The organism is Mycolicibacter heraklionensis, assembly GCF_001021505.1.
Lineage (GTDB): Bacteria > Actinomycetota > Actinomycetes > Mycobacteriales > Mycobacteriaceae > Mycobacterium > Mycobacterium heraklionense.
Window position 1 is genome coordinate 282,258 of sequence record NZ_LDPO01000002.1, and the last position, 57,671, is coordinate 339,928.

50 protein-coding genes (2 of these 50 cut by a window edge) are annotated in these 57,671 nt (G+C 68.4%); 14 read left to right on the plus strand and 36 right to left on the minus strand.

Features of this window, described 5'->3' with window-relative positions; translation table 11 throughout:
* From ABW16_RS04675 to mutA, 8 genes are all read right to left on the minus strand, one after another.
* Positions 1-28, minus strand: partial view of a type I polyketide synthase gene (locus ABW16_RS04675; protein ID WP_047317960.1) — the beginning only. The gene continues 4,754 nt to the left of window position 1, outside the view; the window shows 28 of its 4,782 coding nt (coding positions 1-28); its start codon is at positions 26-28; the stop codon falls past the left edge of the window.
* A 19-nt stretch (positions 29-47) separates the two neighbouring features.
* Entirely contained in the window at positions 48-5,375 is a 5,328-nt protein-coding gene (locus ABW16_RS04680) for a type I polyketide synthase (protein ID WP_082133955.1), read from the minus strand.
* 40 nt (positions 5,376-5,415) lie between these two features.
* Entirely contained in the window at positions 5,416-7,173 is a 1,758-nt protein-coding gene (locus tag ABW16_RS04685; RefSeq protein WP_047317961.1) for an AMP-binding protein, read from the minus strand.
* 566 nt (positions 7,174-7,739) lie between these two features.
* Positions 7,740-8,456 (minus strand): thioesterase II family protein, encoded by a 717-nt coding sequence (locus ABW16_RS04690; protein WP_047317962.1) that lies wholly within the window; start codon positions 8,454-8,456, stop codon positions 7,740-7,742.
* A 38-nt stretch (positions 8,457-8,494) separates the two neighbouring features.
* Positions 8,495-9,760, minus strand: coding sequence for an esterase/beta-lactamase LipL (gene lipL, locus ABW16_RS04695; RefSeq protein ID WP_047317963.1), 1,266 nt, complete (start codon positions 9,758-9,760; stop codon positions 8,495-8,497).
* Positions 9,761-9,820: 60 nt separating this feature from the next.
* Complete coding sequence (meaB, locus tag ABW16_RS04700) at positions 9,821-10,810, minus strand: methylmalonyl Co-A mutase-associated GTPase MeaB (RefSeq protein ID WP_047317964.1); 990 nt, start codon at positions 10,808-10,810, stop codon at positions 9,821-9,823.
* The gene (gene scpA, locus ABW16_RS04705) at positions 10,811-13,099 is read right to left on the minus strand and encodes a methylmalonyl-CoA mutase (protein ID WP_047317965.1); all 2,289 of its coding nucleotides are present in this window, start codon (positions 13,097-13,099) and stop codon (positions 10,811-10,813) included. It lies immediately after the preceding gene.
* Between the two features lie 5 nt (positions 13,100-13,104).
* The gene (mutA, locus tag ABW16_RS04710) at positions 13,105-15,012 is read right to left on the minus strand and encodes a methylmalonyl-CoA mutase small subunit (RefSeq protein WP_047317966.1); all 1,908 of its coding nucleotides are present in this window, start codon (positions 15,010-15,012) and stop codon (positions 13,105-13,107) included.
* 168 nt (positions 15,013-15,180) lie between these two features.
* On the opposite strand from mutA, the gene ABW16_RS04715 reads away from it, so the two are divergent.
* The 5 genes from ABW16_RS04715 to ABW16_RS04735 all read left to right on the plus strand — a co-directional run bounded on the left by ABW16_RS04715 (position 15,181) and on the right by ABW16_RS04735 (position 19,644).
* Positions 15,181-15,942, plus strand: coding sequence for a TVP38/TMEM64 family protein (locus tag ABW16_RS04715; protein WP_047318129.1), 762 nt, complete (start codon positions 15,181-15,183; stop codon positions 15,940-15,942).
* Between the two features lie 81 nt (positions 15,943-16,023).
* Positions 16,024-16,323, plus strand: a complete 300-nt coding sequence (locus tag ABW16_RS04720; RefSeq protein ID WP_047317967.1) for a FeoA family protein — start codon at positions 16,024-16,026, stop codon at positions 16,321-16,323.
* A complete protein-coding gene (feoB, locus tag ABW16_RS04725; RefSeq protein WP_047317968.1) occupies positions 16,320-18,233 on the plus strand; it encodes a ferrous iron transporter B in 1,914 nt (637 codons plus the stop codon). The genes ABW16_RS04720 and feoB overlap by 4 nt, the downstream gene beginning before the upstream one ends.
* Positions 18,230-18,796 carry a NifU family protein gene (locus ABW16_RS04730; RefSeq protein WP_047317969.1) on the plus strand — a complete coding sequence of 189 codons (567 nt, stop codon included), beginning with the start codon at positions 18,230-18,232 and terminating at the stop codon, positions 18,794-18,796. The genes feoB and ABW16_RS04730 overlap by 4 nt, the downstream gene beginning before the upstream one ends.
* 167 nt (positions 18,797-18,963) lie before the next feature.
* Positions 18,964-19,644, plus strand: a complete 681-nt coding sequence (locus ABW16_RS04735) for an MIP/aquaporin family protein (RefSeq protein ID WP_047317970.1) — start codon at positions 18,964-18,966, stop codon at positions 19,642-19,644.
* A gap of 22 nt (positions 19,645-19,666) precedes the next feature.
* Here ABW16_RS04735 and ABW16_RS04740 read toward each other — a convergent pair whose 3' ends face one another.
* From ABW16_RS04740 to ABW16_RS04750, 3 genes are read right to left on the minus strand one after another with little or no spacing between them, the layout of a single operon-like run.
* A complete protein-coding gene (locus tag ABW16_RS04740) occupies positions 19,667-20,050 on the minus strand; it encodes a DoxX family protein (RefSeq protein WP_047317971.1) in 384 nt (127 codons plus the stop codon).
* Positions 20,047-21,195, minus strand: a complete 1,149-nt coding sequence (locus ABW16_RS04745) for an SPFH domain-containing protein (protein WP_047317972.1) — start codon at positions 21,193-21,195, stop codon at positions 20,047-20,049. The genes ABW16_RS04740 and ABW16_RS04745 overlap by 4 nt, the downstream gene beginning before the upstream one ends.
* Positions 21,196-21,209: 14 nt before the next feature.
* Complete coding sequence (locus ABW16_RS04750) at positions 21,210-21,644, minus strand: NfeD family protein (protein ID WP_047317973.1); 435 nt, start codon at positions 21,642-21,644, stop codon at positions 21,210-21,212.
* Positions 21,645-21,723: 79 nt separating this feature from the next.
* Here ABW16_RS04750 and ABW16_RS04755 point away from each other — a divergent pair, with 79 nt between their 5' ends.
* Positions 21,724-22,563 (plus strand): hypothetical protein, encoded by an 840-nt coding sequence (locus ABW16_RS04755; RefSeq protein WP_047317974.1) that lies wholly within the window; start codon positions 21,724-21,726, stop codon positions 22,561-22,563.
* Positions 22,564-22,785: 222 nt separating this feature from the next.
* On the opposite strand, the gene ABW16_RS04760 is transcribed toward ABW16_RS04755, so the two are convergent.
* The 9 genes from ABW16_RS04760 to ABW16_RS04800 all read right to left on the minus strand — a co-directional run bounded on the left by ABW16_RS04760 (position 22,786) and on the right by ABW16_RS04800 (position 31,767).
* Complete coding sequence (locus ABW16_RS04760) at positions 22,786-23,826, minus strand: ferrochelatase (RefSeq protein WP_047317975.1); 1,041 nt, start codon at positions 23,824-23,826, stop codon at positions 22,786-22,788.
* Complete coding sequence (gene inhA / locus ABW16_RS04765) at positions 23,827-24,636, minus strand: NADH-dependent enoyl-ACP reductase InhA (protein ID WP_047317976.1); 810 nt, start codon at positions 24,634-24,636, stop codon at positions 23,827-23,829.
* Between the two features lie 32 nt (positions 24,637-24,668).
* Positions 24,669-25,427: a 3-oxoacyl-ACP reductase FabG1 gene (gene fabG1, locus ABW16_RS04770; protein ID WP_047317977.1), complete on the minus strand. Its 759-nt coding sequence runs from the start codon at positions 25,425-25,427 to the stop codon at positions 24,669-24,671.
* Positions 25,428-25,483: 56 nt separating this feature from the next.
* A complete protein-coding gene (locus ABW16_RS04775; protein ID WP_047317978.1) occupies positions 25,484-26,491 on the minus strand; it encodes a VWA domain-containing protein in 1,008 nt (335 codons plus the stop codon).
* A gap of 97 nt (positions 26,492-26,588) precedes the next feature.
* Positions 26,589-27,500, minus strand: coding sequence for a DUF58 domain-containing protein (locus tag ABW16_RS04780; protein WP_047318130.1), 912 nt, complete (start codon positions 27,498-27,500; stop codon positions 26,589-26,591).
* Positions 27,501-27,562: 62 nt separating this feature from the next.
* The gene (gene moxR1 / locus ABW16_RS04785; protein ID WP_047318131.1) at positions 27,563-28,681 is read right to left on the minus strand and encodes a chaperone MoxR1; all 1,119 of its coding nucleotides are present in this window, start codon (positions 28,679-28,681) and stop codon (positions 27,563-27,565) included.
* Positions 28,682-28,813: 132 nt separating this feature from the next.
* Entirely contained in the window at positions 28,814-29,515 is a 702-nt protein-coding gene (gene ripB / locus ABW16_RS04790) for an NlpC/P60 family peptidoglycan endopeptidase RipB (RefSeq protein WP_047317979.1), read from the minus strand.
* 10 nt (positions 29,516-29,525) lie between these two features.
* A complete protein-coding gene (ripA, locus tag ABW16_RS04795) occupies positions 29,526-30,962 on the minus strand; it encodes an NlpC/P60 family peptidoglycan endopeptidase RipA (protein ID WP_082133956.1) in 1,437 nt (478 codons plus the stop codon).
* A gap of 253 nt (positions 30,963-31,215) precedes the next feature.
* On the minus strand, positions 31,216-31,767 hold the full coding sequence (locus tag ABW16_RS04800; protein WP_109519482.1) for an Rv1476 family membrane protein: 552 nt from the start codon (positions 31,765-31,767) through the stop codon (positions 31,216-31,218).
* Between the two features lie 132 nt (positions 31,768-31,899).
* Between ABW16_RS04800 and acnA the strand changes: the two genes are divergently transcribed.
* Both acnA and ABW16_RS04810 read left to right on the plus strand, forming a co-directional pair.
* Positions 31,900-34,758, plus strand: a complete 2,859-nt coding sequence (gene acnA, locus ABW16_RS04805; RefSeq protein ID WP_047317981.1) for an aconitate hydratase AcnA — start codon at positions 31,900-31,902, stop codon at positions 34,756-34,758.
* A 14-nt stretch (positions 34,759-34,772) separates the two neighbouring features.
* Entirely contained in the window at positions 34,773-35,336 is a 564-nt protein-coding gene (locus ABW16_RS04810) for a TetR/AcrR family transcriptional regulator (RefSeq protein WP_047317982.1), read from the plus strand.
* 94 nt (positions 35,337-35,430) lie between these two features.
* Here the strand turns inward: ABW16_RS04810 and ABW16_RS04815 are convergent, their stop codons facing one another.
* The 4 genes from ABW16_RS04815 to trxA all read right to left on the minus strand — a co-directional run bounded on the left by ABW16_RS04815 (position 35,431) and on the right by trxA (position 38,596).
* Positions 35,431-35,631, minus strand: a complete 201-nt coding sequence (locus ABW16_RS04815) for a helix-turn-helix domain-containing protein (protein ID WP_047317983.1) — start codon at positions 35,629-35,631, stop codon at positions 35,431-35,433.
* 78 nt (positions 35,632-35,709) lie between these two features.
* The gene (locus tag ABW16_RS04820; protein WP_047317984.1) at positions 35,710-37,347 is read right to left on the minus strand and encodes an ABC-F family ATP-binding cassette domain-containing protein; all 1,638 of its coding nucleotides are present in this window, start codon (positions 37,345-37,347) and stop codon (positions 35,710-35,712) included.
* A 26-nt stretch (positions 37,348-37,373) separates the two neighbouring features.
* Positions 37,374-38,195 (minus strand): enoyl-CoA hydratase, encoded by an 822-nt coding sequence (locus ABW16_RS04825; protein WP_047317985.1) that lies wholly within the window; start codon positions 38,193-38,195, stop codon positions 37,374-37,376.
* Positions 38,196-38,221: 26 nt separating this feature from the next.
* The gene (gene trxA / locus ABW16_RS04830) at positions 38,222-38,596 is read right to left on the minus strand and encodes a thioredoxin (RefSeq protein WP_047317986.1); all 375 of its coding nucleotides are present in this window, start codon (positions 38,594-38,596) and stop codon (positions 38,222-38,224) included.
* 166 nt (positions 38,597-38,762) lie between these two features.
* Between trxA and ABW16_RS04835 the strand changes: the two genes are divergently transcribed.
* Positions 38,763-39,416: a DUF5666 domain-containing protein gene (locus ABW16_RS04835; protein ID WP_047317987.1), complete on the plus strand. Its 654-nt coding sequence runs from the start codon at positions 38,763-38,765 to the stop codon at positions 39,414-39,416.
* Positions 39,417-39,440: 24 nt separating this feature from the next.
* On the opposite strand, the gene ABW16_RS04840 is transcribed toward ABW16_RS04835, so the two are convergent.
* The 9 genes from ABW16_RS04840 to ABW16_RS04880 form a co-directional block, all read right to left on the minus strand.
* Positions 39,441-41,174: an amidohydrolase gene (locus ABW16_RS04840; RefSeq protein ID WP_047317988.1), complete on the minus strand. Its 1,734-nt coding sequence runs from the start codon at positions 41,172-41,174 to the stop codon at positions 39,441-39,443.
* A gap of 100 nt (positions 41,175-41,274) precedes the next feature.
* Entirely contained in the window at positions 41,275-42,099 is an 825-nt protein-coding gene (locus ABW16_RS04845; protein ID WP_082133958.1) for an MBL fold metallo-hydrolase, read from the minus strand.
* A gap of 2 nt (positions 42,100-42,101) precedes the next feature.
* Positions 42,102-42,443 (minus strand): metal-sulfur cluster assembly factor, encoded by a 342-nt coding sequence (locus tag ABW16_RS04850; RefSeq protein WP_047317989.1) that lies wholly within the window; start codon positions 42,441-42,443, stop codon positions 42,102-42,104.
* Between the two features lie 4 nt (positions 42,444-42,447).
* Complete coding sequence (gene sufU / locus ABW16_RS04855) at positions 42,448-42,957, minus strand: Fe-S cluster assembly sulfur transfer protein SufU (protein WP_109519483.1); 510 nt, start codon at positions 42,955-42,957, stop codon at positions 42,448-42,450.
* Positions 42,944-44,206, minus strand: coding sequence for a cysteine desulfurase (locus tag ABW16_RS04860; protein ID WP_047317991.1), 1,263 nt, complete (start codon positions 44,204-44,206; stop codon positions 42,944-42,946). The genes sufU and ABW16_RS04860 overlap by 14 nt, the downstream gene beginning before the upstream one ends.
* A 2-nt stretch (positions 44,207-44,208) precedes the next feature.
* Positions 44,209-44,997, minus strand: coding sequence for a Fe-S cluster assembly ATPase SufC (gene sufC / locus ABW16_RS04865; protein WP_047317992.1), 789 nt, complete (start codon positions 44,995-44,997; stop codon positions 44,209-44,211).
* A gap of 34 nt (positions 44,998-45,031) precedes the next feature.
* The gene (sufD, locus tag ABW16_RS04870) at positions 45,032-46,153 is read right to left on the minus strand and encodes a Fe-S cluster assembly protein SufD (protein WP_047318134.1); all 1,122 of its coding nucleotides are present in this window, start codon (positions 46,151-46,153) and stop codon (positions 45,032-45,034) included.
* A gap of 72 nt (positions 46,154-46,225) precedes the next feature.
* Positions 46,226-47,674, minus strand: coding sequence for a Fe-S cluster assembly protein SufB (sufB, locus tag ABW16_RS04875; RefSeq protein WP_047317993.1), 1,449 nt, complete (start codon positions 47,672-47,674; stop codon positions 46,226-46,228).
* Positions 47,675-47,741: 67 nt separating this feature from the next.
* Entirely contained in the window at positions 47,742-48,521 is a 780-nt protein-coding gene (locus ABW16_RS04880; protein ID WP_412178177.1) for a helix-turn-helix transcriptional regulator, read from the minus strand.
* 139 nt (positions 48,522-48,660) lie between these two features.
* Between ABW16_RS04880 and mptB the strand changes: the two genes are divergently transcribed.
* The 4 genes from mptB (at position 48,661) to ABW16_RS04900 (ending at position 53,086) form a co-directional block, all read left to right on the plus strand.
* Positions 48,661-50,352: a polyprenol phosphomannose-dependent alpha 1,6 mannosyltransferase MptB gene (gene mptB, locus ABW16_RS04885; protein WP_047317994.1), complete on the plus strand. Its 1,692-nt coding sequence runs from the start codon at positions 48,661-48,663 to the stop codon at positions 50,350-50,352.
* Positions 50,349-51,287, plus strand: coding sequence for an ABC transporter ATP-binding protein (locus ABW16_RS04890; protein ID WP_047317995.1), 939 nt, complete (start codon positions 50,349-50,351; stop codon positions 51,285-51,287). Before mptB ends, ABW16_RS04890 begins: the two co-directional genes overlap by 4 nt.
* Positions 51,284-52,075 (plus strand): ABC transporter permease, encoded by a 792-nt coding sequence (locus ABW16_RS04895; protein ID WP_047317996.1) that lies wholly within the window; start codon positions 51,284-51,286, stop codon positions 52,073-52,075. Before ABW16_RS04890 ends, ABW16_RS04895 begins: the two co-directional genes overlap by 4 nt.
* Positions 52,076-52,150: 75 nt before the next feature.
* Entirely contained in the window at positions 52,151-53,086 is a 936-nt protein-coding gene (locus ABW16_RS04900) for a COX15/CtaA family protein (RefSeq protein WP_047318136.1), read from the plus strand.
* Here the strand turns inward: ABW16_RS04900 and ABW16_RS04905 are convergent.
* Positions 53,042-53,755 (minus strand): ATP-grasp domain-containing protein, encoded by a 714-nt coding sequence (locus ABW16_RS04905; RefSeq protein ID WP_047317997.1) that lies wholly within the window; start codon positions 53,753-53,755, stop codon positions 53,042-53,044. The two genes, ABW16_RS04900 and ABW16_RS04905, sit on opposite strands and share 45 nt — an antisense overlap.
* Before the next feature lie 31 nt (positions 53,756-53,786).
* On the opposite strand from ABW16_RS04905, the gene ABW16_RS04910 reads away from it, so the two are divergent.
* Positions 53,787-54,770 carry a quinone oxidoreductase family protein gene (locus ABW16_RS04910; RefSeq protein WP_047318137.1) on the plus strand — a complete coding sequence of 328 codons (984 nt, stop codon included), beginning with the start codon at positions 53,787-53,789 and terminating at the stop codon, positions 54,768-54,770.
* Here ABW16_RS04910 and ABW16_RS04915 read toward each other — a convergent pair.
* Both ABW16_RS04915 and ABW16_RS04920 read right to left on the minus strand, forming a co-directional pair.
* Positions 54,767-56,383, minus strand: coding sequence for a PPE family protein (locus tag ABW16_RS04915; protein ID WP_109519484.1), 1,617 nt, complete (start codon positions 56,381-56,383; stop codon positions 54,767-54,769). The genes ABW16_RS04910 and ABW16_RS04915 overlap by 4 nt on opposite strands.
* A 44-nt stretch (positions 56,384-56,427) precedes the next feature.
* Positions 56,428-57,671, minus strand: the 3' portion of a protein-coding gene (locus ABW16_RS04920) for a PPE family protein (RefSeq protein WP_047317998.1). The gene runs 307 nt beyond the window's last position; the window shows 1,244 of its 1,551 coding nt (coding positions 308-1,551); its start codon lies off the right edge, out of view; it ends in the stop codon at positions 56,428-56,430.

Sequence of the window (57,671 nt, forward strand, 5' to 3'; positions counted from 1 at the left end):
GTGCTTCTTCGTCAAATGCTGCGGTCATGCGGGGAACTCAATTCCCACTAGATCCCGTCCCATCCGGCCGGAGCCGATTCCACGCTGTCGAACAGCTCATTCAAAACACTGTCGGCCGACTCAGGCAGCTCACCGGTGGTGGCCGCCGCGTCGCCGCCGACATCGTCCTGCGGCAGCAGCTTGCCGGTCAGGTGCGCCGCCAGTGCCGCAGTCGTCGGGTGGTTCCACAGCATGGTGGCCGACAGCTCCATGCCGACCAGCGCTTCGATGTCGCGCCGAACCGCCATCGCCATCACGGAGTTCAGACCGAGTTCGGCGAACGGCCGGTCCAGCTGTAGTTCCGCCTCCGACATGCGAAGCTCACGCGCGAGAATGCTGCGCAACCCGACTTCCAGCTCGCTCAGTATCTCATCGGCGGGCAGCTGCGCCCAGTCGCGAGCCGGTCCTGCGTCGCCGGCATCGGCGGCCACCGCGCCCGAGGACGGCAACGGCACCATCACGGCCTGCGCGACGTCATAGTGCTCCACGTGGTCCCAGGCGGCGAAGGCTTCCGCCGGGGTGATGGGCCGCGAGCCCATCCGCTCGAGTTCGTGCAGTACGACATGTGCCTCGGCCCCGAAGCCCAGGCCCTTCCACGCCACCCAGTCCAGGCTGACGCTGTGGCAGCCCAGCTGGTGGCGGGCACGGGCCAAGCCGTCCAGGTAGGCGTTGGCGCTCGCGTAGGCACCCTGACCAGGAACCCCGAACACCGCCCCAGCGGCTGCGGTCATGAAGAAGAAGTCCAGGCTTCCGGGCGGGAAGAGCTCGTTGAGTACCTGGGCACCTGCGACCTTGGGCCACAGTGTGTCGCGGAGCCGCTCGGCGTCGACCTCGGTGAGCAGTTGGCCTTCGGTGATACCGGCGGCGTGGATGATGCCGCGGATCGGCGGGGCGCCGGCGGCGTCGCGCCGGGCCAACAGGTCGGCCACCGCAGGCCGGGACCCGACGTCGAGAGCGGCCACGTCAACAGTGACGCCGCGCCGCTCCAAGGCCCGAATGGCGGCGATCTTGTTCCGAACGCCGGCCTCGATCTCCTCGGAGTCCCAGTCGCGCCGGGGCGGCAGGGCGCTGCGGCCGGCCAAGACCAGGCGCCGGGCACCGCGGTCGGCCAGCCATCCGGCCATCAGCAGGCCAAGCGCTCCCATGCCGCCGGTGATGAGGTAGGCGCCGTCGGGCTGGCACACCATCGGCTCGCGCTGCGGCGGACCGGAGATCGGCGTGAACGCCGGTGTCAAGAACTGCCCGTCCCGCCACACCAGGATGGACTTGGCCGGCGTGCGCAGGACGCCGGACAGCGCCGCAGCGCATGCGGCTGCATCGGCGGTGTCATCGCTGGGCAGGTCCACCAGCCCACCGCATAGCTGCGGTTGCTCGGCCCGGATCACGCCCGCCAGACCCCACAGGCAGCTTTGCCGCACCGCAGCGGCGGAGGCGGCCTCGTGGACGCCGTGGGTGATGATCCACAGGGCCGGCGGGTGAGTGTCGCGGTCGGCCAGTGTGGCCACCAGGTCGGCCACCTCGCCGGTCAGCCGAGCCGTGCAGTCCAGGTCGGACTCGCCTGCGGGGCCGGGGTCGGCGACGTAGACGACGTTCTGGGCCTCGGTGATCCCGACACCGTGGTGACCGAGGGCGCTCAGTCTGTCGCGCAGACGGTCGGCGGCAGCACCGCCACCGACCACCGTCAGGCTTCCCGGCTGGCCCGGGGCTTGCAGTTCGGCATCCCACGGCTGCCAGTCGATCGCGTGGGCAATCGAGCTCGGGTCGTCGGCCGAGGCAGCCGAGCCCAGCGCCGTGTAGCGCAGCCCGCGGATGTCGACACACCGGGCGCCGTCGGCCGTGGTCACGGCGATGTCGACGATGAGTTCGCCGTCGCCGCCGTCGCGCCGGTGCACAGTGACGCGGGCCCGGCCGTCGGCGGGCGCGTCTCCGAAACGGACATCGTCGACCGCCGCCGGCACCATCAGCTCCGGGTTGGCGTTGTCGACCAGGCGGGCAACGTGCAGCGCGGCGTCGAGCAGCGCGGCCGTGCCGGACTGGGCGGATGCGACGTCGGCATGCAACTCCGTCGCGCCGGCCCGACCCGATGTCAGCGACCACTCGAATGGGCGGCCCTCACTGCCCCAGGTGAGCCACAGCGCGGTCACCGCGTCGTCATCGAAGGAGGTTCCGCCGGGGTTGTTGGTGAGTGTGGAATCAGCAGCGGGCCAACCGGATTCGTTGAGTGGCGTAATCCGGGCGCTGAGGTGTTTGACCCAGCGGGCGGCCGGGTCGTCGGTCACCGATTTCGACGACACCGTCACCGAGTCGGCGTCGGCGACCACCTGGATGGTCCGCGGCCGGTCGACGATGATCGGGTGTTCGAAACGGATGTCGCTGACCGCCGAATGCCCGCTGACCTCGAGCGCGGCGTCCGACAGGGTTTGCAGCAGCACCGACGCCGGGACCAGCTCCACCCCGTTGTTGCGGTGGCTGCCGGGGTAAGGCTTGGTCTCCGGCGACAGCCGGGCTTGCCAGAGGTGGAGGGCCGGTGTACTGCCGACCTTGATGTGGGTGCCCAGCAGCAGGCCCGGTCGGGGCGCGGATTCTGCTGCGGTGATGGAACTTTCGACCATAAGCCAGTGGTGGGTGTGTCGCCACGGGGTGGTCGGCAGTACCGGGTAGGGCCCCGACGGGTGCGGCAGCTCACGAGGGCTCACCGGATGCGCACCGTTGAGATGCTGGTGGAAGGCGACGGTGTCATCACCGTCGCGCACCAAAGTGGCGACGCTGCAGTGCGGCACCCCTTCCAGGATCTCGTCGATGGTGTGGGTCAGGATCGGGTGCGGGCTGATCTCGATGAATGTGCCGTACTTGTCGCCTGCGGCGGCAACCGCCTGGTTCACCCGGGCCGGCTGGCGCACATTGTCGGCCCAGTAGCCGGCGTCGAGCACCGGCGTGGGCCCGAGCGGATCGACCACGGTGGACAGGAACGGGATTTGTGGCATTTGGGGGGTGAGGTCGGCCAGTTCGGCACGCAGTTCATCAAGGATCGGGTCCATGAACGCGGTATGGGAGGCCACTTCCATGTTCACCCGCCGGGCAAACCGCTCACTCGCAGCCACCGCAGCGATCACCGCATCCACATCCGCCGGCGCACCCGCCACCACCGTCTGCCGCGGCGACAAATACCCCGCCACCTCAACACCGGGATACCCCGCCAACAACTCCTGCGTCGCCGCGGCATCCAACTCCAACAACGCCACCGCACCCTGACCGGCCTGGCGCGACATCAACGCCGACCGCACCCCGATCACCTTCAAACCCTGCTCCAAAGTCAGCGCCCCGGCCACCACCGCCGCAGACACCTCCCCCATCGAATGCCCAATCACCGCATCCGGAACCACCCCATAAGACCGCCACAACGCCGCCAACGCCAACTGCAACCCCATGATCACCGGCTGCACCTGCGCATCACCGGAAATCTCCACGCCGTCAGCAATCACCTCACGCAGCGAAAAACCCACCTGCCGAACAAAAACCGGCTCCAACTCATCAACAGCCGCAGCAAACACCGGCTCATCGGCCAACAACCGACGACCCATCCCCACCCAATGCGAACCCTGACCCGAAAACACAAAGACAGTGCCTGGACCGGGCAGCACCGCAGCGGGTTCCACCACGCCTGGTGCGGATTCACCGGCGGCCAGTGCCGTGAGCCCCGCAAGGGCCTGCTCGCGATCGCGGGCGGCGACGGTGGCGAACTTCTGATGGCGGGTGCGGTGATGGTTGAGCGCATGGGCGATGTCGGGCAGCGCGACGTCGGCGCCGTCGGTGGCCATCCACTGCGCGAGCACCCCGGCGGTGGCCGCGATACGCGCCGGCGACTTCCCCGACACCACCAACGTGCTCACCGGCACCGCCGGAGCCGCCGCAGCAACCTCAGCATCTGGGGCCTGCTCCACGATCACATGCGCATTAGTGCCCGACACCCCAAACGAGGACACCCCCGCCCGACGCGGACGCGACACCGCCGGCCAATCCATCGCCCGAGCCGCCACCACAAAGTTCCAGGCCCCGACACCGGCGTTGGGTGTCAACTGGGAGAAGTTCAGATGCCGCGGGATGAAACCCTGCTGCACCGACAACACCGTCTTGATGAACCCGGCAACACCCGACGCAGACTCCAGATGCCCCAAATTGGTCTTCACCGACCCCAACACCAACGGCGCCGAGGAACCCCGCTCACCAAACACCGCCGACAAGGCATCCAACTCAATCGGATCACCCAACGCCGTCCCGGTGCCATGCGCCTCGACATAGTCAATATCGGCCGGCTCCAACCGCGCCGACGCCAACGCCGCCCGCACCACCTTCTGCTGCGCCGGACCCGACGGCACCGTCTGACCCGACGACGGCCCATCCTGATTCACCGCCGAACCCCGCACCACCGCCAAAACCCGGTCACCATCACGCTGCGCATCCGAGAGCCGCTTGAGCACCACCACCCCAGCGCCCTCAGAACGCACATAACCATCAGCGGCGGCATCAAAGGTCTTGCACTGCCCATCCGGGGCCAGCATCCCCCACCGCGAGGTCGCAATGCTGTTCTGTGGGGTCAACATCAAATTCACCCCGGCAGCCAACGCCTGATCCGACTCCCGACGCCGCAAACTCGCACACGCCAAATGAATCGTCACCAACGACGACGAACACGCCGTATCCACCATCATCGCCGGACCATGCACACCCAAGAAATACGACAACCGCCCCGCCGCAAAATTCGGTCCGTTGCCAAACGAGAGGTACGGGTCGGCGTCGCGCGGGCTGAGCTTCTCGGCTGCGAGGACGGCGTAGTCGTTGGTTGTCAGGCCGACGAAAATGCCGGTCTGAGTGCCCCGGATCGCCTCCTTGGTGATCCCGGCATGCTCCAACGCCTCCCAGGCCACCTCCATCAACAACCGCTGCTGAGGATCCATCGCATCAGCCTCACGCGGCGAATAGCCGAAGAACTCCGCGTCAAACTCCGCCGGCTGCCACGACGTCAAAAACCCGCCCTCACGAGAACAAATCGTCCCCGGCACCGAATGATCCGACGAAAACAACGCATCGGCATCCCAACGATCCGCCGGAACCCGAACAATCCCCGAACCCTCATCACACAACAACCGCCACAACGCGGCCGGACCATCCACCCCACCAGGCAGACGACACCCCACACCCACCACCGCGATCGGCTCAGTATCCCCCGCCTCAGCAACCGCCAACCGCGCCGTCAAATCATCAATCTTGCGCAGCGCCTCAGCAACAATCGCCCGACGATCCGGCCCCCCGACCGGCGCAGCACTCTTCTCGCTCAACTCAACCTCCCCGAGAGCCGCGCGAGCAGCTCGTCATCTGTCATACAGACCGAGCAGTAGCATCCAGTCGGTCGAACCCATCACGCTGGTAGATCTCTACGCAGCTGGAACGGCGGATCTTGCCGCTGGTAGTGATCGGGATGGCACCCGGAGACACCAGGACCAGGTCGCCGCTCACCAGGCCGTGCGCCTTGGACAGCGCGGCCGTCACCTTGCGACGTACCTCGGTCAGCCTGTCCAGGATCTCCTCATCGGAACCCCCCTTGTTTTTGAACTCCGCGATCGTAACAAGCTGCTCGGACTGGCTGTTCGGGATGGAGACCGCGGCGACACGCCCACCGGTGATCTCCTGAACGGTGGCCTCGATGTCGTCCGGGTAGTGGTTACGCCCGTCGACGATCAGCAGGTCCTTGATCCGGCCGACGATGTAGAGCTCGCCACCGGAGATGACACCGAGGTCGCCGGTCATGAGCCAGGGCCCCTGCGGCGTCCCCGGCGTCGGGTCGACGAGCTTGCCGCCGAAGGTAGCCTCGGTGGCCTGCTGGTTGTGCCAGTAGCCCGCCGCGACGTTGGGGCCGTGCGTCCAGATCTCGCCGACTTTGCCTTCCGGGTTTTCGGTCTGGGTTTCGGGGTCCACGATACGCACGGTGCAGGCTCGGGGCACACCGCAGCTGACCAGCTCGACGCCACCCTCGGCACCACTCGGCTCGGCCGTACCGGCGGCCAGCTTGGTGTAGTCGAACCGCGCGGTCGGCGGCGGGGTGCCGGGTGTGTTCGACGTCAAGTATACGCTGGCCTCGGCCAGCCCGTAGCCGGGGCGCAGGGCTGCCGGGTTCACGTCGAACTTCCTGAATCGGTCGACGAAGCGTCGCAGCGTCGCGGCGTGGATCCGCTCCGCACCGAGACAGAAGGTGTGCACGTTGGCCAAGGTGAGCCCGGCCATGTCCTCGTCGGAGGTCCGCCGCACGGCCAGCTCGTAGGCGAAGTTCGGCCCACCGGTGAAACCGATGGGAGCCTTGGCGAGCTCTTGCATCCAGCGGGCAGGCTTCGCCAGGAACGCCATCGGGCTCATGTGCACCGTGGGCACGCCCAGGACCAGCGGGTAGATGACGGTGCCGAGCAGGCCCAGGTCGTGGTAGAAGGGCATCCACGACACCAGGTTGAGTCCTTCCGGCGCATTTCCGCCGGTCAGCGCGAAGGTGTCGTCGGCCATCTGCCGCATGTTCGACACGGCGTTGGTGTGGGTGACCATGACGCCGGCCGGGGTCCGGGTCGAACCGGACGTGTACTGCAGGAAGGCGACCTTGGTCTGCGCGGTCGCGTTGGGTGCCGCCAACGGCTCGGAGTCCAGATCCAGGGCGTCGACCTCGATCACCACCGGCGCCTTGCCGCCCAGTCCCTTGATCGAGCTGGCGATGTCACCGACGGCCGCGGAGGTCGTCAGGATTGCGGCCGGAGAGCTGTCCCGTAGTGCCGCCGACACGCGCTCGTCGTGCACACCGAACATCGGCACTGGCAGCGGGACGGCAATCATGCCCGCCTCCAGGGCTCCGTAGAACCCGACGATGTACTCCAGGCTCTGCGGAGCCAGGATGGCCACCCGGTCTCCCGGAGAGGCGCAGGTCGCCAACTCTGCCGCCACTACCCGCACGCGGTTGCGCAGCTGCGACCAGGTCACGGTCTCGCGGTAGCCGGCGGGGTCGACGTCGTAGTCGATGAAGGTGTAGGCAGGCTCGTCCGGCTTGTCCCGTTCCAGGTTCGCCAACAGGGTCGGGATGTGCGTTTCAGTTACCGACATTGCGTTGTCTTCTCCTTATGCTGTCAGGTCCGTGGACCTCACCTGCTGAGTACTTCGGCCCCGTCGAGAGTCGTTGCACTTGCTGTTCGAGCTGACGGTTTCGCTGCGCAAGGTCCCTGCACAGCGGAGGTATGCAATTGGATTAGCGACATTTGGGATGGATCCCCCCGCGGGATGAGATCTGGCGGGCATCCCTAGCGGAGTTGCTCAGCTGGATACGTCAGCCTCAGCGCAGATCGGTTGCTCGCCGTGCCGGGTGGAGACGGGGGCGGGGAGCTCCGAGCGCCGAGATCGCCCGGCCGACACGGCCGGTGCGGATGATTCGACCAACGACACGGGTACCCCTTCTGGATGTTTGGAACCTGCGCTAAAACTCCTTGGACCCCGACATCCCAGGCGTTTCCCTCCCGCGGAGGCTACCACGGACGCGCTGCTGACAGGCAATTTATGGCCCGCGTACAGCGCAAACGCAGCAGATCCGCCATAGTAGCGGAGAAGTCATTTGCGCGCATCACGAGTAACTTCGGCACCAAGTGCCTATTCACATTCCGGGCCGGGCTGGGCGGTCAGCCCTGGCAGTACTGCGCGATCTTCTTTTCGATATCGCCGACCAGTTCCGGCAGGTGTTCGGTGAGGTAGAAGTGGTGACCGGGTGCGGTGAACACCCGCGCGCTGAATTCGGCGGTGGTGCGCTCCGCCCAGGGCCCCACCTTTTCTTCGGTGGCGACGTCATCTTCGTCACCATGGAACGCAAAGATCGGACAGGACACCTTTGCCTCGGGCGGGCAGTCATAGTTCGCGATGGCTTTCAGGCCGCGCAGGGTCGGGAGAATCTTGGCCGCGAACTCCTCGTTCTCCAAGAATTCGGGATTGACTCCCGTCATGGTGCTGACGGCCTCCAGCAGGCCGCGGTCGGACTCGGGGATGTTGTCGTAGCCGGCTCGTCCCGGTGCGCCGGCCGCGGACACGAACAGCGCGGCGATCCGGTGGCCGTCGGCCTCGAATCGGCGCGCCACTTCGAACGCCAACAGCGCACCCATGCTGTGTCCGAAGAAGACGACCGGCCCGTCGGACGGGGCCGGCGGCGCGACTGTCTTGCAGACCTGGTCGGCGAGGTCTTCGATGCTGGTGAAGGCGCCGAGGTCGTGGGTTCCGCCCTTGCCCGGGTACTGAACTCCGATGCGCTTGACATCAGTGGTGAAGGTCTTGGAGAACGGAACGTAGTACTGCGGCGATCCGCCGGCATGCGGGAAGATGTAGAGCTTCGGCGTACGGTCAGTCACTCGGCAACCCTACCGGCGGCACCGGGACCCACGGACCACTAGCCGGTCGCGGCATCCGAAGTTGCGAACGGCTCCCCCAGCTGCGGGATCGGGGTGTAGCCGTGCCGGCGTCCCTGCGCGACGCCCCGGCGGATCAGCGCGGCCGTTCCGACGAAACCGGCGTGGTCGAGCGCCACGAACGGGGTCAGCAGCCGGTTGTGCACGAAGCCGATCGCCAGCCCGGAGGCCGGATCCGCCCAGCCCATGGAACCGCCCAGGCCGACGTGACCGAATCCGGGCAGCACCGGCCCGAACGGGATCGCGTGATAGCCCAGGTGGAACGCCAACGGAACCCCGATGGTGCGGTCCAGCTCGATGGTCCGCGGGCCGGTCAGGCCCGCCACCAGCCGGCGCGACAGGAGCTGGGTGCCGTCGATCTGCCCGCCGTTGGCCAGTGCGCCGTAGAGGCGGGCCAGCCCGCGAGCCGTGGCCACCCCGTTGAGTGCGGCGGCCTCGGTGTCCAGGAAGGGGATGCCGCCGCGGACGGTGTCCATCACCCCGGGGAAGTAGAAGGCGCCCAGGCCCCCGTACCTCAGCGTCGCGGCAGCCCGGGGCGCCAGCAGGTCCACGATCGCGTTCCGCCGGCTGCGCTGGGGCATGATGATCTCAGCGGCGACGGTGGGCGCGTCGGCGGGCGGCCGGCCCAGGTGCAGTCCGTCGATACCCAGCGGCCCGGCCAGCTCGGTGCGGAACAGCTCACGCATGCCGACACCGGTGACGGCCCGGGCCAGCCCGGACACCAGCCAGCCGTAGGTCAGCGCGTGATAGGCGGGTTTGCCGCGTTCGGGTCCCGGCGCCGCGGCGGCCATCCGGGCTTCCATCGTCACGTGGTCCAGCAGGTCTGACCTGCCGGCACCGTTGAGGTGGGTCAGCCCCGCCCGGTGGCCCAACAGCTGGCGGACGGTGATCGCGCCTTTGCCGTTCGCACCGAACTCCGGCCAGTACTGCGCCACCGGCACGTCGTAGTCGATCAGTCCCCGGTCGACCAGGCGGTGGATGACCGTGGAGGCCGCACCCTTGGTCGCCGAGAACACCATCGCGCCGGTGTCGGCCGACCACGGCACCTGTCCCGCCCGGTCCGACCACCCGGTCCACACGTCCACGACGGGCTGTCCGTCGAGGTAGATCGCCAGCGCCCCGCCACCGAAGCGGCGGCCCGGGAACATCGCGGCGAAGGCGCGCACAGCGCAGGCGAAGTTCGGGTCGGCCGCGCCGTGCACGTTCGCCGGAAGTCCTGACCGGCGAACGTTGAGATGCTGCGTCATGGTTGGGAATCTACCGCGCCGACCATCGGACGTAAGTCGGATTACCGCACGCGCGTGCCACTAATCCCAGATGGCTCCGAGGATTCGCTGGGCGGCCAGCGCGGGGGTCAGTTCTCCGCTCAGTACCTGCTGCTCCACCTCGGCGCGTACTTCACGCACCGCCGGGGACGACAGCGCGCGTTCGAGCACCGCGTCGCGCACCAGCTGGCGGGTCCAGTCCACCTGCTGCGCCCGGCGGCGGGCGTCGAACTCGCCGGCGTCGATCAGCGTCTGCCGATGCCGCTCCACGGTGGCCCAGAATTCCGACAGCCCGGTGCCCTCGATCGCACTCATCGTCAAAACCGGTGGACGCCAAAGAGTTTCACGGGGGTAGATGAGTCGGATCGCGGCCGACAACTCCCGGGCGGCCATCCGCGCCTCGGCCAGGTGCTTGCCGTCGGCCTTGTTGACCACCACGATGTCGGCCAGTTCCAGCACACCCTTTTTGATGCCCTGCAACTGGTCGCCGGTGCGGGCCAGCGTCAAGAACACGAAGGTGTCGACCATGTTGGCGACCGTGACCTCGGACTGGCCGACGCCGACGGTTTCGATGAGGATCACGTCGAAACCGGCGGCCTCCAACAGCACCACCGTCTCGCGGGTGGCCTTGGCGACGCCGCCCAGGGTGCCCGACGTCGGCGACGGCCGGATGTAGGCGCGTTCGTGCGCTCCCAACCGCTGCATCCGGGTCTTGTCCCCCAGGATCGACCCACCGGTGCGTGTCGACGACGGGTCCACGGCCAATACCGCCACCCGGTGGCCTTGCTCGATCAGGTACATGCCGAGCGCTTCGATGGTGGTCGACTTGCCCACGCCGGGAACGCCGGTGATGCCCACTCGCCGGGCCCCGCCGGCGTCCGGCAGCAAGGCCAGCAGTAGTTCCTGCGCCTGCTGCCGGTGGTCGGCGCGGGTGGACTCGACCAGGGTGATAGCCCGGGGCAGCACGGAGCGGTCGCCGGAGCGCACCGCCGCCGCCAACTCGGCAACGGTGTCAGACACGTTGTCGGCCATCTATTTCTGGTCTGCGGCCGGTTCTGCCTGGTCGGCGAGCTCGTAGCCTCGCCGGGACGCGAGGGTCTTCAGCAGATCCACCGCGGCGTCGGCGATCACGGTGCCGGGCGGGAAGATCGCGGTCGCCCCAGCGGCATAGAGCTCGTCGAAGTCGCCGGGCGGGATGACTCCCCCGACCACGATCATGATGTCGGGCCGGCCCACCTGCGCCAGCGCGTCGCGCAGCGCCGGTACCAGTGTCAGGTGCCCGGCGGCCAGCGACGACACCCCGACCACGTGCACGTCGTTGTCGGCAGCCTGGCGCGCCACCTCGTCGGGGGTGGAGAACAGGGCGCCGACGTCCACGTCGAAGCCGATGTCGGCGAACGCGGTGGCGATCACCTTCTGGCCGCGGTCGTGCCCGTCCTGGCCCATCTTGGCCACCAGGATGCGGGGCCGGCGACCGTCGGCCTCGGCGAACTTCTCGACCAGGGCGGTTGCGCTCGCGATGTTGCTGCCCTTTCCGACTTCGTCACGGTAGACGCCAGAGATCGTACGGATCTCGGCCTGATGGCGACCGTAGACCTTCTCCAGTGCATCGGAGATCTCGCCGAGGGTGGCCTTGGCCCGGGCGGCGTCGATAGCCAAAGCCAGCAGGTTGTTACCCAGTCCATCCTCCCCGGCCGGTCCAGTGGCCCCAGCCGCCCGGGTCAGCTCGGCCAACGCGGCCTGGCAGGCCGCCTCGTCGCGCTCGGCGCGCAACTGCTGGAGTTTGGCCAGCTGTTCGGCGCGCACCCGGCTGTTCTCGACCTTGAGCACCTCGATCTCTTGGTCTTCGGCGACCTGGTACTTGTTGACGCCGATCAGCGGCTGGCGCCCGGAGTCGATCCGGGCTTGAGTGCGCGCGGCGGCCTCCTCGATGCGCAGCTTCGGAATCCCGTCACTGATGGCCTGGGCCATACCGCCGTGCGCCTCCACCTCCTCAATGTGCGCTCGGGCCCGCTGCGCCAACTGATGGGTCAGCCACTCCACGTAATAGGAGCCGCCCCACGGGTCGATGGGCCGGGTGGTGCCCGACTCCTGCTGCAGCAGCAGCTGGGTGTTGCGGGCGATGCGGGCGGAGAAGTCGGTGGGCAGCGCCAGCGCTTCGTCGAGGGCGTTGGTGTGCAACGACTGGGTGTGGCCCTGGGTGGCGGCCATCGCCTCGATGCAGGTACGCGCAACGTTGTTGAAGACGTCCTGGGCGGTCAGCGACCATCCCGAGGTCTGCGAATGCGTGCGCAGGGACAGCGATTTCGAGCTCTTCGGGTTGAACCGCGCGACCAGCTCACTCCACAGCAGCCGGCCCGCGCGCAGCTTGGCGACCTCCATGAAGAAGTTCATCCCGATGCCCCAGAAGAACGACAGCCGGGGCGCGAACTTGTCGATGTCCAGACCGGCGTCCAGACCGGCCTTGATGTAGTCCACTCCGTCGGCCAGCGTGTAGGCCAACTCGAGATCCGCTGTGGCACCGGCCTCTTGGATGTGGTAGCCGGAGATCGAGATCGAATTGAACTTCGGCATCTTCGCGCTGGTATAGCCGAAGATGTCGGAGATGATCCGCATCGACGGCTTCGGCGGGTAGATGTAGGTGTTGCGCACCATGAACTCTTTGAGGATGTCGTTCTGGATGGTGCCCGCCAGTTTCTCCGGCGGCACCCCCTGCTCCTCGGCGGCCACCACGTACAGCGCCAGGATCGGCAGCACGGCACCGTTCATGGTCATCGAGACGCTGACCGCGCTCAGGTCGATCCCGTCGAACAGTTGGCGCATGTCCAGGATGGAGTCGATTGCCACCCCGGCCATTCCGACGTCACCCTGCACTCGGGGATGGTCGGAGTCGTAGCCGCGGTGGGTGGCCAGGTCGAACGCCACCGACAGACCCTTCTGACCGGCCGCGAGGTTGCGGCGGTAGAACGCGTTGGAGTCCGCCGCGGTCGAGAACCCGGCGTATTGGCGGATCGTCCACGGCTGGTTGACGTACATCGTCGGGTAGGGCCCGCGCACGAACGGCGCTTCACCGGGGAAACTGTCCAACGGGTAACCCTCGGCGACCGCGGTGGAACGGTCGGCGGCGGTGTACACCGGCTTGACCACAATCCCTTCCGGGGTGTGCCATTCCAGCTGCTCGGGTGTGTAGCCGTGCGCGGCCGCGGCGGCGGCGACGTGCTCGGCGACCGCGCGCTCGGTGACCGGCTCGGACCGCCGGTCGCCGTGCAGCGCAACCTCGGCGAAGCTGCCGAGTGTGCCGTGTGAGGTGCTCGTGGTCATGGCTCTCAGGCCCCCAATTGAGTCAGTAAGTCCGACAACGCCTGCACCGCATCGATTTTCATGGTCAGGTAGTCGTCGGGCTTCGGATCGGTGTCGGAGTTGCCGGCTAATGCCTTGGCCGGCCCCGCCAGGTAGACCCGGTCGACTCCGGCGGTACGAGCCGCCCCGATGACCGCGGCTGCTTCGGCCCCGTAGCGGGCATCGCTGCCGCACAGCACTGCCACATCGGGGGAGCCGGCCTCCGCGACAGCCGTGGCCACCCGCTCGGCGTCCACTGTGCCAGGGTTGATCACCGCGATGCCACCGGAGGCCAGCAGGTTGGCGGCGAAGGTGGTCCGAATGTTGTGTTCGGCCATCGGCCCCAGCGGCAGCAGTAGCACCTCCGGCCGCGCGCCGGTGCGCGCCAGGTAGGCGTCGGAGCGGTCACGCAACGCCTCGAACTGCGCCGCATAGCGCCGAACACCGGCCGGGGCTTTCTGCGTCGCAGACGGCGGCAGGGGCGGCTCATCGAGGTTCGGGTACTCGTTGACCCCGGTGATCGCGCTGCGCCGGTGTGCGATGTCGTCGGCCCGGGCGGCGGCAACCTCAGCGATCCGCTCACCGATGTGCTCGCGGGCGGCGGTGAATCCGCCGAGTGCCTCGATCTCCTGGAACTGCTGCCACGCCTGCTGCGCCAACTGTTCGGTGAGGTCTTCGACGAACCATGACCCGCCGGCCGGGTCCAGCACCTGGCCCAAGTGCGACTCCTCGAGCAGCAGCAGTTGGGTGTTGCGCGCGATCCGCCGCGAGAACGTTGCCGAGGTGCCGGGCTGTCCGCCCGGAATCACCGTGTCGAACGGCCACACCAGCACGGTGTCCGCCCCGCCGACACCGGCGCCGAAGGCGGCCAGGGTGGTGCGCAGCATGTTCACCCATGGGTCACGCTGCGTCATCATCGCGCACGATGTCTCAGCGTGGACGATGGCGGCGCCCGCTTCCGGCGCCCCGGCCACCTCGGTGACCCGCGCCCAGAGTTGGCGCGCCGCGCGAATCTTGGCGATCGTGATGAATTGGTCGTCGTCGGCGGCGATCCGGAAGCTGATCTGGCGGGCGGCGTCGGCGATCGACAGGCCGGCGTCGGTGAGCAGGCGCAGGTAGGTCACGGCCGCGGCCAACCCGGCCGCCAGTTCCCCGGTCGCACCGGCGCCCAGGTTGTGCAGGGCCGGGCCGTTGACGGCGATCGCGCGCACCCCCGGCTGCCCGACTGCCCGCGACGCCACCGCGATCACTTCGTCGACCGCCGGCGCCGCGCGATCCACCAGCGGCGCGGTCAACGGGTCGGCGCCCAGATCGACCGACAGGTTGGCGCGGTTGTCTGGGTCAAGCGCGTCGACCAACGCCAGCATGGTCTCGGCGGCGGCGCTGTAGTCGCCGGCTCCCGCCCCGTCCAGGAGCACCGGAACCAGGTCCAGGTAGACGTCGTCGAATACTCGCCGCAGCTCGGCGGCCGGCACGCCCGCATCGCCGACCTTCAGGGTCAGCGCGCTGACCCCGTCGGTCAGGGCGCTCAGGACGGCGCCGTTGGTGTCGGCCGCCGATGCCGAACCGTCAGCGGGGAAGACCTCGGCGACCTTCCATCCGGTGTTGACGTCACGCCGGGCGTCGGCACCGCGCACGTAGGGCCAGTCACCCGGTAACGGCGGCTCCGGCAGCGCATCGAACGCGGTGTAGAGCGCACGGATGGCGAATCCGCCCTGCCCGGCCAACCCCTCCACTGGAGTGTCCAACAGGCGCTCGGGCTCACCGCTGGTCTCGGCCTCGATATCGGCCGGCTCGCGGCGCGCGCTCTTGGCCAGCACCCCGGCCACGGCGGCACGCCAGCGGGCACGGGCCTGCTCCATGCCGGCGGGTTCGGCGGACACGTCGATTGACACCGGCGACTCCTGTGGTTACTCGCGAGTAGCTGTTGAATCGCTACCCGACATGTGTCAACCAGGCTAAATGATGCCGATCGGGCGAGCCGGGTGAGGTGTACCGAGCGAAGAAACTCCGTCTGAGCGACGCGAAGAGTTCACCCCCGGCCCGTAGTCTTGGATGCCGTGATGCCCGCCGCGACCCGAGTCCCGCAGGCGCTGCGCGGCGCCTGGTCGGCCTTCATCGCCACCGCGCGCCAGGTCGCGCTGCGGCGGCTGGCATTGACGACGGCAGCAATCCTCACCCTGGTCGCGGTTGCGCTGCTGGTCCCGGTGCCCACCGCTGTGCAGGTGCGGGACTGGGCGCAGACGGTGGGGCCGTGGTTTCCGTTGGCGTTTCTGGTCGCGCACACCGTTGTCACGGTGTTCCCGTTCCCGCGGACCGCATTCACGCTGGCCGCCGGTCTGCTGTTCGGCCCGTGGCTGGGCGTGGTGCTGGCCGTGGTGGCCAGCGCGCTGAGCGCTGTGGGCGTGCTGGTTCTGATGCGGGTGTTCGGTTGGCAGTTGAGCCGGGTGGTGCGTCATCCGCGGCTCGACTCACTGGACGCCCGGCTTCGCCGACGTGGCTGGCCGGCGGTGGTGTCACTGCGGTTGATTCCGGCGATCCCGTTCTCGGTGATCAACTACGCGGCCGGGGCCTCGGCGGTGCGGCTGGCGCCCTACACGGTGGCCACCCTGGTCGGGTTGCTGCCGGGTACCGCCGCGGTGGTGGTGCTCGGCGACGCCCTGACCGGTGAGGTGAGCCCGCTGCTGTTCGCGGTGTCGGCGTGCACCGCCGCAGTCGGGGTGGCGCTGCTGGTCTACGAGGTGCGCTCGCACCGTGCGCACCGCCCCGCGGCCGGTCCCGAAGCCCACGAGCTCGACCCGGCCGACGCAGTCGCCATCGGCTGACCGCGGCAAATCGTCCGATGACGTAACCGGACAATCAGGCGTACCTTGCAACAGTAAGCCGATCTAACGTTAGGGCGTCTGATGCGCAGGTGGCGGCGGCGATCGTCGCGGGGAACCGAATCGGCGACCGTGCTCGCCGACTTGGCTCCGGGCCAGCAGGCCACCATCACCGGTGCCGCGCCGCATGCCTCGCAGGCGGTGGCAAACCGGCTGCGCCAGCTCGGATTCCGCCCGGACGCCCGCGTTGATGTGATCCGCCGGGCACCGCTGGGCGATCCCACCATCTACCGCGTGCAAGACACCGAACTGTGTCTGCGGCGCCGCGAAGCCCAGCTGATCGAGATCGACCCGGAAATCGATGCCTCCGGCGGCCGGCGATGACCGACTGCCACGACGGCATGGCCACTACCGTCGACGTGACGCACGCACAGCGGATAGCCCTGGTCGGCAGCCCGAACGCCGGCAAAACCAGCCTGTTCAATCACCTGACCGGGCTGCGCGCCAAGACCGGCAACTATCCGGGCGTCACGGTAGGGCGCAGTGTCGGGGTGGTGACCGTCGGTGATGTCGACGTGGCGGTCGAAGACTTGCCCGGCACGTACAGCCTGGACCCGATCAGTCCGGACGAACAGGTTGTCGCCGACGTGTTGGGCGGCGGGATCAACGGGATCGGCCGGCCCGACGCGATCGTGTTGGTCGCCGACGCCACGACGCTGCGCCGCTCGATCACCTTGGTGGGCCAGGTGCTGCGTCTGGACCTTCCCACCGTGCTGGTGCTCACCATGACCGACGAATTGCGTTCGCGCCGAGGTGGAATCGCTATGGACGCTCTCGCCACCGCGTTGGGGGTGCCGGTCGTTGCCGTTATCGCCAACCGCGGTTCCGGCATCGAGGGCCTACGCGCACTGCTGGGAACCAGTGACACCTGGCCGCGGCCTGCGGTACTGCCGCCGCCGGAGGCCGACGCGCTCGACGCCTGCGGCGCCTCGGTGCTGACCGCCGCTGAATACGTTGCCCCGCATCGGGATCAGCGGACCACCCGGATCGACGGATTGGTACTGCACCCGATATGGGGCATCGTCATCTTCTTCGCGGTCATGTTCGCGTTCTTCCAGGTCATCTTCACCCTCGCTGCCCCGCTGCAGGACCGGATCGCCGCGGGACTCGGCTGGCTGGGATCGCAGGTCAACAGCCACCTCGGCGGCACGGTGCTCGGTGGCGTGATCGGCGATGGTGTCATCGGCGGTGTCGGCACCGTCTTGCAGTTCATTCCGCAGATTGTGTTGCTGTTCTTGCTGATTGCACTGCTGGAAAACATCGGCTACATGTCGCGTGCCGCGTTCCTGATGGATCGTGTCATGGCCAGAACCGGGCTGGAGGGTCGCGCGTTCGTGGCCATGCTTTCCTCGTTCGCCTGCGCGGTCCCCGGGATCATGGCGACACGGACACTGCCGTCATCGCGTGACCGGATCGCGACCATCATCAGTGCGCCGTTGATGACGTGCTCCGCGCGGCTGCCGGTCTACACCCTGCTCGTAGGGCTCCTGGTGGCACCGCAGACGCGTTGGTGGGGCTTCAGCGCGCAGGGTGTCACCATGTTCCTGCTGTACCTGGGCGGTGGTACCTCGGCGCTGCTGGCCGCGTCGGTGTTCAAGTCGACGATTCTGCGCAGCGACCTGCTGCCGTTCACCATGGAACTGCCGCCGTATCGCTTTCCGTCTCCCACCGCCGTTCTCATCGCGATGTGGAATGCGGCGAAGATCTTCTTGCGCAAGGCCGGAACCGTCATCTTGGCCACATCGCTGGTGCTGTGGGTGTTGATGAATCTGCCCACCCGCGGCGCCGAGACGGCAGCGCTGCCGCCACCCGATGCCGCCGCCTACGTGCTGGACCACAGCTACGCCGCCGGCGTCGGCAGGGCGATCGAGCCGGTTTTCGCACCTCTGGGCTTCGACTGGCGCACCGACATCGCGCTGGTCGGGTCGCTGGCGGCGCGGGAGGTGTTCGTGTCCACGCTCGGCCAGGTGTCGGCGGCGACCAACCCCACCGCCCCGCACCAGGCGCTGGTGTCGATGACCGACGACAACGGCCAGCGGGTGTTCACCGCGCCGACGGTCATCGCCCTGATGGTGTACTTCATGTTCGCGCTGCAGTGCATGTCCACCGTCGCGGTGATGCGCCGGGAGACCAATTCCTGGCGGTGGCCTGGCTTCGCTTTTGGCTACATGTTCGTCCTGGCGTGGGTGATGGCATTCGTCGCCCGGTCGATCGCGTCGGGCCTGGGCGCATGATCCCCATGCATGCGGTGGCGACCGACGACCCGCAACGCACGCGGTGGGTGGTCGACCACGACCGTCTGCCCGCAGCGGGGCGGGTACGGCACGCCCCCGGCCGGCTGGGTGCGTTGCGGGACGCCGGAGTGATCGACGAGCTGACGGTGGCCGGGTCCGAGATCGCGATCACGCTGAGCCCCCAGCAGAGTTGGCGAGCCCGTGGCGAGGAGATCCGCGCCGCACTTGACGAAGCTCTTCGGGAGCCGGCGGGCTGGCGAGTGGAGCCGTCCGAACGCACCAGCGAGATGGCGCGGGCGGCCGAGGAACTGCTCAGTGGGCCGATCGGCGAACTCGCCGCGTCGCACGGTGGGGCGATCGAGCTTGTCGGTGTGACCGGTGACCAGGTGCGGGTGCGGACGTCCGGAGCCTGCCACGGCTGTCTCGCGTCGGAATCGACGCTCTACGACCGACTGCAACGCGAACTTCGCCGCCGATTCGGTGACCAGGTCACGGTCTCGGTGGCGAACACCTCGACAGCGGTATCGGTCGGCAAGAAGCTTCTGACGTTGTTCGTCCGCTGAGCGCTGGCAAACAACACAAAGCCCTCGTCAATCCAGCAACAATTCGGTGTATAAGCGTCCATAAATAGCGAGCCGAAGACCCGTCCCCCGTTAAAGTCTTCCTTAGTGCCATGTGCTGGCACAGCACAAATTGGACAGGTGCTCGACGGATTGAAGGGACCGGATCAATGGCTGATCGGAACGCCGCGGTGCGCAAATATTTGACCGAAATGATCGGCACGTTCGTTTTCATGTTCGCTGTGCTCGGCATCGTCTTGTCCGGCACCGAATGCGTCGCCGCCACCGCGCTGGGCATCGGCTCGGTGCTGATGGTGATGGTGTACGCCAGTGGGCACATCTCGGGCGGCCACCTGAACCCGGCCGTCTCAGTGGCCGCGTATTTGCGGGGTGCACTGCCATTGGGTGATCTGGGGCCCTACATCGTTGCGCAGTTGGTCGGTGCGCTCGCAGCGTTCGGGGTGGGATTCGGGTTGTGGCACGACAAGTACGCCAGCGGCACTCTTGATCTGACCGGCACCGTCTGGCCGGCATTCTTAGCCGAATTGGTATTCACATTCGCGTTGTGCTACGTCGTTTTGCACACCGCGACGAGCAAAGACAGCGCCGGCAACAGCTTCTACGGTCTGGCGATCGGGTTCGTGGTGACCGTCGGCGTGGTGGCGGTCGGCGCCATCTCGGGCGGCGCGTTCAACCCGGCCATCACCTTCGGCCTGATGCTGTCGGGGATCTTCGCCTGGAAGTTCCTCTGGGTGTACCTGATCGCCCAGCTGCTCGGCGCGGTCGTGGCTGCCTACGCCTACAAGGCGACCACCCTCGACGAGCACACGACCGCCTCCCGCAGAGGGTAGAAAACCCCCAAATAACCCGAAGCTACGACTCCAGGGCCCGTACCCCGCCCCCGGCGGTGTGCGGGCCCTGGACCGTCATCGCGGCGAACACCAGCAGCAGCACCACCGCGGGCACGATGTTGGCGACCCGGTTGCGCACCCGCAGGTGGATGCCCAGCGCCCCGGCGAAATACAACGTCAACAACCCGGTGGTGACCCGGGCGACACCCGGAAAGCGGAACACCGATGCCAGTCCCAGGGCGGTGGCGGCCTTGGCCACCGGGACCGCCCAGCGGACCTCGTCGGGAATCCGCATGGCATCCATGTTCTTGGCGACGTAGGGCACCGGGATCGCCGACGCCACGGCGTCACCCGCCAGAAACGCAGCCAGCGCCGCGTAGGTTGGCCGTGCCGTCAGCGCACTCACGCCAGTCCGGGGTCGAGCTGCGGTGGCAGCACCCCGCCCTCGACCGGCTTGCGGGCATCCGCCTCGGCTTTGGCGACCGCCTGCGCGATCGCCGGATCGGTCTTGGTGGTGAACCAGTCGGCGACCTCGTCGCTGTCGTCCGCCGACTGGGCCGGGTGATCATCGACGGGCGAGGGTTGGTAGCGGAAGACGCCGTCCTCGCCGGGAGCACCCAGCAGCTTGGTGAACCCTTGCAGGGCGGTACCGAAATCACTGGGCACCACCCACACCTTGTTGGCCCCACCGCGCGCCATCTCCGGCAACACCTGCAGATACTGGTAAGCCAACAACTCAGGCGTGGGCCGGCCGGCCTTGATCGCCGCGAAAGTCTTCTCAATCGCCTTGGCCTGCCCCTGCGCCTGCAGGTACGCGGCGGCCCGCTCACCCTGGGCCCGCAGCATCCGGGACTGCCGTTCGCCCTCCGCAGCCAGGATCGCCGCCTGCTTGGCTCCCTCGGCGGTCAGGATCTCGGCCTGCTTCTCCCCCTCGGCCTGCTTGATCGCAGCTTCCCGCTGACCCTCGGCGGTCAGGATCATGGCCCGCTTCTCCCGGTCCGCCTTCATCTGCTTCTCCATCGACGCCTGGATCGACGGCGGCGGATCGATGCTGCGCAGTTCCACCCGGGCCACCCGCAGACCCCAGCGCCCGGTCGCCTCGTCGAGCACACCGCGCAGCTGGCTGTTGATCACCTCACGGGAGGTCAACGTCTGCTCCAGCGTCATGCCGCCGACCACGTTGCGCAGCGTGGTGGTGGTCAGCTGCTCCACACCGACGATGTAGTTGCTGATCTCATAAACCGCGGCTTTGGGGTTGGTGACCTGGAAGTAGACGACGGTGTCGATGTTGAGGGTCAGGTTGTCCTCGGTGATCACCGGCTGCGGGGGGAACGACACCACCCGCTCACGTAGGTCGATGCGGGCCCGCACCCGGTCGATGAAGGGGACCAGCAGGGTCAGCTGACCACTGACGGTGCGGCTGTAGCGGCCGAGTCGCTCGATCACCGCCGCCTCGGCCTGCGGGATCAGCGCGACCGACTTGGCGACCACGATCACCGCGAACACCACCAGCACGGCCAGCAATAACAGCCCGGTTGTGACGCCTTCCATGACGATTCCTTTCTTTACAGGATCTTGCCGACCACCGCGGTAGCGCCGTCGATATGCATCACGGTGACCTGCTCACCCGGTTCGAAGACGTCGCCGTCGGTGAGCGGGCGGGCGGTCCACACCTCGCCGTTCAGCTTCACCCGGCCGCCATGCTGTTCGACGCGGTCGAGCACCAGGGCGGTCTTGCCCTGCAGTGCCAGCACCCCCGTTTCGGCGCCCGTCCCTGCCCACAGCCGGCGGCGCAGCGCGGGGCGTACCAGTGCCAGCAGCAGCACCGACACCACCAGGAAGACCGCACCGTCCGTCCAGAGCGGCCAGTTGGTCAGGGAGCTGGCGGCCGCCGCCGACAGCGCACCGCCGGAGAGCATCAGCAGGAACATGTCGCCGGTGAGGGCCTCGGCTCCTGCGAGCCCGAGTGCGAAGACCAACCAGATCAGGGCAGTCGGCATGCGGCCAGGATAGCCCGAGAACCGCCTGAACCTGTGCGGTCCGGCAGCGACAGCGCGGGCAACTACACTGCCTTGCATCATGTGGTGCCCGAGTACTTCGCTGTCGGTGTGGGCCAACGCCTGGCTTGCCGGCCGGGCCGCACCCGATGACGTGTTGGACGCACTATCGGCCTGGGCGCCAGTGCAATCGGTGGCCGTCTATGACGCGATCAGCATCGGCGAGTCCGGCCTGGCGTGGGCCGGCGGGACGGACGGCGGCGCGGCGGCACTGCTGCAGTTGGTGCGCGGCGCGGGACCGTCGGCCGCCGGGGACGGCATTCGACCGGTGTTTCCGGTCCCCGGCGACGTCCGCGGACTGCCGGCCGGGACGATCTTTGCGCAGGAGGCGATCCTCGCCGGTGAGGCCGTGCTGATCGGGTCGTCTGACGCCTCGCCCCCGATCGGGCTGGTGCCGGCGTACTCGGAAGACGCCGACGCCGGCGAGGACTACGCCGCCGAGCTGTGCTGGACCGTGTTCCCGCTGACCAGCTTGCCGGCGAGCGAACAGCACAATCTCGGTGACGCCGAATACGCGTTGCGGTCGGCGGTGCGGACAGCCGCCGAAGCGCTGGGTTCCACCGGCTCGCGCTGGGCCGACTACGGCGTGGAGGATCCGCGCCTGCGGGTGGAACAGATGGTGGAAGCCGTGCTCCTGCACCGGATTCCGGACCATGCGCCGAACCGTGCGGTGCGTGTTCTGCACAGCGCCGCCCACGTCGAGGCGATCATCACGGTCAGCGCCGACCTGCTGACCGCCAGCGCCCAGTCATCCGCCGCGGTGCAGCGCGCCGCGGATGCGGTTGCGCCGCTGACGGCGGTGGTGCGCTCGGCGCGCAGCGCCGCCGTGACCGAGATTCTGCACTCGGCCTGGCGGGCGTAGTGCACCGTCGGTGAAGACGGAACCGGGTTGGGGTGGGCCGCGCCCCGGCCGAACCATGGAGATCGTTGCCCGCCTCTGAGCGACACCTGGCAGCCGCACGCCCCCGTACCGCGTCGTTGTCGCTCTAAGGCGGGCAACTCTCCTATCGCTCTATTCCGGCGCCATCAAACCCGCCCACAGCACCGGGACCATGACGGAATCCGGGCACGCCGACCTAGCGGCCTACCTGGACTTCGAGGACACCGGGCCCACGTCCGCGACGCAGTGCGATGAACCGCACGGCGCCCCGTTCACGCCGAAGCCGCAACCCAGTTCCGCCGGACCGGCGACACGTACGGGTGCGGTGCCGTCGCGCAGTTCCTCGACCAGGCCGCGGGCCAGCCGGGCCAGCCGCCGATCGGCGTTCGGGGTGGCCGCTCGCGCGTAGGCGATTCCAGCCGCCTGCGCCCGGGTCCGGACTTCGTTGTCGAGATCCCAGACCACCTCGATGTTGTCGCTGAGAAAGCCGATCGGACACAGGATCACAGCGCGCACGCCGGCGTCGGCCAGGGCCGCCAGGTGTGCCTCGATGTCAGGTTCCAGCCAGGGCACCTGCGGCGGCCCCGAGCGCGACTGCCACACCTGGTCGTAGTCGCGGTAGCCCGCAGCGGCCGCCACCAGACTCGTCGCGTAGGCGACCTGGCGACTGTAAAGCTGCGGGCCGTAGCGTGCGTCGGTGCTCACCGGGATGGAATGCGCGGTGAACACCAGCCGGGCGGTCTCCCGCAGACCGGCCGGCAGGCTGTCGGCGGCCGTGGCAATCGCCTCGGCGAACATCGCCACGAACAACGGGTGGTCGAAGTACTGGCGCAGCTTCACCAACTCCGGTGCCCGCTCCCCGACCGCCCGCCGCGCCCGGGCGATGTCCTCGGCGTACTGGTCACAGCCCGAATATCCGCCCCAGGCCGAGGTCGGGAACACCGCGGCGCGTCGTACGCCGTCGGCCGCCATCGCCGCGACGACGTCCTCGGCGTAAGGCTCCCAGTTGCGGTTGCCGAAATACACCGGCAGGCCGGGCATTTCGGCACGCATCGCCTCAGCCAGCGCGCGGTTGATCCCATTGATCGGCGACACGCCACCGAAATGCAGGTAGTGCTCGGCGACCGCGTCGAGCCGGGCCGGCGGCACGCCACGCCCCCGAGTGACGTTCTCCAGGAACGGCCGCACCTGCTCCGGGCCTTCGGGTCCGCCGAAGGACAGCAGCAGGACGGCGTCGAGCTCCATCTAGAGCAACTGGGTGTGCGCGCCACCGTCGGCGTAGACGACCGTTCCGGTGGTGGCCGGCAGCCAGTCGGACAGCAGCGCGCAGACGGTCTTGGCCACCGGCGTCGGGTCCTTCATGTCCCAGCCGATCGGGGCCCGCTGGTCCCAGCCCTCCTCCAGCAGCCGAATCTGCTCGCCGGCGCCCTCACCGAGGGCACCGCCCACGATGGCGCTCATCGCCAGCGTCCGGATCGGCCCGGCCGCAACCAGATTCGACCGCACGCCGACCTTGCCGGCCTCGCGCGCCACGAACCGGTTCACCGACTCCAGGGCACTCTTGGCCACCGTCATCCAGTTGTAGGCCGGCATCGCCCGCGTCGGGTCGAAGTCCATGCCCACAATGCCGCCGCCGGGGTTCATGATCGGCAGCGTCGCCTTGGCCAGCGAGGCGTAGGAATAGGCCGAGATGTGGATGCCCTTGGCGACGTCCTCGTAGGGCGCGTCGAAGAACGGGTTGATACCCATGCCGGTCTGCGGCATGAATCCGATGGAGTGCACCACACCGTCGAGCTTGTTGCCTTCGCCGATCACCTCGGTGATCCGGGCGGCCAGGGTGTCGAGGTGCTCGCTGTTCTGCACGTCGAGTTCGAGCAGCGGCGCCGGCTCCGGCAACCGGTCGATGATCCGCTGGATCAGCCGCAGCCGGTCGAAGCCGGTGCACACCAGCTGCGCGCCGGCCTCCTGCGCCACCTTGGCGATGTGGAACGCGATCGAGGAATCGGTGATGATCCCGGTGACCAGGATCCGCTTGCCTTCGAGAATGCCTGCCATGAAAAGTCCCCTATCTTGAACTGAACGAGTCGCTAGTGGCCCATGCCCATGCCGCCGTCGACGGGGATGACCGCGCCGGCGATGTAGCTCGCGTCCTCAGACGCCAGGAAACTGACCGCACCGGCGACCTCCTCGGCGGTGCCGACCCGCTTGGCCGGGATGAAGTCCAGCGCACCCTCCTGGATCCGCTCGTCGAGGGCTCGGGTCATCTCGGTGTCGATGTAGCCGGGCGCAACGACGTTCGCGGTGACGCCGGCCTTGGACAGCTCACGAGAGATCGACCGGGCCATGCCGATCAAACCCGCCTTGGCCGCCGCATAGTTGGCCTGGTTGCCGATCCCCCACATGCCAGAGACCGATCCGATGTAGATGATCCGGCCGAAGCGCTTGCGCTGCATGCTGCGCGACGCCCGCTGGGTGACCCGGAAGGCGCCGGTGAGGTTGGCGTTGATGACCTCTTCGAAGCGCTCCTCGGTCATCCGCATCAGGAACGCGTCTTTGGAGATGCCGGCGTTGGCCACCAGCACCTCCACCGGGCCCTGGTGCTCCTCGACCTCTTTGAACGCCCGGTCGACGGCGTCGTTGTCGGTGACATCGCACACCACCCCGAACAGTCCCTCAGGGGCGCCGGAACCGCGGTGCGTCACCGCCACCTTGTGGCCGTCGGCGGCCAGTCGCCGCGCGATCGCCAGTCCGATGCCTCGGTTTCCACCGGTGACGAGGACCGAACGCGACACGAACGCGGGCTTGACGGGGTTTTCAGCGGATTCTGCGGCATCTGTCACCGGCATAACCTATCGAATCGACCCGTTGACTCCGCGCTGAGGGCGCGGGCCACTCGTGCGGCCTAGGCGGGCAGCCGTCGGTTGAGCAGCAGTGCCGCCAGTGCGGCCAGCGCCAGGACGAACGCGCCCAGTCGCAGCCAGCCGGTGCTGGCGTCACCGCGGATGGTCTCGAAACCGATCTGGTCCTGCAGCGTGGAGTACACCTCTTTGAGCTGCTGCAGGCTGGAGGCGGTGTAGGCGCTGCCGCCGGACAGGTCGGCGATCTTCTTCAGTGAGTCATCGTCGACCGGCACCGGTTGACGCTGCTCGTTGATCTCGACGTAGCCGTAGGCCGTGCCGAACGAGATCGTCGAGACCGGCACCCCCTGGTCCTTCGCGGTGCGCGCCGCGGTGAACGCCCCCTTCGGATTGTCGGGGTTGGACGGCACAGTCTCCTTACCGTCGGAGAGCAGCACAATGCGGGCCGGCGGCGGGGTGTCGCCGCCGCCGATGACGGCGCCCACGGTGGCGATCGCCTGCAATGCGGTGAAGATGCCCTCACCGGTGGCGGTGCGGTCCGCCAGTTGCAGCTTGTCGATCGCGGCCTTGGTGGCTTCGCGGTTGGTGGTCGGCGACGTCAGCACGGTCGCGGTGCCGGCGTAGGCGATCAACCCCAGGTTGATGCCCGCCGTCAGTTCGTCGGCAAACTGCTTGCCGGCTTCCTGCGCGGCCGCCAGCCGGCTGGGGGCGACGTCGGTGGCCCGCATCGACTGCGAGACGTCGATCACCAGCATCACCACCGCGCGGTTGCGCGGGATCCGGACGTCGTGGGTGGGGCCGGCCATCGCCACGGTGAACAGCAGCAACGAGCTGATCAGCAGGATCGCCGACAGGTGTCGCCAGCGCGTCGGCGATTTGGGCGCCACGCTCTCCAGCAGCTCCATGTTGGCGAACCGCAGGATCCGCCGATGCCGCGCCACCTGCACGAGGATGTACAGCGCGACCAGGCCCAGGATCACGAACAAATACAGGAAGAACCACGGGTGCGCGAAGCCCGACAGCGTCATCGGCCCGAGGAGCGGCAATGTCATAGCAGACCTGTCTTTTGGCCAGCGATCAGTCGCGAAAGCCCCCATTTGGTGGACGAAATCGGGGCTTTCACGACTGCTCGCCGGTGGAAGGTGAGCGTCACGGCGTCCCCGCCAGCGCTCCGCGCCGGCGTGACTCGACGAATCGGACGATGTCGGCGATCCAGTCCCGGTCGGTCCGCAACCCCAGCAACGGCGCGCCGCAGCTGCGCAGCGCGCGGGCGACGTCGGAGCGGTGGGCCACCGCGGCCCGGGCGAAATCGTCACGCAGCTTGGCGTCGATGGTGAACTCGCGGGTGATTCCGGACTCGGTGTCCTGCAACACCACATCACCGACATCGGGCAGTTCCACATCGCGCGGGTCGAGCACCTCGATGCCCAGCACCTCGTGGCGGGCGGCGATCGCCCGCAACGGGCGCATCCAGTTGATCGGGCCGAGGAAGTCGCTGATGATGACCGCCATGCCGCGCCGGCGTTCGGGGCGGCGCAGGGCGTCGATGGCCGCCGCCAGGTCACCGCGCACCCCGACCGGGGCCCGCGGAATGGTGGCGATGGTGCGCAGCAGGGTCTGCTCGTGGTTGCGCCCGGAGCGGGCCGGCACCCGCAGCACGCGCTCGCCGTTGGTCACCAATGCGCCCAGCCGGTTACCGCCACCGCTGTTGAGGTAGACGATGGCCGCGGCCGCCGCCACCGCCAGGTCACGCTTCTCGCAGGTGGCGGTGCCGAAATCCATGCTGGCCGACATGTCGACCACCAACCACGTCTCCAGCTCGCGGTCGGCGATCATCTGCCGGACGTGCGGATGGGTGGTGCGGGCCGTGACCGACCAGTCCATCCGCCGCACGTCGTCGCCGGGCTGGTAGAGCCGGGACTCGCCGGGCTCGGAGCCCGGGCCGGGAATCAGGCCGAGGTGATCTCCGTGCAGCACCCCGTCGAGCTTGCGTTTGACCGTCAGCTCCAGGGTGCGCAGGGCCGCCGCCAGCTTCGGGTCGCGGATTCCGCCGCGCAGCATCGACGGCGGCGTGGTGCTGGTTTCGGGTGGCTGAATCGATCCAGCCCCGGTGTCGGGGTCGCTCACCGACCGCCGGCCACTGCCGCTGCGGTCGGGGCACCCGGTGCCGGCGAATGCTGTTGCTGCGGAACCGCGTTCACCTGAGGCAGCGGCACCGTCTGCAGCACCCGGTTGATCACGATCTCCGGCGTGATCTCGTCGGCGAGTGCGTCGTAGGACAGCACCAGGCGGTGCCGCAGCACGTCCGGGATGACCTCGATGACGTCCTGCGGGATCACGTAGTCGCGACCACGGACCAGGGCCAGCGCGCGGGATGCGGAGATGATGCCCAGTGAGGCACGCGGCGACGCGCCGAACGACAGCCAGTTCTTCACGTCCGGCATGCCGAACTGCTCGGGCTGCCGCGTCGCGGTGATCACCCGAACCACGTAGTCCACCAGGGCGTGGTGCACGAAGTTGTTGGCCGCCAGCGTCTGCAGCCGCACCAGGTCGCCGGTGCCGAGGATCTGCTTGGGCTCCGGCGGGGTGACACCCATCCGGTAGATGATCTCGCGCTCCTCCTCCGGCGAGGGGTAGCCGACGTTGATCTTGAACAGGAAACGGTCGCGCTGCGCTTCGGGCAGCGGGTAGACACCCTCGTGTTCGATCGGGTTCTGGGTGGCCATCACCAGGAACGGGTTGGGCAGCGGGAAGCTCTTACCGCCGATGGAGACCTTGCGCTCCTGCATGACCTCCAGCAGCGCCGACTGCACCTTGGCCGGTGCACGGTTGATCTCGTCGGCCAGCAGGAAGTTGGTCATCACCGGGCCGAGCTCGGTGTCGAACTCCTCGCGGCCCTGCCGGTAGATGCGGGTACCGATGATGTCGGTGGGCACCAGGTCCGGAGTGAACTGGATGCGGGCGAAGCTCCCGCCCACCACCTTGGCGAAGGTCTCCACGGCCAGGGTCTTGGCGACACCGGGCACGCCTTCGAGCAGCACGTGGCCCTTGGCGAGCAGGCCGACCAGGATGCGCTCGACGAGCTGGTCCTGGCCGACGATGACGCGCTTGACCTCAAAGATGGCCCGCTCCAGCGCGTGTACGTCGGCGGCGAGCCCGCTACCGCCGACTGTGCCTGTCTCGGCACCGGCCGAGCCGGGGAAACCGCTGGCGCCCGCGGGCGTCCCATCCGATGACGTCATCGACAAATCCTCCACAAAGGTCGGTCAGACACAACTGCTTGCACGGCACACGGCCGAGGGGCAGCGTTGTGCCCTCGTTTCACTATTCCAGGGTTCGCAGCATCCGTCGACGTAAGGCCCGTCCCGAATGCGTCAGTACTCGATGATCCGGGTCAGATACGGCGTCATCCCCGACGTCCGCACCGGGCTGACGACCACCTTGCCGGCGCTGCCCGAGGCCTCCAACATCTTCCCGCCGCCCAGGTACATGGTGACGTGCTGGCCGCCACCGGGGCCGTAGAACATCAGGTCGCCACGACGGGCCTGACTGGGCGGAATATGCCGGCCGGCGTTGTACTGGTCGCCGGAGAAGCGTGGGATCAGCACGCCCACACCGGCGAACGCGTAGCGCATCAGGCCCGAACAGTCGAAACCGACCGTGCCCGCACCGGAGTCGACTCCCTTGCTGGGACCGGTCAGCGAACCACCGCCCCAGGAGTAGGGCACGCCCATCTGTGAGCCGCCGCGACGAATCACGTACTCGATGGCCTGCTTGCCGTGCACCCGCTTGCCCGGTGACACGTTGCCGACGGCTTCATCGCCGACGTTGAATCCGAGGCCGGACAGAAACTTGCGGCCCAGGTCCATCGTGGTCTGGGTGGCCTGCGCGGTGGCCTGCAACGAGGCGTTGGCGATCGCCAGCGGGTCACCGGGCGCGCCGGCACTGATCGTCGCCGGCAGGGTGGGGTCCCACCCCGGGTCCGCTTCGGCCGGTCCGGCCAGGCCGACCAGCACCGGGATCGCCACCAGCAACGATCCGATGAGGCGTGATAGTCGTAAGGAACTCAGTTGCATTGCACCGCCGTCAGTACTCGATGTATCGGACCACGTAGGGCGTCATGCCGCTCTTGCGGACCGGCGACACCTTCACCGTCTGCCCCACGTCGGGGGCCTCCAGCATCAGGCCGTTGCCGAGGTAGAGCGTCACGTGCTGGCTGCCACCGGGTCCGTAGAAGATGACGTCGCCACGACGCGCCAGCGCCGACGGGATCTGGCGGCCCATCTTGTACTGCGAACCCGAGTAGTGCGGCAGCTTGATGCCCACCCCGGCAAAGGCGTAGAGGATCAGCCCGGAACAGTCGAATCCGACGGTGCCCGCACCGGAGCCGATACCGCGTCCTGGCCCCGCGGCGGTGCCGCCGCCCCAGGAATAGGGCACGCCGCGCTGCGAAAGGCCACGGCGGATCACGTATTCGGAGGCCTGCCGGCCGTAAACCCGCGGGATTTTGCCGTTGTTGATCCCGGTGTCGTCGGGCTTGGCCAGCCCGAGGGACTGCAGGAACTTCTGGCCCAGGTTCGCCGTCACCTGTGCCGAGGTCTGGGAGATCCCGAGCACCTGGTTGATGACGGCGATCGGGTCGCCGGGAACGTCGGCACTGGGCACCATCGGCAGGGTCGGGTCCCAGGGACCATCCCACTGCGCGGGCGCCGGGGCCGTGGGGCCGGCGACCGGACCGGCGGGGTTTCCCCACCGATCACCGCCTGCGGCGCCGGCCGGCGGATGCCCCTGCTGGGGCTGATCGTGGCCGCGGGCGGCGGCGAGTTTGGCCTGCGCCTCGTTACGTCGTGCGGCCAGCCGGTTGATCTCGCCCTGCTGTTCGCCGAACTTGCGCTGGGTGTCGGTGAGCGCGGCCACCGCGGCATCCTGGCTGGACTGCGCGTCGGCGACCGCCTGATCGGCCTTCTGCTTGGCCAGCCGAGCGGCCGATTCCTTGTTCACCTGCTCGATGCGGGCCCGCTTGAGGTTGTCCAGCGCCTGCTGCGAGCTGAGCGCCAGGGTCTGGCCGGCCGCGGCCGTAGCGATCATCTCCGTCGGGTTGGCCGCGGTCAGGTAGCTGTCCGAGGGCCCGTTGACGTACGTCGACGCGGCGAAAGTGTTGAACCGTCGCTGCGCGGCGGCGATCGCGGCGTCGGCCTCGGCGATCGCCTGCCGGCCGGCGTCCACCTCGTGTTGGGCAGCGGCGGCGTCGTCGCGCGCGGTCTGCAGATCCACCAGGGCCTTGTTGACCCCTTCCTTCTCCTCGGCGATCTGCGCGCCCAGGTTCTGCAACTGTTGGTTGGCGTCGGCGACGTCGGCGATCAGCGCGGCGATGCCGTCGGGGTCCTGCGCGGGTTGGGCTGTCGCCAGCCCCGGGGTGCCCAGCAGCATCGCAGCGCTGAGTACCGACACCGTCGCGGGTCGGGCGAACCGGGCCGCCAGCCGGAAAGCAGAGCCATCGGAGCCACAACGGATGCGTCTCATTCGGCTTGGATCTCCTCGGACTCTCAGCAGGCGGCGCCGCGCTTCGGCCGGTGGCAAAAGCACAGAAACAACAGATACAACAGCTGCGCCTTTTGAGACCATACGTCACATCAGTCACTGGAGAAACGTTCGTAACAAACTACATTATTGTAATTAAGCCGGTTGTGACCATTCGGTGACCTAATTATTTGCAGCAGCCGACAACGGGGCGACAATTAATCGCCTAGTTTCCGGGTTTTCGGAGGTAAGGCCGCTAGTTGGCGACGTCGGAGCGTTCGGCAGCCTGTTTGCTGCGTCGTTGCAGGAAGCGGGTCCCGACAGCCGCCACCGCCACCCCCACCAGCAGCACCACCGTGAGGCCCGTCCAGGGCAGATCCGGGGTGGCCAATTCATGCACGAAATTCTGCGCGGAGACCACCGGGTCGCCGGTCTTGGCGTGATCCTCGGCGGCCTCCAGCTTGGACCGATGAAACTGGCCGCTGTAGCTGCCGACATAGTTGGTACTGACGACCAGAACAGTGGAATCCGGATAGTCGTAGCCGACCACGGTGGCGACGTCGCGCAGCGCGGTGTCCATGCCGGGATTTCGGGCCACCTCGACGATCTTGAGGTCGATACCGTCGCGGCCGGCCTGCGCCACCACCTCGCGCAGCGCCGGCACGTCGGCCGCCGGTGCGCTCACCCCGTCGGCGGCGACAGCAACCTTGACCAGTGCCATGCAGTCGTCGGGCGGGGCGGCCGGGTCGAGGCCGACGGTGATGCAGAGCTCGCCGGGGATATAGGCCGGCGGGTGCTGGATCGTCACGGTTGAAGACGGTATCAACCCCGGCCAAGTGAGGTGAACCTTACTTTATACAGGACAATCGTACTGTTAGGGTTATGGCGCCCGTCGGCGCGGACCCGTCGATGGAGGAGAACTCGATCTCGGGGAGTTGAAGTGACCAGCAAAGATTCGGTGAATTCGTTCGGAGCCCGCGACACCCTGAGCGTGGGTGACAAGGACTATGAGATCTACCGCCTCGATGCCGTCCCGGGCACCGAGAAACTCCCCTACAGCCTCAAGGTGCTGGCCGAGAACCTGCTGCGCACCGAGGACGGCGCCAACATCACCAAAGAGCACATCAACGCGATCGCCAACTGGGACCCGGCCGCCGAGCCGAGCATCGAGATCCAGTTCACCCCGGCCCGGGTGATCATGCAGGACTTCACCGGTGTGCCCTGCGTCGTCGACCTGGCCACCATGCGTGAGGCCGTCACCGCGCTGGGCGGCGACCCGAACAAGGTCAACCCGCTCTCACCCGCCGAGATGGTCATCGACCACTCCGTCATCCTCGACGTCTTCGGAACCGCCGACGCCTTCGAGCGCAACGTCGAGCTGGAGTACCAGCGCAACGCCGAGCGCTACCAGTTCCTGCGTTGGGGCCAAGGCGCTTTCGACGACTTCAAGGTCGTCCCGCCGGGCACCGGCATCGTGCACCAGGTCAATATCGAATACCTGGCCCGCACCGTGATGGTGCGAAACGGTCAGGCCTACCCCGACACCTGCGTGGGCACCGACAGCCACACCACCATGCAGAACGGCCTGGGCGTGCTGGGCTGGGGCGTCGGCGGTATCGAAGCCGAGGCCGCCATGCTGGGCCAGCCGGTGTCGATGCTGATCCCCCGCGTCGTCGGCTTCAAGCTGACCGGCGAGATCCAGCCGGGCGTCACCGCCACCGACGTGGTGCTCACCGTCACCGACATGCTGCGCAAGCACGGCGTGGTGGGCAAGTTCGTCGAGTTCTACGGCAAGGGCGTCGCCGAGGTGCCGCTGGCCAACCGCGCCACCCTGGGCAACATGAGCCCCGAGTTCGGCTCCACCTGCGCGATCTTCCCGATCGACGAAGAGACCATCAACTACCTGCGTCTGACCGGCCGCACCGACGAGCAGCTCGCGTTGGTCGAGGCCTATGCCAAGACCCAGGGGATGTGGCACAACCCGGACCACGAGCCGGCCTTCTCCGAATACCTGGAGCTGGACCTGTCCACCGTGGTCCCGTCGATCGCCGGCCCGAAGCGTCCGCAGGACCGGATCCTGTTGTCGGAGAGCAAGATCGCCTTCCGCAAAGACATCCACAACTACGTCGAAGAGCAGCACCCGGCGCCGGAGACCAAGCTCGACGAGGCCATCGAGGAGTCCTTCCCGGCCTCCGACCCGGTCTCGCTGTCCTTCGCCGACGACGGTGCTGTGAACGTGCAGTCCGCCGCCAACGGCGCCGACGGCCGGCCGAGCAAGCCGATCCGGGTCAAGGGCGAGCGCGGTGAGTTCATCCTCGACCACGGCGCCGTCGCCGTCGCGGGTATCACCTCCTGCACCAACACCTCCAACCCGTCGGTGATGATCGGCGCGGCCCTGCTGGCCCGCAACGCCGTCGAGAAGGGCCTGTCCTCCAAGCCGTGGGTGAAGACCAACATGGCACCGGGCTCCCAGGTGGTCACCGACTACTACGAGAAGGCCGGCCTCTGGCCCTACCTGGAGAAGCTCGGCTTCTACCTGGGCGGTTACGGCTGCACCACCTGTATCGGTAACACCGGCCCGCTGCCCGAGGAGATCTCCAAGGCGGTCAACGAGGAAGACCTGACCGTCACCGCCGTGCTGTCGGGTAACCGCAACTTCGAGGGTCGCATCTCCCCCGACGTGAAGATGAACTACCTGGCCTCCCCGCCGCTGGTCATCGCCTACGCCCTGGCCGGCACCATGGACTTCGACTTCGAGACCGACTCGCTGGGCAAGGACGCGCAAGGCAACGACGTGTACCTGCGCGACATCTGGCCGTCGGCCCAGGAGATCGACGACACCATCAAGTCCGCGATCAACCAGGACATGTTCCGCAAGTCCTACGCCGACGTGTTCAAGGGCGACGACAACTGGCGCAACCTGCCGACCCCGGACGGTGACACGTTCGCCTGGGACGAGGCGTCGACCTACGTGCGCAAGGCCCCGTACTTCGACGGCATGGCGCTGGAGCCCGACCCGGTCTCCGACATCAAGGGCGCCCGGGTGATGGCGCTGCTGGGCGACTCGGTCACCACCGACCACATCAGCCCGGCCGGCCCGATCAAGCCCGGCACCCCCGCAGCGGACTACCTGGACGCCCACGGTGTGGCGCGCAAGGACTACAACTCGCTGGGCAGCCGTCGCGGCAACCACGAGGTCATGGTCCGCGGCACCTTCGCCAACATCCGCCTGCAGAACCGACTGCTGGACACCATCGGCCTGGAGGGCACCCGGGGTGGCTACACCCGGGACTTCACCCAGGAGGGCGGCCCGAAGGAGTTCATCTACAACGCCTGCATGAACTACCAGAAGGCCGGCATCCCGCTGGTCGTGCTGGGCGGCAAGGAATACGGCTCCGGCTCGTCGCGTGACTGGGCGGCCAAGGGCACCACGCTGCTGGGCGTCAAGGCCGTCATCACCGAGTCCTTCGAGCGCATCCACCGCTCGAACCTGATCGGTATGGGCGTGATCCCGCTGCAGTTCCCGGCCGGCGAAACCGCCAAGACACTGGGCCTGGACGGCACCGAGACCTTCGACATCGTCGGTATCGAGGAGCTCAACACCGGCAAGACGCCCAAGACGGTCAAGGTCACCGCCACCAAGGAAAACGGTGACAAGGTCGAATTCGACGCGGTGGTGCGCATCGACACCCCCGGTGAGGCCGACTACTACCGCAACGGCGGCATCCTGCAGTACGTGCTGCGCAACATGCTGGGGGCACCTCCCGCTCGCGGGGGAAAATCGACTACGACCGCGTAGACGGCGATCACCTGATGCCCAGGGTCAGCGAGGATCACCTGGCGGCCCGGCGCCGCCAGATCCTCGATGGCGCACGCAGGTGCTTCGCCGCCTACGGATACGACGGGGCCACGGTGCGGCGACTGGAGCAGATGATCGGGCTGTCGCGGGGGGCGATCTTCCATCACTTCCGCGACAAGGACACCCTGTTCTTCGAGTTGGCGCGCGAAGATGCGGAGCGGATGGCTGATGTCGCCTCGCGCGAGGGCCTGATCGGCGTGATGCGGGACATGCTGGCGGCGCCGGAACAGTTCGACTGGCTGGCCACTCGGCTGGAGATCGCCCGCAAACTGCGCCACGACCCGGAATTCAGCCGCGGCTGGGCGGAGCGGTCAGCCGAATTGGCCGCTGCGACAACGGATCGGCTTAATCGCCAGAAGCAGGCCGGCCGGCTGCGCGACGACGTCCCCGCAGACGTATTGCACTGCTATCTGGATCTGGTGCTCGACGGCCTCGTCGCGCGGCTGGCGTCTGGCGAAGATCCGCAGCGGCTTTCCGCGGTCCTCGACCTGGTCGAGGATTCGGTGCGGCAGAGCTGATTTCGCTTGATCAGTGCACCGCGAGGGTGCGCAGAATGCCGACCGCGATCGGCGTGTCGTGTGCAGACACGCGCGCTCGCGCTCAGGGGCGACGCTAGCGGGACCGGGTGCGGTGGTTGGGCCCGCCGCGGCTGCGCATCGCCGCGCCCGACTCCCGCAGCATGCTGTGCACGGAGCCGTACGATCGGCCGGTCGACGCCGCCAAGGTCCGGATACTCGCCCCGCCCTCATAGGCGTTGCGCAACTCGACCAGCTGACGATCGCGCTGCTTGTTCGGTTTCGTCGTCGTCGCCACGTCCCCTCACCATCCCCTCGCCGACTCAACGGGTTCAGCGTAGGAATGCCTCGGCGATACCGGGCGACTTTGAGTGAATCAGGCGAGCTCGATCAGGTCGCGGTAGTCCGCAGACCAGTGGTCTTCGGTGCCGTCGGGCAACAACACCACGCGCTGTGGGTCAAGCGCCTCAGCTGCGCCCGGGTCGTGGGTGACCAGCACCACCGCGCCAGCGTAACTGCGCAGCGCGTCGAGTACCTGCTCGCGCGACGCGGGGTCGAGGTTGTTGGTCGGCTCGTCGAGCAGCAGCACGTTCGCGGTGGATGCCACCAGCCCGGCCAGCGCCAGTCGGGTCTTCTCACCGCCGGACAGCGTGCCGGCCGGTTGCTCCAGCTGCGGCCCGGTGAACATGAACGCGCCCAGCAGTCCCCGCAGATCCTGTTCAGACGTGTCGGGAGCCGCGTGAACGATGTTCTCCCACACCGTCGCCGCGTTGTCGATGGTGTCATGTTCCTGGGCGAAATAGCCGATCTTGCAACCGTATCCGGGCTCGAGCTGGCCGGCGTCGGGGGTTTCGACGCCGGCGAGCAGTCGCAGCAGGGTGGTCTTACCGGCCCCATTGAGACCCAGCACCACGACCCGTGAGCCCCGGTCGATGGCCAGGTCGACACCGGTGAAGATCTCCAGCGAGCCGTACACCTTGGTCAGCCCGGACGCCATCAGCGGGGTTTTCCCGCAAGCCGACGGGGTCGGGAACTTGATCCTGGCGACCTTGTCGGCGACCCGTTCCTCATCCAGCGCCGCCAGCATCCGGTCGGCACGACGCAGCATATTTTGCGCTGCAACGGCTTTCGTTGCCTTGGCGCCCAGTTTGGCGGCCTGGTTGCGCAGCGCGGCGACCTTGCGTTCGGCATTGGCGCGCTCCCGGCGGCGACGCTGCTCATCGGTCGCACGGGCGTCGAGGTACTTCTGCCAGCCCATGTTGTAGACGTCGGCCTCACCGCGCACCGCGTCGAGGAACCACACCCGGTTGACCACGTCGGCCAACAGGTCCACATCGTGGCTGATCAGCACCAGTCCCCCGCTGTGGTTCTTCAGGAAGTCACGCAGCCAGCCGATCGAATCCGCGTCGAGGTGGTTGGTCGGTTCGTCGAGCAGCAAGGTGGTTCCCGAACCGGCGCCTCCAGCGCCTCCCTCGCCGGCCGCGAACAGAATCCGGGCCAGCTCCACGCGGCGGCGCTGGCCACCGGACAGGGTCCGCAGCGGCTGCGTCAGCACCCGGTCGGGCAAGCCCAGGCTGGTGCAGATCCGGCCCGCCTCGCTCTCAGCGGCATAGCCGCCCAGTGCGGCAAAGCGCTCTTCGAGTTGCCCGTAGCGACGAATGGCTCGGTCCCGCTCCGCGTCGTCGACGACCTCGGCCATCAGCACCTGCTGCTTCTCCAGGTCGGCCAGGATGGTGTCCAGGCCGCGTGCCGAGAGCACCCGGTCGCGGGCCAGGACGTCGAGGTTGCCTTCCCGGGGGTCCTGCGGCAGGTAGCCGACCTCACCGGTGCGGGTGATGGTGCCCGCATACGGCTCACCTTCACCGGCCAGGATGCGCAACGTGGTGGTCTTGCCGGCGCCGTTGCGGCCGACCAGACCGATCCGGTCGCCGGGCTGAACCCGCAGCACCGAGTCCACCGAGTCGAGCAGGGTGCGCGCTCCGGCGCGGACCTCCAGGCCCGTTGCGGTAATCACGCGCGCGTACTCCTGTCGTGGTGGTGCTACTTATCGTCAGTGAAGGCCGGTGGGCGCTTCTCGGCGCGCGCAGCGACGGCTTCCTCGAAGTTGCTGGTCAGCAGGCGCACGTAGAGCTGTCCGAGCCCCTCGGCCTGCATGTGCCCCTCCAGACTACCGGCGTCGAGTCCGCTCCAGAGCGTCCGCTTGGTCAACTCGGCCCCCGGCCGGGAGAAACCGGCGATCCGCTCGGCCATGTCGTAGCAGGTGTCCAGCAGGTCCGCCGTCTCCACCACCCGCGAGACCAAGCCGATTCGCTCCGCCTCGGCGGCGTCGACGTCGCGGCCGGTGAGCATGATCTCGAAGGCCCGCGACGCACCGATCGCCCGGGGCAGCAGGTAGCTCAGGCCCAGCTCACTGGCGGTCAGCCCGTTGTTGATGCCGGCCGCCCGAAAGTAGGCACCCGACGCGGCGACCCGAATGTCGGCCGCCAGCGCCAGGCACAGACCGCCACCGATGGCCGCCCCGTTGACGGCGGCAATCACCGGCTGGTGCAGGCGCCGCAGCCCCAGGATGATGTCGTCGAGCAGTTCCATCGACCGCAATCCGAACGTGGGCCGGGTCAGTCCGGCCACGTGCGGCACCGAACCCGCGGACTTATGGTCGGCGCCGGAGGAGAACCCCCGGCCCGCCCCGGTCAGCACCACCACCCGCACCGAGTTGTCGTAGCTGACTTCCGCCAGCACGTCACGCAGCGGAACCATCACGTCGAACGCCATGGAGTTCATCCGCTCCGGGCGGTTCAGCGTGATCAGCGCGACGTGCGGACGGGGACGTTCAACGAGGACGAACTCGGATTCGGAAGACACGGATGCACGCTATCGCGTGCGCGCCCTCAGACCTGGTCGGGCTTGCCCTGCGCGGCCTGCTCGGCCAATGCGGCCTCGACGTCGAGATCCTTGACCTGCTGGACCAGGTTCTCCAACGCCGCGGCAGGCAGTGCGCCGGCCTGGTTGAACACCAGCGTGCCCTTCTTGAACGCCATCAGGGTGGGGATGGAGCGGATCTGGGCGGCAGCGGCCAGCTGTTGCTCGGCTTCGGTGTCGACCTTGGCGAACACCACGTCGGGGTGCTTCTCGGAGACGGCCGCAAACGTCGGCGCGAACGACCGACACGGCCCGCACCAGGACGCCCAGAAGTCGACGAGCACGATGTCGTTGTCGGCGATGGTTTCTTCGAATTTCGCTGCGGTGAGGTCTTGAGTTGCCATGACCGAGTCAACGCCGGGAACATCCGTGGTGTTCCCGGCCCCTGCACAGCTGCTTACACAGCGCGCTCACAGCGGGAAGCTAGCTGCTCGCTAACTCGACCCTCGACGGTGGTAGCACCGGTCGACGGCACCCGCCGCCGCCGATATCAACGAACGGAGACTGCCGATGTCCCCCCGCCCGAGCACACCCACCCAAACGGTTCGCGCACTGACCGGAGCGACGGCGCTGTTCGCGGCCGGACTGTTCGTCCCGGCATTGGCTCACGCCCAGGGCGACCACGTGATGGGTTCGGTCTCCTCGGTATCCGGCAACACCTTCGAAGTGACCCGGTCGTCCGGCACCACCACCGTTTCGTTGACCGACGGCACCCGGATTTTCGAGTCGGTGCCCGCGCAGCGCGGCGAGATCACCGCCGGCACCTGCATCAAGGCCGGAGGCGCCCAAGACGGCGCCGCCTCCGACGGTGGGGCCATCACCGCGAAGTTCGTGGCGATCAGCACCACGGTCGACGGCCAGTGCCCGCAGCGGCCCGCCGCGGCGGCCGACGCCCCGGCGCCCCCGAAGCCGCACCGTGGCGTCCGCGGTGTGGTCGAGTCCGTTGCCGGCGACACACTCACCGTCAGCGGCCCGTCCGGGCCGGCCACGGTCACACTCAACGACAGCACCCACTTCCGCCGGATGATCACCGTCAGCGCACCGTCGATCAGCGCTGGAAAGTGTGTCGCCGCCGGCGGGACCAAGGACGGCGACGGCGTGCTGCAGGCCGCCCGGGTCACCGTGTGGGCCGGCGACGGCAACTGCCCCGAGCCGCCCGCCTAGCGGGCCTCGGCGCAACCCGCCCCGCTACCCCAGCACCTTCCCGTAGGTCTGCCGGCCCATCAGGTACGTGGCCTCCACGGCCACGTCGCGCAGGTCGGTCGGCGGGACCCGACGTGGGTTGTGTGACAGCACCACCAGATCGGCGTACTTGCCGGGTTCCAGGCTGCCGATCTCGGTGTCCAGCCGTAGTTGCCAGGCGGCGTTGAGGGTCTGCGCCTTGATCGCCGCGTCGACGCCGATGCGCTGTTCGGGAGCCAGGACCCGGCCGCTGCCCTTGGCGATGCGGTTCACCGCGGTGGCGATGTTGCCGATCGGGTTGGGCGGGGTGACGGTGCCGTCATTGTGGAACGACAGCCGCAGGCCGGCGTCCAGCGCCGACCGAGCCGACATCCAGTGCGACCCGTGTTCCATGCCGAACAGCTTGTCCACCAGCACATCTCCCCAGAAGTAGATGTGTTCGATGAACAGGCTCGGGGTGATCCCGAGGTTCGCGGCCCGCGCGAACTGATCGGGCCGCATGGCCCCGACGTGTTCGATCCGGGACCGTAACGCCGGGGGTGTGCGCGCCTGTTCGAATGCGTCCAGCACCACATCGATCGCAGCGTCACCGTGGACGTGGCAGGAAACCTGCCAGTGCTGATCCACGAAGGCCTTGGTCAGGTCCTGGATCTGCTCGGGCGGGTAGTTCATCCGGCCGCGGTGGTCGGGCCCCAAGCCCATGCCCGCTGTGGTGGCGTTGGTCAGATACGGGAAGGTGGTGAAGATGTTGCCCTGCCAGGGCGAACCGTCCGCCCACATCTTCATCCCGATCTTGTCGAACAGCACGTCGGCGCGGGCCCGCCTGCCACGGACGTTCTTCGGGTCCGCAGCCAGCTCTGGGGTGCCGATCTCGTAGGCGCGGACCCGCACCGCGCAGTCGGCCTGCTGGGCGAGCTTGCCGAACACCTCGGACTGCGCACGCGCGTCGTAGGAATGCTCGGTGGCGGTGGCGATTCCCGCGCGGGCGAGTTGGGCGTAGGCCCAGCGCAGGTTGTCCCCGGCGTTGGCCATGATCGCGCCGGAGAACGGCGCGACCAGCGCCATCACCGCCGCCGCCTCGCGCACCTCGCCGGTCAGCTGTCCGTCGGGACCGTGCATGTACTGCGCCCCGGCGGGGTTCGGGGTGGTTTTGGTGATACCGGCCGCGGTGAACGCGGCAGTGTTGCCGTAGGCGGCATGGCCGCTGTTGGAAATGATCACCACGGGGTTGTTCGGGGCGAGCCGGGACAGCTCGGTACGGCTGAAGGGCTGCAGCCCGGTCTGCAGCAAGGGATCGACCCCGTTGAGCAGAATCGGCTGGCCCTTGGGCGTGTCGGCCACGGCCTCGGCCAGTTTCGCGAACACCCCGTTCGCAGTGGGGACCGTGAAGGGACGCACGTCGATGGCCGGCGGAGCCAGTGTGGAGCCCATCTCGAAGGGATGACCATGCGGCTCCACGAACGCCGGCAGCAGCGCCCGGCCGCGCAGGTCGACGACGGTGGTTCCCGACCCCCGCAGTCGCAGCACCTCATCGGCCGTGCCGACCTGGCTGATCCGTCCGCCGGTGACCGCGAGCGCTTCGGCCTCCGGAGGGCCCGGCGCCACCGTCACCACCGGACCGCCGATGAAAATGGTGTCGGCGCCCGGTCCCCGCGAACCGCAACCAGCCAGCCCGCCGACCGCGGTGCCCGCGGCCGCGGCCGCCATCCCGGCCATGAACCGCCGCCTGCTCGTCGTCACCGTGTCCGCTCGTTTTCCGTCACAGTCACGCGACGAGTATTGCAGCGCCCATCGCCCGGACCGCCGGCCGGGAGTGGTGACAACGCTGACCCGTCCCGCGCTAGGTGAGGTCGTCGTGGTCGCCGCGAGCCCACGCGGCGTGACGGTCCGCCGAGAACCGGACCGCGGCCACGGCATCGGTGTCGATGGTGTTGGTGTGCAGCCCGTAGATGCGGTCGAAGCGCAACCCCTCCAACGTTGCGGCCATCCGCTGCGCGACGGCAGCCGACAGCGGAATCCGGTTCGGGTAGCTGCGCAAGAACGCCACGGTGCGCCGGTCGGGGTTCGGGAAGACGGTGTCACCCACCAGCAGCACCCCGCGCCCCTCGGCACCGGCGTCCCAGCATGCGACGGAGCTGCCCGGAAAGTGGCCGCCGACTTGAATCACGCTCAACCCGGGTGCGAGCTCCAGCCGGCCGGACCAGTACCGGATCGCCGGGTCCGGACGCATCACCCATTGGCTGTCGGCAGCGTTGACGTACACCGGCACCCCGCCGAGTCGACGGGCCCATTCCACTTGGGCGCCGAACATGTGCGGGTGGCTGGCGACGACCCCGAGCACCGGGCCCTGCTCGAGCGCCGCGGCGACCGCGGTGTCATCGACGAATCCCGGCGGATCCCACAGCATATTGCCGCTCGGCGTGCACACCAGCTTGCCCAGCTGACCGATACCGAGCGGCGGATTGCTGCCGATCCCGATCAGCCCGGGTTCCAGTTCGAAGGCGTAGGACTGCATGCCTTCGGCGGCCAAGCCGTCCAAGGTGGCCCAGTGTTGGCCGTCCGGCGGCACCCATTGCCGGTCGTCCTCGCAGATTGCACACACCGGCGGCGTCGCATCGTGTTCGACACCGCAGGTCCGGCACAGCCAGAACTCGGCTGCCGGCACGGTCAGACCGTGAAACCGACTGCGCGCATCATTTCGCGGCCCTCATCGGTGATCTTGTCCGGTCCCCAGGCGGGCTCCCAGACCCAGGACAGGTCGACCTTCTTGACCAGGCCGGCGCCCACGGTGGCGTTCTCGACCTGCTCGGCGATCATGTCCTGCAGCGGACAGGCCGGCGAGGTGAGCGTCATGGTGACGACGGCGGTCGGACCGCCATCGTCTTGGCGGATCGACAGGTCATACATCAGGCCGAGGTCTACGACGTTGATGCCGATCTCGGGGTCGATGACGTCGTGCATCGATTCCTCGACTTCGGCGAGCAGCTCGTCCGGTCCCAATTCGCTCATCGGTTCATCTCCTGGGTTGAGAGACACTGACGGATGCCAACGTCTGTTCTTCTGCCTTGGAAAGTGCCTGCGCCAGCCCATCTTTGAACGCCATCCAGCCGAGCAGCGCGCACTTGACTCGCGCCGGGTACTTGGCCACCCCGGCGAACGCGATGCCGTCGCCCAGCACTTCTTCGTCGCCTTCCACGGTGCCCCGCGACGACACCATCTCGTGGAAGGCGTCGAACGTCGCGCACGCCTGCTCCACCGTCAAACCGATCACCTGGCTGGCCAGCGCCGAGGTCGCCGCCTGCGAGATCGAGCAACCCTGCCCGTCGTAGGAGACATCGGCGATCCGCGTACCGTCGGGCGACAGCGCCACCCGCAGCGTCAGTTCGTCACCGCAGGTGGGGTTCACATGGTGCACCTGCGCGCCGTAGGGCTCCCGCAGACCGCGATGCTGCGGATGCTTGTAGTGATCGAGGATCACCTCTTGATAGAACTGCTCAAGACGCAACGTCTCACACTCCCCCAAAGAATTCCACGGCCCGGCGAACACCCGCCAGCAGGCGCTCCACCTCCTCGTGGGTGTTGTACACCGCGAACGAGGCTCGGGCGGTGGCAGCAACATTGAACTTGCGGTGCAACGGCATTGCGCAGTGGTGGCCCACCCGGACCGCGACACCGTCGTCGTCGAGCACCTGCCCGACGTCGTGCGCATGCACCCCGTCGATCACAAACGACACCGGCGAGCCGCGGTCGATCGTCGTGGTCGGCCCGACGATATGCACCCCGGGAATGCCGGCCAGCCCCTCGAGTGCGGCGGCCACCAGCTCACGTTCGTGAGCGGCCACCACATCCATCCCGATCGCATCGAGATAGCGAGCGGCCGCGGCCAGCCCGACGACCTGCGAGGTCATCGGCGTGCCTGCCTCGAAACGTTGGGGCGCCGGAGCGTAGGTGCTTGCCGCCATCGTGACCGTCTCGATCATCGACCCACCGGTGAGGAATGGCGGCAGCGCCGCCAACAGCTCCCGCCGGCCGTAGAGCACGCCGATCCCGTTGGGCCCCAGCATCTTGTGCCCGGAGAACGCCGCGAAGTCCACCTCCAGCGCGTGGAAGTCGACCGGCTGGTGCGGAACGGACTGGCAGGCGTCCAGCACAGTGAGTGCACCCACCGCGCGGGCCCTCGACACCAGCTCTTCGACCGGGGCCAGTGCGCCGGTCACGTTCGAGTGATGGGTGAAAGCAACGACTTTAACCCGCTCGTCGAGTTCCAGCGAGTCCAGGTCGATGCGCCCGTCGGGCGTCACCTCGTACCACTGCAGGGTCGCACCGGTGCGCCGCGCCAGCTCCTGCCAGGGAATCAGGTTGGCGTGGTGTTCCAGCTCGGTGGTGACGATGACGTCACCCGGGCCGACGGCCCGCTCGAAGCGGTTGTCGCCCAGCGCATAGGACAAAAGGTTCAGCGACTCGGTGGCGTTCTTGGTGAACACCAGCTCGTCCGGGTCGGCGCCGACGAAGTGCGCGATCGCGGACCGGCCGTCCTCGTAGGCGTCGGTCGCCTCCTCCATCAGCTGGTGCGCCCCGCGGTGCACCGCCCCGTTGGAGTTCAGCAGAAACTCCCGCTCGGCGTTGAGCACCGGCAGCGGCCGCTGCGAGGTGGCGCCGGAATCCAGGTAGGCCAGCCGGCTTCCGCCGCGCATGACACGGTTCAGGATCGGAAAATCCGCCCGAATCGCGTCGAGGTCCGGCACCGCCGGACGGCTGACCGAGAGCGTCATGTTCAGGCCTCCGCCGCTGCGGCCTCGGCGGTGAAGCGCTCGTAGCCGTTCTCTTCGAGCTCGTCGGCGAGTTCCGGTCCGCCCGACTCGACGATCCGCCCGCCGGCGAAGACGTGCACGAACTGCGGCTGGATGTAGCGCAGGATGCGGGTGTAGTGGGTGATCACCAGCACGCCGCCGTGTTCGGTCTCCTGGTACCGGTTCACCCCTTCGCTGACCACCCGCAGCGCGTCGACGTCCAGGCCGGAGTCGGTCTCGTCGAGGATCGCGATCTTCGGCTTGAGCAGGCTCAGCTGCAGGATCTCGTGGCGCTTCTTCTCCCCGCCGGAGAACCCCTCGTTGACGTTGCGTTCGGCGAACCCGGAGTCGATGCCCAACTCGGCGAACGCGGCCCGCTGTTCCTTGATCCAGGCCCGCAGCTTCGGCGCCTCACCGCGCATCGCGGTCACCGCGGTGCGCAGAAAGTTCGACATCGACACCCCCGGCACCTCGACCGGGTACTGCATAGCCAGGAACAGGCCCGCGCGGGCACGTTCGTCGACGGTCATCGCCAGCACGTCCTGGCCGTCGAGGGTGATCGAACCGGACGTCACGATGTACTTGGGGTGCCCGGCGATCGCGTAGGACAGCGTGGACTTGCCAGACCCGTTGGGCCCCATCAGGGCATGTGTCTCACCGGAGTTCACCGTCAAGTCGACGCCGTGCAGGATCGGGATGGTCGCCGCGCCGTCGTCGCCGCCACCGCCGGGCGACACACTCACGTGCAGATCCTTGATTTCCAGTGTGCTCATTGCTGATTCGTGTCCTTAGCTGATGCGTTCGGGTTTATTTGTTCTCGGTGACCGCGAGCTCACGCTCCACGGCCTCGGTGAGGCGCTCCTGCACCGCAGGCACCGGAATCTTGGCGATGATCTCGCCGAAGAAGCCGCGCACGATCAGGCGCCGGGCCTGCTCTTCGGGGATGCCGCGCGCCTGCAGGTAGAACAACTGGAGATCATCGAATCGGCCAGTCGCGCTGGCGTGTCCGGCCTGCACGATCTCCCCGGTCTCGATCTCCAGGTTCGGAATCGAGTCGGCCCGGGCACCGTCGGCCAGCACCAGGTTGCGGTTCACCTCGAAGGTGTCGGTGCCGACGCCCGTCGCGCGGATCAGCACGTCTCCGACCCAGACAGTGTGGGCGTCCGGGAGCGCAGAATCCGGGTCGCCCTGCAGCGCGCCCTTGTAGAGCACGTTAGAGCGGCAGTTGGGCTGGGCGTGGTCGACCAGCAGTCGCGATTCGAGGTGCTGGCCGTCGTCGGCGAAGTACAGGCCGAGCATTTCGGCGTCGCCACCCGGGCCGTCGAACCGGACCCGCCCGGTCAGGCGTACCAATTCGCCGCCCAGCTGCACGGCGCTGTGGCGCAGCACCGCGTCCTTGCCCAGCGCCGCGTGGTGCATGGTGACGTGCACCAGGTCCGCGGCGGCGTCGGCGATCCAGACCACGGTCAGCTGTGCGGCGTCGCCGACCACGAATTCGACGTTGTCGGCGTAGGTTCCGCTGCCTCGCACGTCGATCACGACGGTTGCCCGCGACAGTTCCTCAGCGCGCAGCTGCAGATGGCCGTAGGCCGTCGCTCCCGCTCCGGGGCCGGTGACAGTGATCCGGATGGGCTCCTCGACGTCGGCTTCCTTGGGCACGGTGACTACCGTCGCCTCGCGAAACGCCGAGAAGGCTTGGGCCGCAATCCGGTCCGCGGGAGCTCCAGCGGCCCCCAGCCGGTGATCGCCGCGCGCGACCGCCTCGATCCGCACGGCATCCGAGCCGAGGACTTCGATGGCGGCGGACGCGTCAGCGACCGCGGAACCGTCGTGCAGACCGCGCAGCCGGCGCAACGGGGTGAACCGCCACACCTCATCGCGACCGTGCGGCACCTCGAATGCCTCGACGTCGAACGAGGTGAACTGCATCCCCTTGTGGAAGCCTTCGGCCGCCTGGGTCAGGTTGGCCGCCGGGGTGGACGTCAAACCAGTGGAAGTCACCTAGCCCACCGAGCCTTCCATCTGCAGCTGGATCAGCTTGTTGAGCTCCAGCGCGTACTCCATCGGCAGTTCCTTGGCGATCGGCTCGACGAATCCGCGCACCACCATTGCCATCGCCTCGTCCTCGGTCAGGCCGCGGCTCATCAGGTAGAACAGCTGGTTCTCGCTGACCTTCGACACGGTGGCCTCGTGGCCGACGGTGACGTCGTCCTCGCGGATGTCGACGTAGGGGTAGGTGTCGCTGCGGCTGACGTTGTCGACCAGCAGCGCATCGCATTTCACGCTCGACTTCGCCCCGTGCGCGCCCTTGTGGATCTCCACCAGGCCCCGGTAGGAGGACCGCCCGCCGCCGCGCGACACCGACTTGGAGACGATGTTGGACGACGTGTTGGGCGCCAGGTGCAGCATCTTGGCGCCGGTGTCCTGGTGCTGGTCCTCGCCGGCGAACGCCACCGAGAGCACCTCGCCCTTGGCGTGCTCGCCGGTCATCCACACCGCCGGGTACTTCATGGTGACCTTCGAGCCGATGTTGCCGTCGACCCACTCCATGGTGGCGCCGGCCTCGGCCCGGGCCCGCTTGGTGACCAGGTTGTAGACGTTGACCGACCAGTTCTGGATGGTGGTGTAGCGGCACCGGCCGCCGGGCCTGACGACGATCTCCACCACCGCAGAGTGCAGCGAGTCCGACGTGTAGACCGGCGCGGTGCAGCCCTCGATGTAGTGCACGTAGGCGTCTTCGTCGACGATGATCAGGGTGCGCTCGAACTGGCCCATGTTCTCGGTGTTGATCCGGAAGTAGGCCTGCAGCGGGATGTCGACGTGCACGCCCTTGGGCACGTAGATGAACGATCCCCCGCTCCACACCGCGGTGTTGAGCGCGGAGAACTTGTTGTCCCCGGCCGGAATCACCGTGGCGAAGTGCTCCCGGAACAACTCCTCGTGTTCCTTGAGCGCGGTGTCGGTGTCGAGGAAGATGACGCCCTGGGCTTCCAGGTCCTCGCGGATCTTGTGGTAGACCACCTCGGACTCGTACTGGGCCGCGACGCCCCCGATGTAGCGCTGCTTTTCGGCCTCCGGGATACCCAGCCGGTCATAGGTGTTGCGGATGTCGTCGGGCAGGTCGTCCCAGGTCTGGGCCTGCTTCTCGGTGGACCGCACGAAGTACTTGATGTTGTCGAAGTCGATACCGGACAGGTCCGAGCCCCAGTTGGGCATCGGCTTCTTCATGAACGTCCGGTAGGCCCGCAGGCGGGCTTGCAGCATCCACTCCGGCTCGTTCTTCTTCGCCGAGATGTCGCGCACCACGGCCTCGGACAGCCCGCGCTGGGCGGCGGCGCCCGCGACATCGGTGTCGGCCCAACCGTATTCGTACCGGCCCAGCGACGCGATGGTCTCTTCCTGGGTGGTCGGCTCCGCAGCTGCTGCGGTGGCCTCCGGCGTCAGTGTCATGGTGACACTCCTTCGATGCTCGTGATGGCTTCGGCGCAGGGTGTGCGCCGAAGGTCGATCGGTGCTGCTAATGCTGTTTTTTGACGGTCCCGACGGTGCTGGACTTGCCGGCCTTCCCGGCCTTGGCGCTTCGGTTGGTCAGTGGCACATGGGTGGTGCAGACGTAGCCGCCGTCGGCGATGGTCGCCAACCGCTGCACGTGGGTGCCCAGCACTTCGGCCATCGCCTGCCGCTCGGCCCGACACAACTCCGGGAACTCCTTGGCGACGTTGGCCACCGGGCAGTGGTGCTGCAGAATCTGCACCGCCGGTACGCCACCCTCCACCCGCGCGGTGGTCGCGGCGTAACCGGCCTCGGTCAGTGCGCCGGCGATGCGTTGGGCGGTGGCCTCCAGGTCACCGTCGTCGTCGGCGCCGTCGCCGGCTGCGACAGCAGCGACCTTGGCCAGGATGGTGTCGATGCGCTGTCGCGCGAAGTCGACCACCGCGTCCTCGCCGCCGATCTCGCGCAGTTGGCGCATGGCGGCCACCGCGAGGTCGTCGTAACGGTGACCAAGCTTGCCGCGGCCGGCTTCGGTGAGCTGGAACCGTTTCGCCGGACGCCCACGCCCCACCTGCTGCCAGGATGCCGCCGCATGTGCCTCGGCGTCACCCATCTCGATCAGGGCGTCGAGGTGGCGACGCACCCCGGCGGCCGACAAGCCCAACCGGGCGCCTATCTCCCCCGCGGTGATCGATCCGGATTCCATCAGCAGGCGCACCACGGCGTGACGGGTGTCGTGGCCGCCGGCGAGCTCAGTTACCGGCATGACATTCACCTCGCCCTCGTTGGAGGCCTCGATTTTCACAACACCAGTGTGACGCAATTCCAGAGCCCGGTCTAGAAAGGGTTACCTCAGTTCAGCCCGGATCGGCCGTTGCGCTGGTCACATCCCGCGCGGCGCCGGGCGTCCCCAGGCATCGCCGAGCGGCCGTTACGCTGCTGGGATGGCAGCCCGCCGGCACTCGCTGAGCACGTCGATCGCGCATCTGCACGGCGACGAGCGCACCGTCGGCTCCCCGCTGAACGCCGCTGAGCTGGTCGCATTGCGCCGAACCCGGCTGTTCGGCGCCACCGGTACCGTGCTGATGGCCATCGGTGCGCTCGGGGCCGGTGCGCGACCGGTGGTGCAAGACCCGACCTTCGGGGTCCGGCTGCTCAACCTGCCGTCTCGGCTGGCCACGGTGGCCCTGACCATGACCACCACCGGCGCGGTGATGATGGCGCTGGCGTGGCTGATGCTGGGGCGGTTCGCCCTGGGCAAGCGGCGGATGTCGCGCAGCCAGCTCGACCGCACCCTGCTGCTGTGGATGCTGCCGCTGCTGGTCGCCCCGCCGATGTACAGCAAAGACGTCTACTCCTACCTGGCGCAGAGTCAGATCTCTCGGCTGGGCCTGGACCCCTACCGGGTGGGGCCGGCGCCGGCCCTGGGCCTTGACCACGTCTTCACCCTCTCCGTCCCGAGCCTCTGGCGGGAGACGCCGGCGCCCTATGGGCCACTTTTCTTGTGGATCGGCCGGGGCATCTCGGCGTTGACCGGCGAAAACATCGTCACCGCGGTGCTGTGCCACCGGGTGGTGGTGCTGCTCGGGGTCGGCTTGATCGTGTGGGCGGTGCCGCGCCTGGCGGCACGCTGCGGGGTCGCCGAGGTCAGCGCCCTGTGGCTCGGTGCGGCCAATCCGCTGTTGCTGATGCATCTGGTCGCCGGCATCCACAACGAGGCGTTGATGCTCGGACTCATGCTGACCGGCACGGAGTTCGCGTTGCGCGGGATCACCGCGGCGCAGCCGCTGCTGCCGTCGCTGCGGACGCGGCCAGAGCCCCACGACTGGGCGCCGCTGGCCGAACTGCTCGCCGGGGCGGTACTGATCACGCTGTCATCGCAGGTCAAGCTGCCATCGCTGTTGGCTCTGGGGTTCGTCGCCATGGCGCTGGGCTGGCGGTGGGGCGGCGATCTGCGGGCGTTTCTGCTGGCCGGTACGGGCATGGCCGCGCTGGCGGCGGCGGTCACCGGCTTGATCGGCTGGGCCAGCGGGCTGGGCTTCGGGTGGGTCTTCACCCTGGGCACGGCCAACGTGGTGCGCAGCTGGATGTCGCCGCCGACGCTGATCGCCCTGGGCACCGGCCAGGTCGGGATCCTGCTGGGTCTGGGTGATCACACCACCGCGGTGCTGTCGCTGACCCGTGCCATCGGTGTGCTGATCATCGCGGTCCTGGTGGTGTGGCTGCTGCTGGTGGTGTTCAACGGCCGGCTGCATCCGGTCGGTGGGCTCGGCGTTGCGCTGGGCATCACCGTCCTGCTGTTCCCGGTGGTCCAGCCGTGGTACCTGCTGTGGGCGATCATCCCGCTGGCCGCCTGGGCGACCCGGCCGAACTTCCGGATCGCGGTGATCGCGGTGACGCTGGTGGTGGGCATCTTCGGCCCGACCGCCAACGGCGACCGTTTCGCCCTGTTCCAGATCGTGGACGCCACCCTGGCCAGCGCCGTCGTGGTGCTGGGGTTGTTCCTGCTGACCTACCGGCGCCTGCCGTGGCGCGAGTTGCCGGCCGAAGCCGAGCCCCCGGCCGGCGACGCACCGGCCGAGGAACCGACCCCGCGGTCGGCCGCCGCCACCGACGCTTACGCTGATTCTCCGTGAACTCAGCTGTCGCGGTGCGCTTGCGCGGGGTGCGCAAGCGTTACGGGACCGGTCCGTCTGCGATCGAAGCGGTCGCCGGCCTGGATTTCGACGTACAGACCGCCGAAGTGTTCGCGCTACTCGGCCCGAACGGCGCCGGGAAGACGACCACGGTCGAGATGTGCGAGGGCTTCGTCCGCCCGGACGCCGGAACCATCGAAGTGCTCGGCTTGGACCCGGTCGCCGACAATGACCGGCTTCGGGAGCGCATCGGCGTGATGTTGCAGGGCGGCGGCGGCTACCCGGCCGCCCGCGCCGGCGAGATGCTGAAGCTGGTGGCGTCGTATTCGGCCAACCCGCTGGACCCGCAGTGGCTGCTGGACACCCTGGGCCTGACCGATGCGGCGCGCACCACCTATCGCCGGCTCTCCGGCGGGCAGCAGCAGCGGCTGGCGTTGGCCTGCGCCCTGGTCGGTCGGCCGGAATTGGTGTTCCTCGACGAGCCGACCGCGGGCATGGACGCCCACGCCCGGCTGCTGGTGTGGGAGCTGATCGACGCCTTGCGCCGCGACGGCGTGACCGTGGTGCTCACCACGCACCACCTGCGCGAGGCCGAAGAGCTGGCCGACCGGCTGCTGATCATCGACCACGGCGCGGTGGTCGCCGCCGGCACACCGGCGGAGTTGACCCGCAGCGGCGCGCAGGGGCAGCTGCGGTTCACCGCGCCGCCGCGGCTGGATCTGTCGTTGCTGATCACGGCGTTGCCGGAGGGCTATCGGGCCAGCGAGGTGCTGCCCGGTGAATACCTCGTCGAAGGAACGGTCGACCCTCAGGTGCTGGCGACCGTGACCTCCTGGTGCGCGCGCCTGGACGTGCTGGCCACCGCGCTGCGGGTCGAGCAGCGCAGCCTCGAGGACGTGTTCTTGGAGCTGACCGGACGGGAGCTACGCCCATGAGTACCGACCAGCAGGTCTTCGCGCCCGGCACCTTCACCCCCGACCCTCGCCCGGCGAGGGTTCCGGCGATGCTCGCCGCGCAGTACCGGCTGGAGCTGACCCTGCTGCTGCGCAACGGCGAGCAGCTGCTGTTGACGATGTTCATTCCGATCACCCTGCTGATCGGTCTGACGGTGCTGCCGCTGGGCCCGTTCGGCGAGGGCCACGCCGAACGCGCCACCACCGTGCTGCCGGTGATCATGTCGCTGGCGGTGATCGCCACCGCGTTCACCGGGCAGGCCATCGCCGTGGCGTTCGACCGGCGCTATGGGGCGCTGAAACGACTGGGCGCCACGGCGCTACCGGTGTGGGGCGTCATCGCCGGCAAATCCCTGTCGGTGGCCACCGTGGTTCTGCTGCAGTCGGTGCTGCTCGGGGCGATCGGCGCTGCGCTGGGCTGGCGGCCGACCCTGGCCGGCCTGGGCCTGGGGGCGGTGGTCATCGCGCTGGGGACCGCCTGCTTCGCGGCGTTGGGCCTGCTGCTCGGGGGGAGCCTGCGCGCCGAGATTGTGCTGGCGGGCGCCAACCTGATGTGGTTCGTGTTCGGCGGGTTCTCCGCGCTGACCGTGGAGACCGACCTGGTTCCCGGCACGGTCCGCTGGCTCGCCCGGCTGACCCCCTCGGGGGCGCTCACCGAGGCGCTGGCACAGGCACTGAGCGTCTCGGTCGACTGGTTCGGTATCGCGGTGGTGACGGTGTGGGGTGTGCTGGCCGCCGTCGGTGCGGTGCGGTGGTTCCGGTTCAGCTGACCCGACTACTCCAGCTGACCTACTACGGGATGTAGTTACCGATCCTCTACGATCAGGCCCGTGGGACGGTTCCTGATGCGCCTGGTAGACCTGCTGCCCGAACCGGGCCTGCGGACCCAGCGATGGCTGGCCGCCGCCGTCGTCTTCACCCAGGGATTCATCTCGGTCACCGGCGCGATCGTCCGCGTCACCGCGTCGGGGTTGGGTTGCCCGACGTGGCCGCAGTGCTTCCCGGGCAGCTACGTCCCGGTCGCCGTCTCGGAAGTCCCGCGGATTCATCAGGCCATCGAGTTCGGCAACCGCATGGTCACCTTCGCGGTCGTGATCACCGCGGCGCTGGCCGTGCTGGCCGTGATCCGAGCCCGACGGCGTACTGAAGTACTGGTCTATGCCTGGCTGATGCCCGGCTCCACGGTCTTGCAGGCGGTGATCGGCGGGATCACGGTACGCACCGGGCTGGCGTGGTGGACCGTGGCCGTGCATCTGCTGGTCTCCATGCTGATGGTGTGGCTGGCGGTGCAGTTCTACGCGAAAGTCGGCCAGTCCGACGACGAGTCGGCGGTGGTGCGCTATCGGGTGCCGGCGCCGTTGCGCGGGTTGACCGCACTGTGCGCCGTCACGCTGGCCGCGGTGCTGGTGACCGGCACCCTGGTGACCGCCGCCGGGCCACACGCCGGCGACAAGAGCGCGGCCCGCACGGTGGCCCGTCTCAAGGTGGAGGTCGCCACGCTCGCTCACCTGCACGAGTCACTGCTGATCGGATTCCTCGGACTGCTGGTGGGCCTGGCCTTCGGCCTGGCTGCGGTGCAGGCGGCCAAGCCGGTGATCCACCGGCTGGCGGTGGTGACCGTCCTGACCTTCGTTCAGGGGCTGATCGGCGTGGTGCAGTACTTCACCGGCGTTCCCGCCGTGCTGGTCACCCTGCACGTGGCGGGAGCGGTGCTGGTCACCGGCGCGACCGCGGCGCTATGGGCGTCGCTGCGAGAGCGGACCCAGCCCGAGTCGCTCTAGCGCGGCCTCGACCTCGATGGCGAACCGGCGCTGCGCGCGGTCTCGTTCGTCGGCGTCGAGCTCGGCGAAACCCAGTTGCGGCGCAATCAAATCCAAGCTGATCAGGCGCACATCCGGGGCGCTCCCGGCTAGGTCTACCCGCGCGTAGAGCAACTCTTCGAGCCGGATGCTCAAGCGTTCGGCGGCCGACCGGAGAGCGGCACGTCCGACATCCCACAGTTCGAAGTCCGGGTCGGACCCTGCGGCGCCGAAGGCGTGCGATCGACCGGCGCCGAAAAACACCAGCGCGCTCACCTCGGCCGGTGGCCGTCCCGCCAACGTCGGCACCCCGTCGCACTGCAGGTCCGCCAGGTAGCGGCGGTCGGCGTTCCAGGCCACCGCTTCGGGCGGGTTGAGCAGGTGGGCCACCCGCGTCGTCCAGTTCATGAATTCGGCCTGCCGGGCGGGGTCGCCACCGGCCGTTCGCAGAATCACCAGGTCCGCTTCCAGCGTCTCGGCGTCGTCCCAGGGCAATCGGCGGGCGTGCAGCCCACGGTGACGCAGCGCCGCGACCAGGCCGGCGTCGTCATCGGCAGCCGCAGATGGCTCGACACCGTCGTGATGGCCGCCCCGCGGATCGACCGCCAGCACGATGCGCGGATGGAAGATGTCGGGCCGGGCCAGCTTCATGCAGACCTCACATTCGGAGATGATAGTCACCATGCACGCCGTGGAAGTGGCCGCGACAGGCGGCCCCGAGGTTTTGAACTATGTCGACAGACCACAGCCCTCCCCTGCCTCCGGTGAGGTGTTGATCCGGGTCGAGGCCGCCGGGGTCAACTACATCGACACGTATTTCCGCTCCGGGATCTACCCCGCTGAGCTGCCGTTCGTGGTCGGCAACGAGGCCGCGGGAACGGTCGCCGAGGTGGGCGCGGGAGTGACCGCACTGGCGGTGGGTGATCGCGTGGTGACGGCGGCTGCGACCGGCGCCTACGCCCAATACTGCACGGCACCAGCGTCTTTGACGGCGCTGATCCCGGACGGCGTCGAGGCCGGTGTGGCGGCGGCCGCGCTGCTCAAGGGCTTGACTGCGCACTATCTGATCAAGTCGGTGTATCCCGTGCAGCCCGGCGACACCGTGTTGTTGCATGCCGGCGCCGGAGGGGTGGGCCTGATCCTCACCCAATGGGCCACCGCGCTCGGCGCCCGGGTGATCACCACCGTCTCGAGTCCGTCCAAGGCCGCATTGTCGCGGCAAGCCGGCGCCGTGGAAGTGCTCGACTACCCCGGCTCGGCCCCCGGGGACGCCGCGGCCTTCGGCGCCCGGGTCCGGGAGTTGGCCGACGGCGGGGTGGCCGCCGTGTACGACGGGGTGGGTGCGACGACGTTCGACGCCAGCCTGGCCAGCCTCGCGGTGCGGGGCACCTTGGCGCTGTTCGGCGCGGCCAGCGGCCCGGTGCCGCCCGTCGACCCGCAGCGGCTCAATGCCGCCGGATCGGTCTACCTGACACGCCCCAACCTGGCTCACTTCACCCGAACCGCACCGGAATTCACCTGGCGCGCGGGCGAGCTGTTCGAGGCTGTCGGCAACGGCACCGTCACGGTGACGGTGAGCCGGCACTACCCGCTGGCCGACGCGGCCCAAGCCCACCGCGATCTGCAGGGCCGCCACACGGTCGGCTCGATCGTGCTCGACGCCTAGCGGGAATCGTTCCAGGTTTCGGGCAGCAGCGGCAGCCGGGGGCCATCGGCGAACTCGTCTCCCGCCAGCCGGGTCAGCCCGGTCGGCCGGGATTGGTCGGTGCGCACCGCCCCGGCGCGTCCCAGATCGCCGGCGCCGTGATCCGACGCCGGTGTCGGTCCCCAGTCCGGGCTGACACCGACCGTCAGATCCATCACCGCATCGTCGTGGCCCGGTCTGGTCTTGCGCCGGCGAAGGCGCTTGGACCGACGGGCGTCTGCTGCCGCGGCCGCTGAGGCGGTCTCCGGCGTCGGCGACTTCTTCCTGGCGCTGTCCGCGGCGCTGGCGTGGGCTCCCAACCCCGACCCGAAGTCGATGCCGGGCCCGCCGCCGACGAGGTAGGGCACCAGCGGCGCGCTCGCGGGCACAGCCGCCGGCGGCGCGGGCGCCGGAGCCGGCGGGCTCGCACCGGCCGGAACGCCGGCCGGCGGCCCGGCGGGCGGGCCGGCAGGCGGTGCCATGACGGGTGACCCGACCGCGACGCCGGGTACGTCGGTGGCGAACACCGGGGGCGCCGGGGCCGCGACCACGCCTCCCGGCGCCGGCAGACCCAGTCCCGCCAGACCGGCGAGGCCGCCCAGAGTGCCGGCGGGGGCCACCACCGCACCTGCCGCGGCGACGAACAGCGCCGGGGACTGACTGATCGTCGTCGCCAACTGGGCGATGTGGGTCGGCCAGTCGAAGAGCGCCAGCGCCGCAAGGTATTGCAGCGCCGGAATGATCTGGCTCGGGTCTTGGGTGATGTTGAGGAAGTCCTCGAACAGCTCGAGGGACCGCGCGAGGTACCAGATCGGTTGCGCGGCATTGGAATAGTAGTCGTAGACCTGGCCATTGAGGGTGCCGGCAGCGGGATTCCAATTGATGCCGAAGTTCTGCAGGAAGTGCGAGACGGCGGTGGTCAGGGCGTTGGAGATCATCGGGTCGTGCGCGGTCACACCGTCTTGGATGCCCAGACTTTTCAGGATCGGATCGAGGAAGTCGAGCAACCCCTGCAGCGGATTGCCCGACGATTCCGACGTCGATGAGGACGCGGCCGATTTCTGGATCGGGACCGTCGCAGTAACGCTGGGGGCCGCTGCGACCGCGGTTTCGCAGACCGCCTGATAGGTCGCCATCGTGGTGGCGGCCTGCACCCACATCCGGAAGTAGTCGGCTTCGTTGAGGGCGATGGGAATGGTGTTGACACCAAAGAAGTTGGTCGCGACCAACACCCCGTGGGTGGCGTGATTGGCGGCCAGCTCCGGGAGCGTCGGCATCGCCGCCAGCGCGGCGGCATAAGCCGCCGCCGCCTGTTCGTGTGCGGCTGCCATCCGGGCGCTGTCGGCCCCGGCCCGATACAGCCACGCCAGATACGGCAGATGCGCCGACTGGTACTGCTCACCGGCGACACCGCGCCACAGCCCGGCCGCCACCGATGCCAGCAGGGCGGTCAGATCCTGCGCCGTTGCGGTGTATTCCGTGCTCAGCGACGACCACGCGCCCGCGGCAGCGAGCAGCGGGCCGGGGCCGGGACCGGAACTGAGCAGCGTGGCATGCACTTCCGGCGGAGACGCCATCCACATCGGCCCGAACACAAGGATTCACTCTAGCGAATCTATAGTTTCGGGTCGCCGAACTCCTACCCTTTTTCGTCCGGCCAACTGCCCGGCAGCAAGGGCAGGCGCGGCGCGTCGTCGAAGGCACCGCCGGAGGACACCGTCAGCCCCCCGGCCGGGGTACCGTCGCGGGCCCCCGTCCCCGCGAATCCGGTTGCCCCTTGTGACGACGCTGTCACGCCGGGATCGTCCGGGTCAGCCCAGTCCGGTGTCACTTCGACGTTGAGGTCCATGACGACGTCGCCGGGCCGGTGCAGCTTGGCTCGCCGGCGACGTCGGGCCCGCTGCTGGTCGCGCTCGGCCGCGGTGGCCGCAGCGGCAGCCGCCGAACCGCGCCGCTCGGAGGCCTTGCGTGACGCGCCGGCGCCGACGGGCATGCCGGACCCGGTGCCGATGCCGGGCGGACCGAGCAGATACGGCGGGAAGAACGGCGCGGCGCCCGGCGGCGGGGGCGGCGGCGCCGGAGGGGGACCGCTGATGCCAGCCGCCGCGGGGGCCGGCGCCGGAGCCGGGGCCGGGGCCGGCGCCGACGGAATCGCCGGTGCCGGCGCTCCTGCTGAGGCCGATCCGAACCCGGCAAAGGCATCGGGAGCGGTGTCCAGCGGCAGCGGCGCGAGGGGCTGCGGAAGGCCTGCCAACCCGGCCAGCCCGGCGAAACCTCCCACCGCGCCCACCGGAGCGACCAGCACGCCGATCGCGGCGGCGAACAACTGGGGCGACTGGGCCAGCCAGGAGCCGATCTCGGCGAGGTGCGTGGGCCAGTCGAACTCGGCGAGCTGAACCAGGTATTGGAACGCCAGCGCGGGGTTCTGCTGGAAATTCACGCCGAGCTGCTGGAAGTCCTCGAACAGTTCCAGGGCCCGCACCAGCCAGAACATCGGCTGGTTGGGATCGGCATACTCGTCGTAGGGAATCCCGTTCATCATCGCGTGGGCGGGATCCCAGTTGATCTGACCGTTGCTGGCGGTCTGCAGGATCTTGGCGATCAGCTGGTCCAGCGGATCGTTGACGGTGGGGTCGGTGCCCTCGTCGTCATCGGCGGGTTGCGCATCGGCCTTGACGATCGGGGGCGCCGCCGGCGTGTGCGGCACCGAGGCCACCGCCGCACCGCCGACCGCTTGATAGGTTGCCATCGTCGCCGCGGCCTGCACCCACATCCGCACGTAGTCGGCCTCGTTGAGCGCAATCGGAATCGTATTGATCCCAAAGAAATTCGTCGCCACCAATACCCCGTGGGTGGCGTGGTTGGCGGCCAGTTCCGGCAGCG

Bases quoted from the DNA above. Each gene is read 5' to 3' on its own strand.
- ABW16_RS04685 (WP_047317961.1), bottom strand. From the start codon at position 7,173: ATGTCGGTAACTGAAACGCACATCCCGACCCTGTTGGCGAACCTGGAA.
- lipL (WP_047317963.1), bottom strand. From the start codon at position 9,760: ATGACGCAGCATCTCAACGTTCGCCGGTCAGGACTTCCGGCGAACGTG.
- meaB (WP_047317964.1), bottom strand. From the start codon at position 10,810: ATGGCCGACAACGTGTCTGACACCGTTGCCGAGTTGGCGGCGGCGGTG.
- scpA (WP_047317965.1), bottom strand. From the start codon at position 13,099: ATGACCACGAGCACCTCACACGGCACACTCGGCAGCTTCGCCGAGGTT.
- ABW16_RS04715 (WP_047318129.1), top strand. From the start codon at position 15,181: ATGCCCGCCGCGACCCGAGTCCCGCAGGCGCTGCGCGGCGCCTGGTCG.
- ABW16_RS04720 (WP_047317967.1), top strand. From the start codon at position 16,024: ATGCGCAGGTGGCGGCGGCGATCGTCGCGGGGAACCGAATCGGCGACC.
- feoB (WP_047317968.1), top strand. From the start codon at position 16,320: ATGACCGACTGCCACGACGGCATGGCCACTACCGTCGACGTGACGCAC.
- ABW16_RS04730 (WP_047317969.1), top strand. From the start codon at position 18,230: ATGATCCCCATGCATGCGGTGGCGACCGACGACCCGCAACGCACGCGG.
- ABW16_RS04735 (WP_047317970.1), top strand. From the start codon at position 18,964: ATGGCTGATCGGAACGCCGCGGTGCGCAAATATTTGACCGAAATGATC.
- ABW16_RS04745 (WP_047317972.1), bottom strand. From the start codon at position 21,195: ATGGAAGGCGTCACAACCGGGCTGTTATTGCTGGCCGTGCTGGTGGTG.
- ABW16_RS04750 (WP_047317973.1), bottom strand. From the start codon at position 21,644: ATGCCGACTGCCCTGATCTGGTTGGTCTTCGCACTCGGGCTCGCAGGA.
- ABW16_RS04755 (WP_047317974.1), top strand. From the start codon at position 21,724: ATGTGGTGCCCGAGTACTTCGCTGTCGGTGTGGGCCAACGCCTGGCTT.
- ABW16_RS04760 (WP_047317975.1), bottom strand. From the start codon at position 23,826: ATGGAGCTCGACGCCGTCCTGCTGCTGTCCTTCGGCGGACCCGAAGGC.
- inhA (WP_047317976.1), bottom strand. From the start codon at position 24,636: ATGGCAGGCATTCTCGAAGGCAAGCGGATCCTGGTCACCGGGATCATC.
- fabG1 (WP_047317977.1), bottom strand. From the start codon at position 25,427: ATGCCGGTGACAGATGCCGCAGAATCCGCTGAAAACCCCGTCAAGCCC.
- ABW16_RS04775 (WP_047317978.1), bottom strand. From the start codon at position 26,491: ATGACATTGCCGCTCCTCGGGCCGATGACGCTGTCGGGCTTCGCGCAC.
- ABW16_RS04780 (WP_047318130.1), bottom strand. From the start codon at position 27,500: ATGCTGCGCGGCGGAATCCGCGACCCGAAGCTGGCGGCGGCCCTGCGC.
- moxR1 (WP_047318131.1), bottom strand. From the start codon at position 28,681: ATGACGTCATCGGATGGGACGCCCGCGGGCGCCAGCGGTTTCCCCGGC.
- ripB (WP_047317979.1), bottom strand. From the start codon at position 29,515: ATGCAACTGAGTTCCTTACGACTATCACGCCTCATCGGATCGTTGCTG.
- ripA (WP_082133956.1), bottom strand. From the start codon at position 30,962: ATGAGACGCATCCGTTGTGGCTCCGATGGCTCTGCTTTCCGGCTGGCG.
- ABW16_RS04810 (WP_047317982.1), top strand. From the start codon at position 34,773: ATGCCCAGGGTCAGCGAGGATCACCTGGCGGCCCGGCGCCGCCAGATC.
- trxA (WP_047317986.1), bottom strand. From the start codon at position 38,596: ATGGCAACTCAAGACCTCACCGCAGCGAAATTCGAAGAAACCATCGCC.
- ABW16_RS04835 (WP_047317987.1), top strand. From the start codon at position 38,763: ATGTCCCCCCGCCCGAGCACACCCACCCAAACGGTTCGCGCACTGACC.
- ABW16_RS04850 (WP_047317989.1), bottom strand. From the start codon at position 42,443: ATGAGCGAATTGGGACCGGACGAGCTGCTCGCCGAAGTCGAGGAATCG.
- ABW16_RS04860 (WP_047317991.1), bottom strand. From the start codon at position 44,206: ATGACGCTCTCGGTCAGCCGTCCGGCGGTGCCGGACCTCGACGCGATT.
- sufC (WP_047317992.1), bottom strand. From the start codon at position 44,997: ATGAGCACACTGGAAATCAAGGATCTGCACGTGAGTGTGTCGCCCGGC.
- sufD (WP_047318134.1), bottom strand. From the start codon at position 46,153: ATGCAGTTCACCTCGTTCGACGTCGAGGCATTCGAGGTGCCGCACGGT.
- sufB (WP_047317993.1), bottom strand. From the start codon at position 47,674: ATGACACTGACGCCGGAGGCCACCGCAGCAGCTGCGGAGCCGACCACC.
- mptB (WP_047317994.1), top strand. From the start codon at position 48,661: ATGGCAGCCCGCCGGCACTCGCTGAGCACGTCGATCGCGCATCTGCAC.
- ABW16_RS04895 (WP_047317996.1), top strand. From the start codon at position 51,284: ATGAGTACCGACCAGCAGGTCTTCGCGCCCGGCACCTTCACCCCCGAC.
- ABW16_RS04900 (WP_047318136.1), top strand. From the start codon at position 52,151: ATGCGCCTGGTAGACCTGCTGCCCGAACCGGGCCTGCGGACCCAGCGA.
- ABW16_RS04905 (WP_047317997.1), bottom strand. From the start codon at position 53,755: ATGAAGCTGGCCCGGCCCGACATCTTCCATCCGCGCATCGTGCTGGCG.
- ABW16_RS04910 (WP_047318137.1), top strand. From the start codon at position 53,787: ATGCACGCCGTGGAAGTGGCCGCGACAGGCGGCCCCGAGGTTTTGAAC.